Genomic DNA, 57,671 nt, shown 5'->3' with positions numbered 1-57,671 from the left:
ACTGGACCAGCGGACCCTGCTGCGCGGTGAAGGTTTTCGGGGTGCCCTGCAAAAGGCCGGGCTATACGACCCGGACCTGGAAATGCTGACGCCGCGCCCGTCATCGGTGGGCCTGGGCGGCGAATTGTTCCTGCAGTTGCTGGCCAGTCACCCAGACGTCGACGCGATCTTCTTTGGCAACGACGACCTGGCCCACGGCGCCCTGCTCGAAGCCCTGCGCTGTGGCATCAAGATCCCCGAACAGGTGTCGATCCTCGGCTTCAACGACCTACCGGCCTCGGCCCACATGGTGCCGCGCCTGAGCAGCATCAGCACCCCACGGGAAGCCATCGGCCGCCGCGCAGCCGAGCAGATGCTGACGTTGATGGCGGGTAATCGCATCACTGAGCCGGTGGTGGACATGGGCTTTGAACTCAAGGTTCGCGAAAGCACCTGAGCCCGCCTCTGCACGCGGAGGCGGTCGATCCGTGCCGTCTGGCGGCAAAGGTTGGCCGCCCGGCTCGCGGTCCTGCGCCTACAACCCTTGGAATCCTGGGCTTGCAGCAACGGCATGGGAATTGCTCCTGCCTATAGCTCAGCCATTCCCTACAGGTATTCATCATGTTGGTCAGTGCGAAGCAGCAATCGATGATTCTGCCGCTCAAACGTCCAGGCGAGGATCCAACCGCCGAAGCCGCCAGCGGCTTGCAAAGCGCAGCGTTACAAGCGTTACGCGACAACGTCCTGGCCCAGTCGAGCCTGGGCAGCGCCCAAGTCCGCGATTCGGCCACCCAGCAGGCCACACAACAGGTCAATGCGACGACCGCCATCAGCGACAACGTCGATGAGGCTTTCGCCAAGACCCGCGTGCAATTGCAGACTGTTGCCTCATCAACGTCCGAAGACGACTCCACGCTTGACAGCGCTGCAACGTCAGAATTCAAGGACTACATGAGCAAGACGCCCGAAGAGCGCCTGCGCGAGAGCATTCTCAAAGACATGGGCATTACTGAGGAAGCGTTCAAGGCGATGCCGCCCGAGAAACAACAGGCGGTCAGTCAGGAAATTGCCCAGCGTATGCAGGACAAATCAGCGGTGGCGCAAGTCGAAAAAGCCCAGGATAGCGGCACGAGCGACAACGACCCGGCCATGGAAACGTTCCTCGCCTCGCTGTAAGCCTTGGCGGCGTTACAACAAAGGGATTGCGGCGAGGTATGAGCTGAGGTTACGACCCCAGCTCATACCTGAGGCAAGCCGGGGTGGAAGCGGTTCAATGCCCGAACAGGTTCACCTTCTTGGTCTTTTTGTCGGCGCGTTTTTCATCGGCGGTTTTTGCCGGTTTTTTCTTTGCCGCTTTTTTTGAATCCATGCCTTTGGCCATGATACGTACTCCACTCATACGGGATGTGACGTCAGGTATACACCTATCGCCGCGCTCGCGTTCTTTTATAATCGCCCTCCCCTCAATCCCCATGACCGTGCCATGTCCGAAATCCATTACACACAGCTCGACGAACCGCTGTGGCCGCTGATGAACAAGTTCTATCGCGCCCACCAATCCTCGATGAAAGCGGTGCGTGAAGCGCAGCTGTGGGTAGCGCGGCGGGATGAAATCGTCGCAGCCCTGTGCCTGCGACCGGTGTCGGGTGGCCATTGGTTGACGGGATTGTTTGTCGACCCGGCGTACCGCGTACAAGGGATTGCGGCGCGGTTGATCGCCCAAGCGCTGGAAGGCGTGGACGGACCCGTGTGGTTGTTCTGCCATCCAGACTTGCGCGGCTTTTATGAGCGGCGCGGTTTCCGTTTCGACCCCGCCCTGCCCTATGCGATGGCCGAGCGCCTGAGCCGATATGCTCGCAGCAAGCCGATGATTGCGATGGGGTTGGAGCCGCAGACATCCGCCTGAAAAGTGCAATACAAGGTCTGTTCCCACAGTGTTTTTGTTGGATCAGTCGTCTGCCGTCGGGTCCAAATCCGGAAACATCACCTCAGTAAACCCGAACTTGCTGAAGTCGGTGATGCGCGACGGGTACAGACGACCGATCAGATGATCGCATTCATGCTGCACCACCCGCGCATGGAAGCCCGAGGCAGTGCGCACGACAGGCACGCCCTTGGGGTCGAAGCCTTCGTAGCGGATGTGCTGATAGCGATTGACCGCGCCGCGCAGGCCCGGCACCGACAGACAGCCTTCAAAACCCTCTTCCAGCAATGGGCTTAACGGGGTAATCAGCGGGTTGATCAGGATGGTCTGTGGCACCGCCTCGGCATCGGGGTAACGCTCGCTGTGCTCGAAGCCGAAGATCACCAGTTGCAGGTCGACACCAATCTGCGGCGCTGCCAGACCGACGCCGCCAACGCTTTCCATGGTCTGGAACATGTCGTCGATCAATTGCCACAGCAGCGGCGTGTCAAACATTTCCGGCGGAACCGGCGGGGCAATGCGCAGCAGGCGTTCGTCGCCCATTTTCAGGATGTCGCGAATCATGGTTGGGCTTCGTCAGTGGTCGTTTTGATGGAATGGTCGCGCCCCAGGCCCGACACATGCTGCTTTTCGCTGTGCTCGCCCGCGACTTTCTCGCCAGGGTCCTTGCCCTCGGCGGACATGTGCTCGATCACCGCATTCATCTCCGCGCCGAGCAACAGCACCGCCGCAGAAATATAGAAATACAGCAACAACACAATGATCGCGCCGATACTGCCATACATGGCGTTGTAGTTGGCGAAGGTCTTGACGTAAAACGCGAAGCCCAGGGACGCGATAATCCACACCACCACTGCCAGCACCGACCCCGGCGTGATGAAGCGAAACTCTTGTTTGACGTCGGGCATCACGTAATAGATCAGCGCCACGGCCACCATCAACAAAAACACGATCACCGGCCAGCGAACAATCGTCCAGAGCGTGACGATGAAATCCTCTAGCCCGACCTGGGCCGCGATCCAGCCCATCACCTGCGGCCCGAGCACCATCAGCGCCGCGGCGGCCAGCAGCATGCCAGCGATGCCGACCGTGTAGAAAATCGACAGCGGAAAGCGTTTCCAGGCTGGGCGACCCTCGACCACATCGTAGGCGGCGTTCATGGCGCTCATCATCAGCCGCACACCCGCCGAGGCGGTCCACAAGGCGATGACGATACCTACCGACAACAACCCACCCTTGGATTGCTGGAGCTGGTCAATCACCGGGTTGACCTGTTCCAGGGCCTGGGGCGGCAGCACCAGTTCCGATTGCAGGCGCAGCCAGGAGAAGAAATCCGGCAGGTGCAGGAAGCCGATCAGCGCGATCAGAAAGAGAATGAAGGGGAACAGCGAAAACAGCATCTGATAAGCCAACGCCGAGGCGTAGGTGGACATCTCGTCGTCGAGAAACTCGCTGACGGTGCGCATCATCACACGATGCAAAGGCAAGCCTTTCAAGGCCGGGAACATCATGTGCGTCTCCTTTCGCCGCAAAAAAGGAAGGTCGCCTGGCGACTCATGGGGTTGCTATCCAAGACAAAAGTAACCTGTTTGGCGACTTTGGAACAATTTCCCCGGTGCAAGTTCGAGCCGACATGAAAACGGCCACCTGCGGATGGCCGTTCCAATCGTTTTTTCAACAGGCCGGTTATGCCTCGTTAACGCCTTTCTTGACTGCATCCTTGGCCTTGCCCACGGTTTGCTGGACCTCACCTTTTTTCTCCTGGACCACGCCCTCGGCGCGCAGGCGGTCATTGTCGGTGGCCTTGCCGACGCCTTGCTTGATGTTGCCGACGGCTTCGTTGGCAACGCCCTTCACTTTATCGCTCGTGCTACCCATGATGTCTCTCCTGTGAACAACTGTACGAAAAGTCATTACATAAGGGTTGACCGAGGCCGTTTGCGAGGAGTTTCATTTTTTCAGCAGCGCATTTCATCGTCAGGTGCAGGTTGCGCTTTATGTTTGCCGATCCACCCCCGAGAATACCCCACGTATTCAGGCTGCGGCCTGAAGCTCCAATCCCGTAGGAACGTTATGAAACTCGATAAAAAGCAGGCCATCGCCCGCAGAAACCAGGAACTGGGCGGCGCCGTACTGGGCGTCAACAACTGCCACTTCAGCGAATTGAACCGCAACCGCAACATCTTCTGGTTCGACCTCCCGGTGGCGCGCCTGGCCATCGGTCAGTACGAATGGATCCACCTGCTGCTGCACACCCCGGCCACCGACGAGCTGCTGCACCTGAAGGTGCCAACCGTGTTTCTGCGCGAGAAGATGGAAGGCCTGGAAGTGCGCAACCAAGGCAAGCGCAAGGCCGCCCTGAGCCTGGAGCTGAGTGCCGACAAGGACTCCTATCTGCAAGACATGCGGCCCGGTGGCACTAATCTGGATTTTGCGCAGTTCAGGTTGTAGGCCTGACCTGTTAGCAGAGGAGCCTTTGTGGCAAGGGAGCTTGCTACCTCGCCACAAAGATTTTTCGCGTAACAAAAAGCCCCGCATCAGCGGGGCTTTTTGTTGGCTGCGATCTTACTTCTTCAGACCCAGCTTCTTGAGCTCTTCATCACGCAACTCGCGCCGCAGGATCTTGCCGACGTTGGTGGTTGGCAATGCGTCTCGGAACTCCACCGACTTGGGCACTTTGTAGCCGGTGACGTTGGCGCGCATGTGTTCCATGACCTGTTCCTTGGTCAGCGTGACACCCGGTCGAGCGACGATGAAGATCTTGATCGCCTCACCGGATTTCTCATCCGGGATGCCGATGGCTGCACATTGCAGCACGCCCGGCAGAGTCGCCAGCACGTCTTCCAGTTCGTTGGGGTACACGTTGAAACCAGAGATCAGGATCATGTCTTTCTTGCGATCGACGATGCGCATGTAACCGTCCGGCTGGATCAGCGCGATGTCACCGGTCTTGAGCCAGCCTTCGCTGTCGAGGATCTCATCGGTGGCGTCCTGGTGCTGCCAGTAGCCCTTCATGACTTGTGGACCTTTCACACACAGTTCGCCGATTTCGCCCAATGGCTGTTCAACGCCCGCGTCATTGATAATTTTGCACAACGTCGACGGCACCGGAATACCGATGGTGCCAATCTGGATGTTCTGGCTCGGGTTGACGGAGGCCACCGGGCTGGTTTCGGTCATGCCATAGCCTTCGCAGATCGGGCAGCCGGTGACTGCTTTCCAGCGCTCGGCCGCCGCCAGTTGCAGGGCCATGCCGCCGGACAAGGTGACTTTCAGTGCCGAGAAATCCAGCTTGCGGAAGGCTTCGTTGTTGCACAGGGCCACGAACAGCGTATTGAGGCCGACGAAACCGCTGAACTTCCACTTCGACAGTTCCTTGACCATCGCCGGGAGGTCGCGCGGGTTGCTGATCAGGATGTTGTGGTTGCCGATCAGCATCATCGCCATGCAATGGAAGGTGAAGGCATAGATGTGGTACAGCGGCAACGGCGTGATCAGCACTTCGCAGCCTTCACTGAGGTTTGCCCCCATCAGCGCCTTGCACTGCAGCATGTTCGCCACCAGGTTGCGGTGGGTCAGCATTGCCCCCTTGGCCACGCCGGTGGTGCCGCCGGTGTATTGCAGCACGGCCACATCGTCGTGGGCGGGGTTGGCTTCGCTCACGGGTTGGCCACGGCCCTTGCCCAGCACATCGTTGAACTTGATGGCCTTGGGTAAGTGATAGGCCGGGACCATCTTCTTGACGTACTTGATCACGCTGTTGATCAACAGGCGCTTGAGCGGCGGCAGCAGGTCCGCGACTTCAGTCACGATGACGTGCTTGACGCTCGTCTTGGGCACCACGGTTTCAGCCAGGTGCGCCATGTTCGCCAGGCACACCAGCGCCTTGGCGCCGGAGTCGTTGAACTGATGTTCCATTTCCCGCGCGGTGTACAGCGGGTTGGTGTTGACCACGATGAGGCCGGCGCGGATCGCACCGAACACCGCCACCGGGTATTGGAGAACGTTGGGCAGCTGCACGGCGATTCGATCGCCCGGCTGCAAATCGGTATGCTGTTGCAGATACGCGGCAAAGGCACCGGACAACTCGTAGAGTTCACCGTAGGTGATCGTCTTGCCGAGGTTGCTGAATGCCGGTTTGTTGGCAAAGCGTTGGCAGGACTGCTTCAACACCGCCTGAATATTCGGATACTCGTCTGGATTGATGTCGGCAGCAATCCCAGCTGGGTACTTATCCTTCCAAAAGTTTTCAATCATGGAAGCCCACTCCTCAGCAACGCGAATTCTCACCGCATTTGATGCGATTATTATTGGGTGTGTTTGTTGGTGAATCTGGCTTGAATCAAGGCCGAGAAGTCACAAAAGCGCGCCGAGAGTAGCAGCTTTGCCAAGGGTCGCCTAGAGCCAAAAGCAGCCCCTACAGTCACAAACATGACTCAAGAATATCTCATGGTCATTTTTAGAGTAAAAATTCTACACTTCTCTAAATCTCTCTGAGTCAAACAACTGTGGGTTTTTCGTCAGGACAGATATCTGGCGGACCTCAAGCAATATCCCGCAATTCCCGCCGCAGGATCTTGCCCACCGGCGTCATCGGCAACGACTCCCGCAAGACGATGTGCTTGGGTATTTTGTAGCCGGTGAAGTTTTCTTTGCAGTAGGCCTTGAGTTCTTCAAGGCTGATGCCCGCCTCGCGGGCCACCACGAACAGTTTCACCGCCTCCCCCGAGCGTTCGTCCGGCACGCCGATCACCGCGCAGTTGGCAACTTTCGGATGGGCCATCACCACGTCTTCGATCTCATTGGGGTACACGTTGAAACCCGAGACGATGATCATGTCCTTCTTGCGGTCGACAATGCGCACGAAACCGTCCGGGTCGATCACCGCGATATCACCGGACTTGAACCAGCCCTCGCTGTCCAACACCTCGGCGGTGGCTTCAGGCTTGTTCCAGTAGCCTTTCATGATCTGCGGGCCCTTGATGCACAGCTCGCCGCGCTCGCCAAAAGGCTGTTCGACGCCATCGTCGCTGATCACTTTCATGAGCGTGCCCGGCACCGGCATACCCACCGTGCCCAGTCGCGACTTCCCACCGTAAGGGTTGGCGCAGGCCACCGGCGAGGTTTCGGTCAGGCCATAGCCTTCGGTAATGCTGCAACCGGTGAGCTGCTCCCAGCGTTCGGCCGTGGCCTTGATCAGCGCGGTGCCGCCGGAGTTGGTGACCTTGAGGTTGGAGAAATCCAGCGTCTTGAAATCCGGGTGGTCCATCAACGCCACGAAAAGCGTGTTGAGCCCCAGCAGCGCCGAGAAACGCCAGTTTTTCAGCTCCTTGATGAAACCTGCGATGTCTCGCGGATTGGTGATCAGCACGTTGTGGTTGCCGGTGACCATCATGCCCATGCAATTGGCCGTGAAGGCATAGATGTGGTACAGCGGCAGTGGCGCGATCATCACTTCCTGGCCTTCGCGCAGCAGCGGATGGCCGTCGTCACCGAACTGCCCCAGGCACGCCCGGACCTGTTGCATGTTGGCCACCAGGTTGCCGTGAGTCAGCATCGCGCCCTTCGCCAACCCGGTGGTGCCACCGGTGTATTGCAGCACCGCGACGTCATCGAGGCTGACCTTCAGCGGCCTGATGCCGTGGCCGCGCCCCAGGCGCAAGGCGCTCTTGAAAGAAATGGCCTGGGGCAGCGAATAGCCCGGGACCATCTTCTTGACCTTGCTCACCACCGTGTTGACCAGCCAGCCCTTGGCAGTGGGCATCAGGTCGCCCATCTTCGCTTCGATCAGGTATTGCAGGTCCGTATCGGGCAGCACTTCCTGGACTTTCTGCCCGAACAGGTTCATGTACACCAGCGCTCGGGCACCGGAGTCCTGGAACTGATGACGCATTTCCCGTGGGGTGTACAACGGGTTGGTGTTGACCACGATCAGCCCGGCGCGCAGGGCCCCGAACACGGCAATCGGGTATTGCAGGACATTGGGCATCTGCACCGCGATACGATCGCCCGGGGCCAGGTCGGTATGGGCTTGCAGGTAACCGGCGAAGGCCGCGCTGTAGCGCTCGAGCTCGGCATAGGTGAGCGTCACCCCCATGTTGCTGAAGGCCGGACGATCGGCAAATTTCTTGCAGGAACGCTCGAACACCTCAATGACCGACTTGTAGGCCCCAAGATCAATATCCAGGGGCACGCCGGCCGGGCGTTTGTCATTCCAGAAATCAGGCTGCATTATTTTTTTCCTCTTTACCTGAGCGTATCCGGGCCGCTTCTGTATCGCTTGCAGAGGCGGAGCTCTTGGGACACTAGCAGCTATGGCCAATCAGGCAAATATGGCGACCTGCGTCATAGATTGTGTGAATCTTCCTGCCGCGGTGTAGCCTGATCAGGCGAGGCGCAACGGATGCGCTATACAATGCAGCGACACTGCGTATGCCTCTGTGCAAAGGAATCGCCATGATCCACCAAACGTTCATGCTGACCGCGACCGACCATAGCCGCCTGTTCGTCAATCAGTGGTTGCCCGAAACCGCGCCCAAGGCGGTGATCATGCTGGCCCACGGCATGGCCGAACACAGCGGCCGCTATGCTCGCCTGGCCCAGGCACTGTGCGATGAAGGTTACGGCGTGTACGCCCCGGACCTGCGCGGCCATGGCCATACTGCCGATGAAGCGACCCTCGGCCATTACGCAGATCAGGACGGCTGGGCCAAGGTGGTGGGCGATCTGGCCAGCCTTAACCATCACATCGTCCAGCAACATCCCGACACACCAATTGTGCTGCTGGGCCACAGCATGGGCAGCTACATCGCCCAGGGTTATCTGCTGCACCACAGCGCCAGCCTGCACGGGGCGATTCTCAGCGGTTCCAATTACCAGCCTGTGACGCTCTATCGCACCGCTCGCCTGATCGCCCGTTTCGAACGCCGACGCCAGGGTGCCAAGGGGCGCAGCGCCTTGATCGAGTGGCTGTCGTTCGGCAGCTTCAATAAGAAGTTCAAACCCACGCGCACCCCCTTCGACTGGCTCAGCCGCGACCCGGCCGAAGTCGATAAATACATCCACGACCCGCTGTGCGGCTTTCGCTGCACCAATCAGTTGTGGGTCGACCTGCTCGGCGGCTTGCAGCAAATCAGCAAAGCGTCCAATCTCGCCCAGATCGATCCGGGCTTGCCGCTGCTGGTGATCGGCGGCGAATGTGATCCGGTGAGCGACGGCAAGCGTCTGAAGGATCTGGCCGATGCCCTGCGCGACGCCGGCAACCAGCACCTGCAACTGACGATCTACCCGCAGGCCCGGCACGAACTGTTCAATGAAACCAACCGCGATGAAGTGACGAGCGACGTGCTGGCCTGGATTGCCCAGGCCCTGATCCACAAGCGGCCGCCACGAAGCGAGTAGGTTTGCAGCGTTTTCCTTTACCCGTCACAGGATTTGAGACAGATGACCCAGGTTACCAACATCCCTTACGAAGCCCTCGAAGTCGGCCAGACCGCCAGCTACAGCAAGACCGTCGAAGAGCGCGACATCCAGCTGTTCGCCGCGATGTCGGGCGATCACAACCCAGTGCACCTGGACGCCGAATTTGCAGCGGCGAGCATGTTCAAGGAGCGCATTGCCCACGGCATGTTCAGCGGTGCGCTGATCAGCGCGGCGGTGGCTTGCGAGTTGCCTGGGCCGGGCACCATTTATATCGGCCAGCAAATGAGCTTCCAGAAACCGGTAAAAATTGGCGACACCCTGACCGTACGCCTGGAAATCCTTGAGAAACTGCCGAAGTTTCGCGTACGCATCGCCACTCGCGTGTTCAACCAACGCGATGAACTGGTGGTGGACGGCGAGGCCGAAATTCTCGCTCCGCGCAAGCAGCAGACCGTGACTTTGCCGACGTTGCCGGCCATCAGCATCGGCTGATTAACACGCATCTACGGTGAAGGATTTGTGGCGAGGGGATTTGTGGGAGCAAAGCTTGCGCCCACACAGCAGGCCTTCGCCACAATGACGGTTGCGCAGCAAGTTATTGATTACCCTCGCGCACCTGCACGCTGGCCGTCATCCCGGCACTCAGGTTCACCCCCTCCGGCACCTTGTCCAGCTTGATCCGCACCGGAATCCGCTGGGCCAGGCGCACCCAGTTAAACGTCGGTTCGACCTCCGCCAGCAACTGCGCATCGGGGTTGGTATTGCGGTCGGTAATGCCACGGCTGATGCTTGCGACATGCCCCTCCAGCGCATGGCCGGCGCTCATCAGCCAGACTTTTACCGGATCGCCCACACGAATCCTCGGCAGTTTGGTTTCTTCGAAATAAGCCTGCACATAGAACGTCGAGTCGTCGATCAGCGCCATGACCGGTTGCCCGGCGTTCACGTAGTTGCCTTCGGCCAGGCGCAGGTTGGTAATGTGGCCGCTGCGTGGGGCCAGGACCTGGCTGCGGGCCAGGTTGAGTTCGGCGACCTTGGCCTCGGCCTGGGCTTCGCGCAGTTCGCCCCGGGCGATACCCGCGTTGATCTGGGCATTTTCCCGCAATTCGGCACTGATGGCCTGGGGCCCCAGGGCTGCGCGGCGACTGGCTTCGTGTTCGCGCAGGCTCAATTGCTGCTGACGGGTCTGAACCACCGCCCGCGCCTTCTCCACCGCGGCCTCGAAACGTTCGCGGTCGATGCTCAGCAATAAATCGCCGGCCTTGACCTGCTGGTTATCCACCGCCTTGAGCTCGCGCACCCAACCCGATACGTCGGGCGCGATCACCACCACGTCGGCGCGAATCCGCGCATCCCGGGTCCAGGGCGTGAGCATGTAGTACTGCCACAGATGAAAGCCGGCAAAGATCGCCACGGCTACCACGCACAGCGTGACGGCGACACGTACACAAGTACGCATGTTCAACTCCTATAGCGGCCCGAGGACCACGGTAATAACAGTCAGGACACAGACATACAGGGCGCAGTCGAATAAGGCTTCATGCCAGATCCAGCGCCCGGCCGGCACAAGGCTGAGCAACAGGCGCAGCGCACCGGTCACCAGCAAGGCCAGCACCACATAAATCAGGAACGGGCTGAGCAACACCCCGCCTATCGACCACTCACGCAAGCCCATGGCTGTGCTCCCGTTGTTCTGGTTCGTGTTGGCGGCACCAGGCGCGCCAGCTGTTTTGCAATTGCACCACGGCGCCCTGGGCCAGCTTCAATGCATCACCGGGCGGCTGCGTCGCCAACACCTTCAGGAATTCGGCGCTCGGCTGGGCCAAGGCCTCGACCTGATCACCGCCCGGACCGCGTTCGAGCACCTGCTCCAACGCTTCGAAATAACGGCGCTGTGCCACGGGGTCGGACACTTGCGCGACAGCCAGGCTCAGACGCAGATGCAGCAATTCATCGCCGACGTCCAGGCCCAGCAACCCGTCATCCCAACGGCTGCGTTGCGGTACCGGCAGCTCGGGATAATGCCGCGCCAGCTGCAACAGCCGGTCGGCCATGCGCCCGCCGAACCAGCTCTCGGCGCCGCGCAGGTTGCGACGGGTCAGGCGCACCAGATCATCCAGGGTCGCGGCCAGCAGACGATGGCTGTGCCAGGCCGGGTTGCGCAAAATCAGCAGATTGAACGCCAGCACTGCCGCGCCCACGCCAATCATCATCGCCTGAGCATTGTTGAAGAACGCCGCGACGTCATACTTCATCGCGTTGAGCGGCGATATCAGCACCACGAAATGCAGGCAGAACGAGGTGGCCGTGGCGCCGATCTGCGGCTTGGCCATGCCCAGCGCCCCCAGGAACAGCGGCACGCCCATGGCCATGCAAAGCATTGCGAAACTGCTCCATTGCGGCAGTAAGATCTCGCCGATCACAAACGCCGTCGGCACCGCCAACAGGATGCCCCGCAAAAAGCTCATGCCGATCTGCGCACCGTTTTCACGACTGGCAAACAGGCTGCACACCACACACGTGAGCACCAGCGCGCCCGAGGCGGCGGGCCAGGCGGTCGCCATCCAGAAACAGGCAACCGCCAAAAACGCCAGGGCACTGCGAGCACCGAATACCATGGCCAGGGACACATCACGATGAGGCGTCAAGGTTCGCGGAGGGTCCGCCGCTTCCCTGCCCTCTTGCACCGCCGCCAGCGCGGCGCAGGCGGCCAGGGCGGTATCGAGCAACAAGGCGAAACGGGCCAGGCAATAGCTTTGCGCCGAGCTGATCTGTGGGTCGTGAGACGCATCCAGTACCCGGGGCCGCAAAGCTTGCAACGTTGCGCTGTCGGCGTCGAGGGCTTGCTGCACTTCGCTCATCCACGGCTTGAGGGCCTCGGCTTCGTAGGGTTCGAGCTGTTTCCATTGCCGACGCACCGAGCGGGAAATGCGCAGCAGCATTAGCAGTTTCTGGCTCAAGCCGCTGATGGCCCGGGCCCGCTGCCGGCCAAGGCCGCCTTCGAACCAGGCGTGTTCGCGCTGGGCATCCACCGCGACGATCTTGCCGAGGATCTCTAGCAAGCCTTTACGGGCCTGGGCATCGCCGGCCAGGGTGGCGCGGGCTGCCTGCATGCCACTCTGCCAGGCGGCACGGGCCTGACCCGCCAATTGCCGCTCGACCCGCAACGGCCAGAGCAAGGCACTGGCCAGCGTAGCGCACACAATGCCCAGGCTGATTTCGGTGCAGCGCGCCACGGCCTGATCGAACACGCCCAGTGGATGAGAAATGGCTGGCAAGGCAATGATCGCCACCGTGTACCCGGCCAGTACGAATGAATAGGACCAGGCGCTGCGCAGCAGTGTGGAACAGGCCGTGCACAGGCCCAGCCATAACGCCAGCGCCAGCAAAAACAACCAGGGCGCCTGGGCGAACAAGCCCATGAACACCACCGACATGATGGTGCCCACCAACGTACCCACCAACCGCGCCAGCCCTTTGTGCACCACCATTCCGGACAGCGGCTGCGCGACGATGATCGCGGTCATCAGCGCCCATGACGGCTGCTCCAGCCCCCAGCGCAACGCCAGCCACAGCGCCAACCCGCCACCGAGCACGGTTTTGACGGCGAACTGCACAGCGAGGCGGTCGGGGGCGAATAAGGCCTGGAAGGTAATAGGCACGCAAAAAACTCTTCTGGGGACGCAGTAACGATAGATGCAACGGTGGGTGATGGATGGGTGCAATTATTAGCTAGCTAACTATCTGAGTCCAGAGTTGATTATTGAGGGATTTGACAAACACTGTTGCTGACATTGTGGCGAGGGGATTTGACCCCGCTCTGTGGGAGCAAGGCTTGCCCGCGATGAAGGCGATGCAGTCTTTCTGATCGAGGCGCCTGTTTCGCGAGCAAGCTTTGCTCCCACAGTCCAAGCGGGATAAATCCCCTCCCCACAACGGTGTTCACCTTCAACCTGATAGGCGCCCATAAAAAACGCCAGGCATGCCTGGCGTTCTTTTCTGGATCAGTCGCGTTTACGAGGCGGCACGCGCCTGGTTGCGCAGAGCCTTGACCTGGTCATGGTTACGTTGCACGCCATGGTACTGACGCTCAACCAGGTCACGAATGCCTACCAGGTTGTGCTTGTTGATCTTCTCGATGGCTTCCTTGTAAGCCTTGAGCGCATGATCTTCGCCACGCTCGGCTTCGTTGAGCACCGCTTCTTCGCCCTTGCCGGTGAATAAGGCTTTTACATCCACCCAGCGGCGATGCAGGTCACCGGCTACGCTGGTAGAAGTTTCCGGGTCGCCGCCCAGCGAGCGTACGGCAACTTGCAGTTCGGCTGCTGCAGTGGCGCAGTCGGCAGCACGCTGAACGAACAGCGACTTGAGTTCAGGGTGCTTGATGTCTTCAGCGCAAGTCTTGAACCCTTCCTGGCCATCCTTGCTGGTCTCGATCAGGTCGTTCAGGACGGAGATGGATTCTTTATTGATGTCAGTCATTTTTCAGTTCCTTTGCTGGTGAATAAACCTGCAAGGGATATTGCATCGGCCGTGCCAGCCTAGAAAACTTAATAATTTATTTATAAATCAATAAGTTAAAAATAAGGCCGAAATCTGTATCCGCGCTATTTGCATGATCTGTCATTTGGCCTGCATGCAGAATGCCTGTATTTTCCAGACTGTATGAATCAAGACGATTGCCATGAACCCGGAAAAGCTCGAACTGCTGGTCACCCGCCAAATGCCCTTCGGTAAATACAAGGGCCGAATCCTCGCCGACCTGCCCGGTCAATACCTGAACTGGTTCGCCCGCGAGGGTTTTCCCCATGGGGAACTGGGCGGTTTGCTGGCGTTGATGCAGGAGATCGACCACAACGGTCTGTCAGACCTGCTTGACCCGTTGCGCGCCAAACACGGCAAACCCAAGCCACGCCATTGACCGAGCCCGACCATGCCCGAGAACACCCTGCGCGCCCACGATGAAGCTTTCTGGCAGACCTTTATCGGCCGCTACGACGTCGACCCCAATGGCCCGCTCAATCTGGAAAACGGCTACTTCGGTCGCATGTCCCGCACGGTGGTCGAGGAATACCAGCGCAACATCGAATTCATCAACCGCAGCAACTCGGTGTACGTGCGCCAGCATTTCGACCGAGAACATGGCGAAGCGATTCGCCGCCAAGTGGCACAGCTGATCCACGTTCCTCCCCACACCGTGGCGATGGCCACCAGCGCGGTGGACGCCCTGCAATCGTTGATTCGCAACTACAACGGCCTGCAACCCGGCGACCAGGTACTGATCTGTGATCTGGAATACGCATCGGTCAAAAGCGCGATGCGCTGGCTGGCCCGACAGCGTGGCGTGGAGGTGATAGAACTCGTCCATCAGCACCCCGCCAATTTCGACAGGCTGGTAAACACTTATCGCGAAGCGTTTATTCGCTACCCACGCCTGAAGCTGATGGCACTGACCTACGTCAACCACCTCACCGGGTTGGTAATGCCGGTCCAGGCCATCGCCGAGGCCGCTCGCGAGTTTGAGGTGGATATCATTCTGGACGGCGCCCACGCCTTGGGCCAGATCGATTTCGACATCAAGAAACTCGGTATTCACTTCGCCGGGTTCAACCTGCAAAAGTGGATCGGCGGGCCTCTGGCCCTGGGCTTCTTATACATCGCCCCGCAGCGGTTGGCCGACATCGCCCCGGACATGGACGAAGGGCATTATCCAGCCACCGACGTCCGCTCACGCACGCCCCACAGCACACCGAACATCCCGGCCTTGCTGACCCTGCCCCTGGTGTTCGAAGAACACCGTTCCCTGGGCGGCGCTTCGGCCAAGGGGGCACGCCTCAATTATCTGCGCGACCTGTGGGTGAACGCCGTACGTGATGTGCCGGGTATCGAAGTCATGACCCCGGACGATCCGCGACTGTACTGCGGCATCACCTCCATGCGCTTCACCGCCCAAGCTGACCAGCAGGCGATGGCCGATCGATTGCTCAACGACTATGGGATCTTCACCGTGGTACGCGACACGAGCGTCGGGCCATGCATCCGCATTACGCCAGGGTTGATTACCTTGGCCAGTGATATTGAGCGGTTGACTGAAGCACTGATCGCCCTGAGCCGAACATAGGTTCGGTATTCGGAGCTAAAACCCAGGCAAAAAAAACGGCGCGCCGACCAAGCGCACCGTAAACCGTAGAACACCCAACGAGGTTCGGTAAAACAATCAGTCCAGCAGCGCCAATGCCTCGGCGGTGCATTCCTGAATGCGGGCCCAGTCGCCGTTCTTGATCCACTCCGGATCAAGCATCCAGCTTCCGCCCACGCACATCACGTTTTTCAACGCCATGTAGCTCTTGATGTTGGCCGGGCTCACGCCGCCGGTCGGGCAGAATTTCACTTCGCCGAACGGGCCACCCAGGGCCTTGAGGGCCGCGACGCCGCCGCTGACTTCCGCCGGGAACAGTTTGAAGCGGCGATAGCCCAGGCCGTAGCCTTCCATGATGCCGGACGCATTGCTGATGCCCGGCAACAACGGGATCGAACTCTGGACACTGGCCTCAAGCAGATCACGGGTGATACCCGGCGTGACGATGAACTGCGAACCGGCGGCCTCGGCGGCGGCCAGCATGTGGCGATCGAGCACCGTACCGGCGCCTGTCACCAGTTCCGGACGCTGCTCACGCAGCACCTGGATGGCCTTGAGGCCGTATTGGGAACGCAAGGTCACTTCCAGCGCCGTCAGGCCACCGGCGGCCAGGGCATCGGCCAGCGGCAGGATGTCCTGTTCACGGGCGATGGTGATCACCGGCAGGATCCGCGCCTTGGCGCAGAGGCTGTCGATCAAGGTAACTTTGTCCGCCATGGAAACGGTCGGGGATGGGGTTGTCATAGCGGCTGATCCTTGGTTCATGGGCACCAGTAAATCTCTAACGTAGGTTGCAAAAACGCGCGGATCGGCATTTCGGCGACGTCGTCACCGGCCAATGCAGCGTTTAGGGTGGTCAATTTCGACTGACCGGAAATCGACAGCACTTTGTGTTTCGCCGAGGCCAGCAAGGCGCGGCTCATGGTCAAGCGCTGGTGCGGCACGGTCGGCGCCAGCATTGGCCAGCAACGGCGAGCGCTCCTGGCATCCAAGGCTTCGGCCAGGTTCGGGCTGTCGGGAAACAGCGAAGCCGTGTGCCCGTCATCACCCATGCCCAATACCAGCACGTCGATGGGCGGCAGTTCGGCCAACAGACGATCGGCCTGCCCGGCAGCGGCTTCCAGGTTGGCGCTGGCGCTGTAAAGGCTCAGGAACTGGGCCTTGGCCGCGGCGCCTTGCAGCAGATACCGCTTGAGCAGGCCGGCGTTGCTGTCGGCATGCTCAACCGGTACCCAGCGCTCGTCGGCCAGGCTCACCACCACTTTCGACCAGTCCAGCGCCTGTTTGGCCAGGCTCTGGAAAAACGCCACCGGGCTGCGTCCGCCGGACACCACCAGGACCGCCGTGCCGCGGGCGTCGATTGCAGTGCGCAACTGTTCAGCCACTTTCAACGCCAAGCCTTCGGCCAGCAGCACCGGGCTTTTGAATTCAAGGACGCTGACGCCCTGTGGCAGTTTCAATTCAGATATCGCCATACCATGACCTCCCATCCCGCGTGATCAGTGCAATGGAGCTCATCGGCCCCCAGGACCCAGCCGCGTACGGCTTGGGCGCATCACCGGATTTCTTCCATCCGGCGATCAACTGGTCACACCACGTCCACGCGGCTTCAATTTCATCTTTACGGACAAACAGGTTCTGATTGCCGTTCATGACTTCCAGCAACAACCGCTCGTAGGCATCGGGAATCCGTGCGCTGCGATAGGTGTCGGAAAAGTTGAGTTGCAGAGGACCGCTGCGTAATTGCATGCCCTTGTCCAGGCCTTGCTCCTTGGTCATCACCCGCAAGGAAATCCCTTCGTCCGGTTGCAGGCGGATGATCAGCTTGTTGCTGATCTGCAGACGCTGCTCGGGGGCGAAGATGTAGTGGGACGGTTCCTTGAAGTGAATGACGATCTGCGACAGTTTCTGCGGCATGCGCTTACCGGTGCGCAGGTAAAACGGAACCCCGGCCCAGCGCCAGTTGCGAATGTCGGCGCGCAGGGCGACGAAGGTCTCGGTGTCGCTCTGGGTGTTGGAATTGGGTTCTTCCAGGTAGCCGGGCACTGCCTTGCCTTCGCTGTGGCCGGCAATGTACTGGCCGCGCACCACCTGGGTGGTCAGGCCTTCCGGGCTGATAGGCGCCAGGGCCTTAAGCACTTTGACCTTCTCGTCACGGATGCTGTCGGCGGACAGGTCGGCCGGCGGGTCCATGGCGATCAGGCACAGCAGCTGCAGCAGGTGGTTCTGAATCATGTCCCGTAGCTGGCCGGCCTTGTCGAAATAGCCCCAGCGGCCTTCGATACCGACCTTCTCGGCCACGGTGATTTCCACGTGGGAAATGTAATTCTGGTTCCACTGGGTTTCGAACAGGCTGTTGGCGAACCGCAGCGCGATCAGGTTCTGTACCGTCTCTTTGCCCAGGTAGTGGTCGATGCGATAGGTACGGTTTTCCGGGAAGAACTGCGCCACGGCGTCGTTGACCTTGCGCGACGACTCCAGGTCCGAACCGATGGGTTTCTCCAGCACAACCCGGGTGTTTTCACTCAAGCCGACTTTGGCCAGGTTCTCGCAGATCGCCCCATACACCGCCGCCGGGGTGGCAAAGTAAGCAATGAGCTGCTGGGCCGAACCGGCCCGCTCGGCCAAGGCGACATAATCGTCGGCCTTGAGGAAGTCCACGTGCAGATAAGTCAGTCGCGCCAGGAAGCGTTCGACCACGGTTTCGTCCAGGTCTTTGTCGTCCACGTAGCGACGCAGCTCAGCGGCGATGAACGCCAGATGCTGCTGCTCGCTGCCAGGCTCACGGGCCAGCGCGATGATCCGCGTATCCTCGTGCAGCAGGCCGGCGCCATCGAGCTGATAAAGAGCCGGAAACAGCTTGCGCAGAGCCAGATCGCCCAACGCGCCGAACAAGGCGAAAGTACACGGTTCAACCGTAATCGAATGCATGATGTTTGTTCTTTTATCAAGTTAAACTACAAATACCTTTTTTCAAGGTATCACTCAAGGAAAAATGTAGTAATAACCATAACATTTTCCAAAAATACCGATTCCGAGTGGTGGTCCGTCAGAGCCATCAGTAGGATAGGCCACCGCAAAGGGTCGTATCAAAGACCCGTCTTTCTAGGAATCTTGTATGGACCGCGTGCGAAATTTACTGGAGCAGATCCAGAGTCGCCTTGAAGACCTGAACAAGGCCGAACGCAAGGTGGCCGAAGTGATTCTGCTCAACCCACAGCAGGCCACCCGCTTCAGCATCGCCGCCCTCGCCCAGGCTGCGTCGGTCAGCGAACCTACCGTCAACCGTTTCTGCCGTTCATTCGGCGTCAGCGGTTACCCGGAACTCAAGCTGCAACTGGCCCAGAGCCTGGCCAGCGGCGCCGCTTATGTCAGCCGTGCGGTGGAGGCCGATGACAATCCTGAAGCTTACACCCGGAAAATCTTTGGCAGTGCCATTGCTTCGTTGGACAGCGCCTGCCAGGCCCTTGATCCCAATTTGATCAGTCGGGCCGTGGATTTGCTGATCCAGGCCCGGCAGATCCACTTCTTCGGCCTCGGTGCTTCGGCTCCGGTGGCACTGGATGCCCAACATAAGTTTTTCCGCTTCAATCTGGCGGTGACCGCCCACGCCGATGTGCTGATGCAGCGGATGATCGCGTCGGTGGCTCATACGGGCGAGCTGTTCGTTATCATTTCCTACACCGGCCGTACCCGTGAGCTGGTGGAAGTGGCACGCATCGCTCGGGAAAACGGCGCTTCGGTGCTCGGCCTGACCGCCGAAGGCTCGCCCCTGGCCAAGGCCAGTACCCTGAGCCTGAACATTCCGCTCCCCGAAGACACCGACATTTATATGCCAATGACCTCGCGGATCATCCAGCTCACCGTGCTGGATGTACTCGCCACCGGCATGACCCTGCGCCGGGGCGTGGATTTCCAGCCGCATCTGCGCAAGATCAAGGAAAGCCTGAATGCCAGTCGGTATCCGGTGGGGGATGAGTTCAACTGACCGGGCCTGAGTGTTTTATTGCCTGACAGGCCGTCATCGCGAGCAGGCTCGCGATGAGGCCAGCAGCAACACCCAAATCCTGACCTAAGCCCCCACCCGCGCCTGCAAACTCAAATGCGCCCGCTCCCCCGGTGCCAGGCTCAGGCTGTCGGTGCCGCCGCAGGCCGCTTCGACACAAACGAACTCGCTGATTTCGTCCCAACTCACCCCCAACAACGGTCGGGCACCGGGATGCCACACCACGGTGTCGGCGCTGTCGCCGGTGTCGATGCACAGCTTGCGCTGCCAGGCGTGGTCCTTGAGCTGCAATTCCCCCTCCTGCTGGAACACCCGCTGACAGCCGCCTTCGACCCGCAACTCGCCTTCCTGCTGGCAAACCGCACGGTTCAGTTGGTCGTAACCTTGCGCGCCGTCGAGCCCAGACAGCGCTACCTCACCGACATCACCAATACGCCAATACGCATGCAAGGCCTGGCTCAACTGGCAAGGCAGGCTGTCTTGATGCTCGGTGCTCAAGCGCAATTCCATGCGTTCGCCCAAGTCTGCGTGCAGGTCTACCTGCCAGTCACACAGTTGCAACTGCCAGTGCAGATGCACGCCGTCTTCATCGCTGCGGCTGTCGAGCAGCTTCCAGTCGATCAACCGCGCCCAACCATGGGACGGCCAGGCGTTTTCGCTCGGATGGCGGCCATACCACGGCCAGCACACCGGCACCCCACCGCGTATCGCACCGACTTGTGGCCACTTGGCCGCGCACCACAACCAGGGTTTCTGGCCCCGCGGCTGAAAGTGCAGCAACTGCGCGCCCTGGCGACTGAACACCGCCTGACACAGCGGATGATCGATCACCAGCACATCGCGCTGCTGATAGCGTTCCCACGCAAACACCGGGCGCTCGCGCAAGGATCTGAAAAAGCGTTGTAGCGGATGCTCATGCATGGGCCGCGGTCCTGGAAATCATTGAACTCTCAATTGATGCGACAGTTTTGTGGCGAGGGGATTTATCCCCGGTGGGCTGTGGGAGCAAAGCTTGCTCACGAAACAGGCGCCTCGATTCTGAAAGACCGCATCGCCCCATCGCGGGCAAGCCTTGCTCCCACAGAGTTTGCGTTCAACCATGGATGAGCGCTCCCCAAAAAAAAGCGGACAGCCTTGGCCGCCCGCAAATATGCGCACATAGAGAGGAGCTTATCGCAACAGCGTTAGAACACCGACTGAATTTTCAGACCGGCCACCAGCGCGTTGTCGACTTCATCCACACCACCTGGGTGAGTGATGTATTGCAGGTTAGGACGTACGGTCAACCAGTTGGTAACGTGGAAACCGTAGTTGACCTCGTAGTTGTACTCGGTGTCGCGCAATGGTGAATACAGCGGATCGTTGTAGTCGGTGACGCCATTGGCAGCGTTGAGCAGTTCGGCGTTTTCCTTCACATCTTTGTTGACATGGATACGGGAAAAACCGATCCCGACATCATCTTTAGGACGCGCATCAAACGGCCCTTTGTACACAAACATCAGCGACTGGTAGTTGTCGACGAGGTTGGTTTCCTTGTCGTGGAAGGTCGCGTTGGCCGCGATGTTCAGACCACGGGAAGCATCACCGTTGTGGGTGGTCAGTTGTTGCTGTGCCACGAACCAGTAGCCGTGCTTGCTGCTGTGACTGCGATAGGCGTTACCGGTTGTCGCGGCATTCTGGCCATTTTCATCTTCAATGACGTCATCAGCATCGGCCGTGCTTTTGTAGTAACCGACACGGTATTCACCCGGCAGGCTGTTGACCTTCGGCGACCAGACCAATTCGATCGGCAAGACGGTACCCTTGGTCCCACTGCCGCTGAGCTTGAAGCCGTTACCGTGCTCCAGTTGCGATGGGTTCTGGTTGTACGCGCCGATCTGCGCATAGAACTCAGGCGTGATGTTGTACTTCACGCGAATCGCCGCCTGCATGACTGGCCAGTTGTACCAGATACCAGTCGCCCAGTTACCCACCTGGGAACCGCAGAATGCCAGGTTCTGGAACTCGCAAGGGAAGGTGTTGAAGTCTTCGCCTTCGCCGAAGTAACCGGCTTTGACGTCCAGCTTACCGTCGAGGAACTGGTGCTTGATCCACAACTGGGTCAGACGGACCATGTGGCCACGGCCGTAGACTTCCTGGGAGGAACTCAAGGTGCCAGCACGCGGGTCGCCAACACGGTCATTGGAAATGTTTTCACCGTTACGGCTGGTGAGCTGGATCTTGGCCTGGGTGTTATTCCAACCCATCAGCTTTTCCAGGTCCAGCGCCACGCCCAGGCCAAACTGGTCGGCGTAACGTGCCGTCTTGTCGTTGTTGTAGCCACCATGCAGGTTGGCGCCCACTTCACCGACGTAGTCAGCCTTAATGTCGACGCCTTGCTCGATCAACTTGGTCCGTTCACCACCCCAGTCACCCGTCATCCACTGCGAATCGGCGCTGAACGCGTCGGCCGCCTGTACGCTACCAGCCAGCATCATCGCTGCAACAGCGGACAACTGGCAGATAAGCTGGGCGTTTTTGTTCTTTTTCATCCCTACATCCTCGTCTTTATTGTTATTAACTGCTTTTATCTAACGTGGTTTACAACGATTACGGCGGATGTCCCCATCCACCGCATACTCCTTCTTGGTGCAAGCGCGCTTCCCATAAGCGCGCTCCCACATGTGTTCCTATCGGCCCTTGAACTGGGCTACGTTGGCGGCTCGGCCTTCGGCTTGCGGCTCGGCGGCCAAGCCCAGGCGTTCACCGGACTTGGCGTCGAACAGCAGCACTTTCGAGGGGTCGAACTGCAGCGTCAGGTTTTCCCCTGGCTGCGGCGCCACGTCCGGCGCCAGACGGCAGCAGACCTTGGTGTCGTTAAGGTTGACGAACACCAGGGTGTCCGGGCCGGTGGGCTCGGTCACCTGGACTTCGGCGCGAATGGTTGGCAAACCGTTCGGCTCATTGCCCGCCAGCGCGATCTGTTCCGGACGCAGGCCGAGAATCACTTCGCGGTCTTCCAGACCGGCGTCCTGCATGCCCAGCGGCAGCTCGCAACGGGCCTGGCCGCTGTCGAGCAGCGCCAACAGGCGACCGTCCTTGCGCTGCAGGCGCAGCGGGATGAAGTTCATCGGCGGCGAACCGATGAAACTCGCCACGAACAGGTTGGCCGGGTTGTTGTAAATGTCCTTTGGCGTGCCGAACTGCTGGATGATCCCGTCCTTCATCACCGCCACTTTGTCGCCCAGGGTCATGGCTTCGATCTGGTCGTGGGTCACGTAGACCGTGGTGGTCTTGAGCCGCTGGTGCATCAGTTTCATTTCGGTACGCATCTCGACCCGCAGCTTGGCGTCGAGGTTGGACAGCGGTTCGTCGAACAGGTAGATCTTCGGCCGGCGCGCCAGTGCCCGGCCCATGGCCACGCGCTGTTGCTGCCCGCCAGAGAGTTGGCCGGGCTTGCGGTTGAGCAGGTGTTCGATCTGCAACAGCTTGGCCACCCGGGTGACTTCTTCGTCGATGGCGGACTGGCTCATCTTGCGGATTTTCAGACCGAACTCGATGTTCTCGCGCACGCTCATGGTCGGGTACAACGCGTAGGACTGGAACACCATGGCGATGTCGCGATCCTTCGGGCTCATGCCGCTGACATCCTGGTCACCGATCATGATCGCGCCGCCGGTAATGGTCTCAAGGCCGGCGATGCAGTTCATCAACGTCGATTTGCCGCAGCCCGAAGGTCCGACGAGGATCAGGAACTCACCGTCCTTGATCGACAACTCGATGTTCTTCAGGGTGTCCGGCAGGCCGGCACCATAGGTCTTGTTTACATTGCGAAGTTCAAGCGTTGCCATGATTACCCCTTGACTGCGCCGGCCGTCAGACCGCGCACGAAATACTTGCCTGCGACCACATAGACCAGCAGGGTCGGCAGCCCGGCGATCATCGCCGCTGCCATATCAACGTTGTATTCCTTTGCCCCGGTACTGGTGTTGACCAAGTTGTTCAACGCCACCGTGATGGGCTGCGAATCACCGCTGGAGAACACCACGCCGAACAGGAAGTCGTTCCAGATCTGAGTGAACTGCCAGATCAGGCAGACCATGATGATCGGGGTGGACATCGGCAGGATGATCCGCCGGAAGATCGTGAAGAAACCCGCACCGTCCAGTCGCGCAGCCTTCACCAGCGCATCGGGAATGCTGACGTAGTAGTTACGGAAGAACAGCGTGGTGAACGCCAGGCCGTAGACCACATGCACGAACACCAGGCCCGTGGTGGTACTGGCCAGGCCCATCTTGCCGAGGGTGAACGAGGCCGGCAGCAAGACGGTCTGGAACGGCAGGAAGCAGCCGAACAACAACAGGCCGAAGAACAACTGCGAACCGCGAAAGCGCCACATCGACAACACGTAGCCGTTCAATGCACCGATAGCGGTAGAGATCAGCACCGCCGGGACGGTGATCTTGATCGAGTTCCAGAAGTAGCCGTCGACCGTGGCCCAGGCCTTGATCCAGCCAATACCGGTGACCACGGTCGGCCAGCTCAGCAGGTTGCCGGTGCTGATGTCTTCCGGGGTCTTGAAGCTGGTCAACAGCATGACCACCAGCGGCACCAGGTAAAGCAATACAGCGAGGATCAGCACCGCGTAGATCGCGACGCGACTCAGGCTGATGGAAGGTTTGGCAGCGAGACTAGTCATGACGCTTGGTCCTCAGCTCGGAGTACAGGTAAGGCACGATGATTGCGAGAATCGCACCGAGCATCAGAATCGCACTGGCCGAGCCCATGCCCATCTGGCCGCGACTGAAGGTGAAGGAATACATGAACATGGCAGGCAGGTCGGAGGAATAACCCGGGCCGCCGGCCGTCATCGCCGCCACCAGGTCGAAACTCTTGATGGCGATGTGCGCCAGAATCATCACGGCGCTGAAGAACACCGGACGCAGGCTTGGCAGCACCACTTTCCAATAGATACGCGGCAGGCTCGCACCATCGATCTGCGCGGCACGGATGATCGATTGATCAACACCACGCAGGCCGGCCAGGAACATCGCCATGATGAAGCCAGAGGCCTGCCATACCGCTGCAATCACCAGGCAATACACCACGCGGTCCGGGTCGATCAGCCAATCCAGGCGGAAGCCTTCCCAGCCCCAGTCACGCAACAATTTGTCCAGGCCCATGCCCGGGTTGAGCAACCACTTCCAGGCCGTACCGGTGACGATCATCGAAAGCGCCATCGGGTACAGGTAAATGGTGCGAATGAAACCTTCGCGACGAATGCGCTGGTCAAGAAACACCGCCAGCAGTACGCCGATCACCAGGGTGATGCCGATGAACATGCCGCCAAAGAGCGCCAGGTTCTTGCTCGCCACCCACCAGCGGTCGTTTTCCATCAGCCGAGCGTATTGCGCCAGGCCAGCCCATTTGTAGTTCGGCAAGAAGGTCGAGGTGGTGAACGACAGAACGAACGTCCACAAGATATAGCCATAGAAGCCCACCAACACGATGAACATGCTCGGCGCCAGCACCAGTTTTGGGAGCCAGCGCTGCAATGCATCGAACGGCGAGACCTTGCTGAACACAGCAACAGAACTCATGGGAAGATCCAAAACAGAGAACAAGGATTGGGGCAGCTGCAAGCTGCAAGCTAAGCAGAGTGCCTGCTTGCAGCTCGTAGCCTTGTAGCTGCTTTACTTGGCCGACTGGACCGCTGCGCCAAGCTTCTTGGCAGCATCGGCAGGGTCGGCTTTCGGGTCGTTGATGAAGTTGGTCACGACATCAAAAAATGCACCCTGTACCGCCAGCGTGGTCGCCATGTTGTGCGCCATGCTCGGCTGCAGGCCACCGGACTTGGCGTCCGCCAGGAAGTCCTTGGCGGCGGTCTGGGCGCAGGAGTCGAAACCGTACTTGGCCATGTCGCCGAGCATGTCGTTGCGAACCGGGATCGAACCCTTGTTGATGCTGAAGACTTTCTGGAAGTTCTCACCCAGCACGACCCTGGCAATATCCTGCTGACCGGCCGCAGTGCCTTTGTCTTTCTGCTTGAACACCGCCAGGGAGTCGATGTTGTAGGTGAAGGCCTTGTCGGTGCCCGGGAAGGCTACGCACTCGTAGTCCTTGCCGGCGACTTTCTTCGCGGCAGTCCACTCGCTCTTGGCCCAGTCACCCATGATCTGCATGCCGGCCTTGCCGTTGATGACCTTGGCCGCTTCCAGGTTCCAGTCTTGTCCCTTGCCGTCGGCGTCCATGTAGGTCGCGACTTTCTTCAGCTCGGTCAACGCCTTGACCATTTGCGGACCGGTCAGAGTCGCGTTGTCCAGATCGACCAAGGCTTTCTTGTAGCCATCAGCGCCCATGACCGAGAGCACCACGGCTTCAAACACGGTACTGTCCTGCCAAGGCTGGCCACCGTGGGCGAGCGCAATAAAGCCCGCAGCCTTGAGCTTGTCGCCAGCGGCGTAGAATTCTTCGAGGGTGGTCGGTGGTTTTTCGATGCCCGCTTTCTTGAAGACTTCCGGGTTGATCCACAGCCAGTTGACGCGGTGAATGTTCACCGGCACGGCGACGTAATCACCTTCGTACTTCACGGTATCGGAGACTTTCTTGTCGAGCAGGCTGTCCCACTTCTCTGCTTTGGCAACGTCTTTCAGGACGTCGCTGTCGAGCAGTCCGGTGGACGCCCACTCCTGGATGTCCGGCCCCTTGATCTGGGCAACACCCGGTGGGTTACCGGCTACGGCGCGGCTCTTGAGCACGGTCATGGCGGTGGAACCGCCACCACCGGCGACAGCGCCGTCTTTCCAGGTAAAGCCGTCTTTCTCTACCTGGGCCTTGAGCACATCGACAGCCGCTTTTTCACCACCCGACGTCCACCAATGCACGACCTCCACTGAACCTTTCGATTCGGCGGCAAGCGCGCTGACAGGGAATGCTGCGACGGGAAGCAAGGAAGCAAGAGAAATGACAGTGGCGAGACGAGAAATCGCATTCATCGATGAAGTACCTTTCTTTTTGTTATGCATGCAAGTCTGGTGCTTGCGCTGCATGGATTCTAATCAGGGGGAATCCCTTCACAGGTAACGAAGGGACGCGCAAATGTCACGGCATGGTTACACAGGTGCAGGATTGGATACTTTCACCAGGGCCCAAGCCATGCTCGGCGCCAGGGGCAGGCGCGGAATCAGCACCGCCTGCCAGGCGTGATACAGGTCCGGCTTGCCCGGCCAGATGTCGGCGCTGGGGCGGTTTTGCGGATCGAGTTCGTGATGCCAACTGCCGTCGCAGCGGTCGATGAAGTGTTTGTCGCAAAACTCCCAGAATAGCCTGTACCAGGTTTCGTACTGCACCTCGTCGGTACGCTTGAGCAAGGCGCTGGCAGCGGCCGCCGCTTCGGCATGTACCCAGTGCAGGCGATGGCGAACCACGGCACGATTGTCCCAGTCCAGCGTGTAGACGATGCCTGGCGCGCCATCGACGTTCCAGCCGTGGCGGCAGTTCTGCTCAAAGAGTTTTTGCGCGTCCTGGGCCAGCCAACCCGGTGTCAGCATGCCGATCTGGACCCGCGCCGCTTCAAGATGCAGGAGCAGTCGGGCCCATTCGAAACCATGGCCGGGGGTGGTGCCATACGGGCGGAAACCGTCGGCTGGATTGTCGTGGTTGTATTCGCGCAGCGGCTGCCAGCGGCTGTCGAAATGCTCCACCACCAGGTAATCGTTGGCAGCGGCATGGCCGTGGATCACCCGTTCGACGATGCGCAGGGCGCGGACCAACCAACGGGGGTCGTCCGTGGCATCGGCCAGGGCCAGGAAAGCTTCGGTGGCGTGCATGTTGCTGTTGGCGCCGCGATAGGCCTCATCGAGGCTCCAATCACGATTGAAGGACTCGCGCAGGGCACCCTCCTCCTCACACCAGAAATGCTGGTCGATGACCCGTATCGCTTCTTCCAGCAACGCCTGGGCACCGGGACGCCGGGCCGCCACTGCGGAACTGGCGGCCAGGGCGACGAAGGCATGCAGGTAGGCGGCTTTGCCGGTGTCGTCTGCATGGGGTTGCACCGTGGCGAACCAGCCGCCGTATTCGGCGTCGCGCAGGGGGCCGCTGAGGGCCTGGACACCATGGTCCACCAACTCGGCAAAACCCGGCAGGCCCTGGATGTGGGCCATGGCGAAGCTGTGGGTCATGCGTGCGGTGTTCATGGTTTCGGCCCGGGCATCGACCGGTAGGCGGCCCTGGTCGTCCAGGTTGCCAAAGCCATCAGGCAGCTTCGACGCCTTGGCGAACGCCAGCAGCCGCAAGCCTTCGGCGGCGAGCCATTGCTGGTGGGCAGGCGCGTTCAGCCAACTGCTGAAGGCCGGTTGGAAGGTGTCCATCGGGAGGTACCTTTTTTGTTGTTTTGACGCAGGGAGTCTAAACAAGGGATGGCGAGGGGCAGGTAACGAAAGGGGCGAGTTATGTCACCGATCCGTGACATTCTTAAGGTAGGTGCTGAAGCGGCTGACGCCATCGCGAGCAGGCTCGCTCCCACAGGGTTCGATGATGGACAAAAAATGGTGAACACCATAGATCCAATGTGGGAGCAAGCCTGCTCGCGATGAACGATAACGCGGTCTCGCTAATCGACACTGCGGGGCAACTGCAACGTCACCCGCAACCCGCCCTCGCGCAGGTTTTGCAGGCTCACTTCCCCGCCATGGCTGTGGGCGATGTTGCGGGCGATGCCCAGCCCAAGCCCATACCCCTGCTGCTGCCCGGCCAGGCGAAAGTGCGGTTCGAAGACTTGCTCCAGACGCTGTTCCGGCACGCCCGGCCCTTCGTCATCGACGTGCAGGATGAACGCGGTTTCATCGTCGTCGATGTGCAGATGGGCGTTTTGCCCGTATTTCAAGGCGTTGTCGATCAGGTTGCCGATGCAACGCTTGAGGGCCAACGGCTTGCCCGGATAGGCCGCCAGCGCCCGGCCATCCTGGGTCACCCGGCCGTTGCCGTTGGGCGCCAGGTAGGGCTCGACCAGGCAATCGAGCACATGGTTGAGGTCCACTGGCTCGATGTTTTCGTGGATGTCGGTGTCTTTCACGCATTGCAGCGCGCCTTTGACCAACAGCTCCAGCTCGTCCAGATCCCGGCCGAACTTGATTTGCAGGTTTTCGTCTTCCAGTAGCTCGACCCGCAACCGCAACCGGGTGATCGGTGTGCGCAAATCGTGGGAAATCGCGCTGAACAACTGGCTGCGCTCGGTCAGGTAACGGCTGATGCGCTCCCGCATGGCGTTGAATGCCCGGCCCACCTCCACCACTTCGCTGCCGCCGCCCTCGGCGACCGGCTCGACCTCGGCGCCCAGCGACATGTCCCGCGCCGCGCGCGCCAAGCGCTTGAGGGGCCCGCTCTGCCAGTGCACCAGCAAGCCGATGAACAGCAGCAACAGGCTGCTGGTGAGTACGATGAAGCCAACTTGTTGCGCCGGCAGGCTCTGCTCTTCAAGGCTGGTGTAGGGTTCGGGCAGCAGCGAGGCGATGTACAACCACTCTCCCGGCGCCATCTGGATTTGCGTGACCAGCACCGGCGGGTTCACCGGCTCGAGCGTCAAGGCGTAGTGGGCCCACGAACGGGGCAGTTCGTCGAGTTTCAGCCCACCGTTGAAAATCCGCAGGTCTTCGGGGCTGACAAATTTTACCGAGATGTCGGCGTTATTGCCCAGGGACCGGCGCAGCACATCGTCCACGGCCTTGAGCACCGCCAGTTTGCGCGGTGTGACCGGTAATACGTCCATGCCCAGGGGCTTGTCGTTGAGCGTGACGACAAACCGCGTACCGCCCATGCTGCGCAATTGATCCAGCACCAATGGCCGGTAAGCCACCGGCAGCGAGCGCAGGTAGCTGACGCTGGCGGTCATCGAATGAGCGAGGCTACGGGCGCTGGTGACCAGGCCTTCGAGCTGGGTGGCGCGCAGTTGCGAGACCCAGATCAGGCTGGAGAGGGTCTGGGCGAACAGCACCACCAGTAAGGTCAGCAGCAGCATTCGCCCCAGCAACGAGCGCGGCACCGGCACGCGTCGGGCTATTTTCCTGGCCCAATCAATGCCCATTGCTGGCAACCACACTGGCCGCCAGTTGATATCCACTGCCGCGCACCGTGCGGATCAGCCGCGGCGGTTTGTCGGTGTCGCGCAGACGTTGGCGCAGGCGACTGACCGCCATGTCGACGATCCGGTCCAGGGGCATCAGCTCCCGGCCACGGGTGGCGTTGCCGATGGTGTCGCGGTCGAGGATTTCCTGGGGATGGTCGAGAAACAGTTTGAGCAAGGCGAAATCAGCACCCGAGAGGATGACTTCTTCGCCGTCGGTGTGAAACAGACGATGGCTGACCATGTCCAGCCGCCACTCATCGAAGGCCAGCACTTCGCCGCCGGAGCGTTCCTGGCCGAACTGTGCCCGGCGCAGCAACGCCTTGATACGCGCCTGTAGTTCACGAGGGCTGAAAGGCTTGCCCAGATAATCATCGGCCCCCAGCTCAAGGCCGATGACCCGGTCGGCTTCGTCGGAACTGGCGGTGAGCATGATGATCGGCACGTGGGCCTGGCGCGGGTGCTGGCGAATCCAGCGGCAAAGGCTGAACCCGTCTTCGTCCGGCAGCATCACGTCAAGGATCACCAGGTCGCTCGGCGCCTCGTTCAGCGCCTGGCGAAACCCGGCGCCGTCAGGGGTGGTACGCACCTGGAAACCCGCACGGCTGAGGTACGTGTCCAGCAGTTCGCGAATTTCTTGATCGTCGTCGACCAACAAAATCGATTTGTTTACAGAACTCACGGGGCATCGTCCTTGTTGTTTGGGTTGGGCGGATTATGCCTGATGGACGGAACCTACAAACACCACAGAACCTATGTGGGAGCGGGCTTGCTCGCGAAGGCGGTGTGCCAGTCACCAAAGATGCTGGACGACACTTCGCTTTCGCGAGCAAGCCCGCTCTCACAGGGTTTCATATTTCAACTTTAAACGGCGACCGATTGCTCCAACGCCACACCCGCGCCCATCAGGCCGGAATACGGCGCGGTCACTAACCAGACCGGAATGCCCTTGAAGTAATCGCTCATGCAGCCCTTGTCGGCGAAGCAGCGGGCGAAACCGCTTTCAAGGAAGAAATCAGCAAACCGCGGGATCACTCCGCCGACGATGTATACACCGCCTCGCCCACCCACCGTCAGCACATTGTTGCCGGCCACGCGACCCAGCCAGCGGCAGAACTGCTCGAGTACTTCCAGGGCGATGGGGTCGCCGGCAAGGCCGGCGGCGGTGATCGATTCGGGCGTGTCGAGCACCGGCGTATGGCCGTCCACCGCGCAGATGGCCCGGTACACCCGAGGCAGGCCGCTACCGCTCAGGGCGGTTTCGGCACTGACGTGACCGATTTCGTTGTAGATGTGTTGCCAGAGCTGGGTTTCCCGCGGACTGCTCATGGGCAGGTCGACATGGCCACCCTCCCCCGGCAATGCCGCGAAACGGCCGTCTCCCAGATCCAACAGCGTGCCGACGCCCAGCCCGGTGCCCGGGCCGATCACCACCGCCGGGCGCATCGGCTCCGGCGTGCCTGGGCAAACGACCCGGTATTCGTCGGGTTGCAAGCGGGTCATGCCCAGGGCCATGGCCGAGAAGTCGTTGACCAGCAGCAGCTTCTCCACCTGCAAGGTCTCGCAGAAGGCCAGGTTGCTCAGGTGCCAGTGGTTGTTGGTGAAGCGAAACGTGTCGCCGCCCACGGGGCCGGCCACCGACAGGCACACCGAGCCGATGGCCCCCGGCTTCATGCCCAAGCCGCTCAGGTACACCTTGATGGCATCTTCCGGGCAGGCGTAATCCGCCGTCGCCAACACCTGGATGTTTTCCAGGTTGTGGTTCTTCCACAACGCGAAACGTGCGTTGGTCCCACCGATGTCACCGACCAAAGCCAGTTTCAATTAAGCGTCTCCAGGGCAGAAGTGAAGGCGCTGGCGCCCTGCTCTGCCGAGCTGAAAGCCATGCGCATGAAACCGAACAGCTCGCGACCGGTGCCGATGTTGTTACCCAACAGGCCTTTGGCCGGTTCGCGCGCGGCGAATTCCTCGGCGTCCACCTTCAATTCCAAGGTGCCTTTGACGCCATCGACGCGGATGATATCGCCCTCCTGCACCCGGGCCAACGCGCCGCCGACATAAGCTTCGGGGCTGACGTGAATGGCCGCCGGGATTTTCCCCGACGCGCCGGACATGCGTCCGTCGGTTACCAACGCCACTTTGAAGCCGCGATCCTGCAGCACGCCAAGGAACGGCGTCATCTTGTGCAGCTCCGGCATGCCGTTGGAACGCGGGCCCTGGAAGCGCATCACCGCGACAAAGTCTTTCTCCAACAGGCCGGCCTTGAACGCATCGGCCAAGTCCTGTTGGTCCTGGAACACCATGGCCGGGGCTTCGACAATCTGGTTTTCCAGGGCCACGGCCGAAACCTTCATCACGCCACGTCCCAGATTGCCTTCCATCACCCGCAACCCGCCTTCTGGCGAGAACGCGCGTGCCACCGGGCGCAGGATGTTTTCGTCGAGGCTTTCGATCGGGCCGTCACGCCACACCAACTCACCGTCCTCAAGGAACGGCTCTTGGGTATAGCGGCTCAAGCCGTGGCCGAGCACGGTGTTGACGTTTTCGTGGAGCAAGCCGGCTTCCAGCAGTTCGCGGATCAGGAACGACATGCCGCCCGCCGCCTGGAAGTGGTTGATGTCGGCCTTGCCGTTCGGGTAGACGTGGCTCAGGGTCGGCACCACCTCGGAGAGGTCGGCCATGTCTTGCCAGGTCAGCTGGATGCCCGCCGCCATGGCGATGGCCGGCATGTGCAGCGTGTGGTTGGTGGAGCCGCCGGTGGCGTGGAGCGCGACGATGGAATTGACCAGCGACCGCTCGTCGACAATTTCGCCGATGGGCATGAAGTTGCCGCTCTGCTTGGTCAGGCGCGTGACCTGGAACGCCGCTTCGCGGGTCAGGGCGTCACGCAGCGGGGTGTTCGGGTTGACGAACGAGGCGCCCGGCAAGTGCAGACCCATCACTTCCATCAACAACTGGTTGGTGTTGGCGGTGCCGTAGAAGGTGCAGGTGCCGGGGCTGTGGTAAGACTTCATCTCCGATTCCAGCAGTTCTTCGCGAGTGGCCTTACCCTCGGCGTAGCGCTGGCGCACGTCGGCTTTTTGCTTGTTGGAAATGCCCGAGACCATCGGCCCACCGGGCACAAAAATCGTCGGCAGGTGACCGAAGCGCAGCGCGCCCATCATCAGGCCCGGGACAATCTTGTCGCAGATGCCGAGCATCAGCGCGCCGTCGAACATGTTGTGGGACAACGCCACCGCCGTGGACAACGCGATCACTTCGCGGCTCGGCAGGCTCAGTTCCATCCCCGCCTCACCCTGGGTCACGCCGTCGCACATGGCGGGCGTGCCACCGGCGAACTGGCCGACCGAACCGATCTCGCGCAGGGCTTTCTTGATCTGTTCCGGGAAGGTTTCGTAGGGCTGGTGGGCCGAAAGCATGTCGTTGTAGGAAGACACGATGGCGATGTTGGCGGCGTTCATCATCCGCAAGTGGTGTTTGTCTTCGGTGCCACAACCGGCCACGCCGTGGGCGAAGTTGGCGCATTGCAGCTTGCCGCGCATCGGACCGTCGCTGGCTGCACCGCGAATCAGTGCAAGGTATGCCTGGCGTGTGGCGCGGCTGCGGGCGATAAGCCGTTCGGTGACCTCAAGAACGCGGGGATGCATGTGTAGAACTCCAGGCTAACGGGTGTGGCGACCTGATTGTCTATGCTGGTCAAAAGACCGCTGCACGCTGCACGACAGGCGAGGCGACAGACGGTTTTTGACCAATCGGACCAGTTGATTCAGGTCACTCGTTGTAGATAAAACAAAATATTGCCACTAAAAAGGCTTGTTTTCTATTTTTATGCGAATAATCTTGTAATTCCAACAACAAATCGATGGCGGCGCAGTTAATGACTCTTAGAATCGCAATCAATGGTTTTGGCCGCATCGGCCGCAACGTCCTCCGCGCACTGTATACCCAAGGCTATCGTCGCGACTTGCAGATCGTCGCCATCAACGACCTGGGCGACAGTGCAATCAATGCTCATCTGCTCAAGTACGACACGGTCCACGGCACTTTCGATGCCGAGGTACAGCACGATCACGAAAGCCTGACGGTCAATGGTGACCGCATCTCGGTCAGCGCCATCCGCAACCCGGCCGAACTGCCCTGGGCCGCCGAGAAGATCGACGTCGTGTTCGAATGCACCGGCCTGTTCACCGACCGCGCCAAGGCCGCGGCCCATATCAGCGCTGGCGCCCGCAAGGTGATTATTTCGGCTCCGGCCAAGGGGGCCGATGCTACCGTGGTGTATGGCGTGAACCACGACATCCTGCGCCAGTCCCACCAGATCATTTCCAACGCCTCGTGCACCACCAACTGCCTGGCCCCAGTGGCCCAGGTGCTGCACCGCGAGCTGGGCATCGAAAGTGGCCTGATGACCACCATCCATGCCTACACCAACGACCAGAACCTGACCGACGTCTACCACACCGACCCGTACCGCGCCCGTTCGGCCACCCAGAACATGATCCCGAGCAAGACCGGCGCCGCCGAAGCGGTGGGCCTGGTGCTGCCGGAACTGGCGGGCAAGCTGACCGGCATGGCCGTGCGCGTGCCGGTGATCAACGTGTCCCTGGTGGACCTGACCGTGCAGCTCAAACGCGAAGCGTCGGCCGAAGAAGTCAACGAACTGCTGCGCCAAGCCAGCCAACATTCGAAGATCCTCGGCTACAACACCCTGCCGCTGGTTTCCAGCGACTTCAACCACAACCCGCTGTCGTCGATCTTCGACGCCAACCACACCAAAGCCAGCGGCAAGCTGCTCAAGGTACTGGCCTGGTATGACAACGAATGGGGCTTCTCCAACCGCATGCTCGATAACTGCCTGGCGTTGTGTAACGCCGAATAATGTTCGCAACCGTAGGAACTGCCGCAGGCTGCGATCTTTTCCGGCTCAATTGAGTCGCGAGCCAAACATCAAGATCAAAAGATCGCAGCCTTCTACATGAAATCAAGGCTTGACCGCAGAAGTAGATGATAAGCATTATCATCTACTCGAACCGGATCGGGCCTTACCGTGAGCCAATCGCGTTTTCACCACGTCTTCCTCGCCCAGCGCACGCCGCTGCTGCGCACCCTCGAGCGAATGGTCAACAACCCCAGCACCGCTGAAGACCTGCTTCAGGAAACCTACCTGCGCGTCACCCGCGCATTGAGTGAACGCACGGTCGAGCATCTCGAACCCTTCGTCTTCCAGACCGCCCGCAACCTGGCGCTGGATCATTTGCGTGCGCGGCGTATTCAGTCCCGGACCCTGCTGGACGATGTGCCACTGGAGGTCGTTCACAACGTGGTCGCCCCCCAGAGCAGTGCCGAGGATGCCGCCCACGCCGAGCGGATGCTCGAACGGTTGAACATCAGCCTGCAAGCCTTGAGCCCGCGTCAGCAGCAGATCTTCATCCTCAATCGTCTGCATGGCCACAGTTACCAGGACATCGCCGAACGGCTGGGCGTGTCATTGAGCACCGTGCAAAAGGAACTGAGGTTGATCATGGCGATCTGTGTAGGCGTGGCCGAACGCCTTAACACCGATTGAATTTGTAAGATTCGCTCTACAAGGCGGTCGTCGATTGCGTTGGCCTGCGGCCCTGCTAATCTGGCCCCCCTCATGATTCGAAACAGCCGTGCAAAGACACAGCCGAGGAACCACTGTGACGGACAATCATCGCGCCCCCGAACCCGCTACAGCGTCGGACACCGCCCATGCCATGGAGCAGGCGCTGGACTGGCTGATCCTGCTCGACAGCCCCAGCGAAGAACAGACCCGGCAGTTCCAGGCGTGGCTGGCGGCCGATCCGCGCCATGGCGAAGCATTCGTCAGGGCCCAAGCGATCTGGAACGGCCCGCAAGTGATCGAAAGTGCCCGGCGGCTCAAGGCCCAGCCGACAGTCACAGCCCTGTCGCGGCTGCGCGCCCACTGGAAACCCCTGGCCACCGCCGCCGTGCTGTTTCTGAGCCTGTTCAACTTCAGCGACTTGCCCCTGCATTTCCAGGCCGATCACCTGACCGTGGTCGGTGAACGCCAGCGCCTGCAATTGGCGGATGGTTCCAAGGTCCTGCTCAATACCGATTCGGCCTTTTCCAGTACGTTCAATGAGCGGCGGCACGTGGCCCGGTTGTACAAGGGCGAAGCGCTTTTCGAAGTGCCGGGCAATCACAACCTGCCGCTGGAAATCGACGCCGGCCCGGTGACCGCCAGCGTCAGCGACACCACGTTTGCGGTGCGCTACCTCGACGGCGTGGCCCTGGTCCAGGTGCAACGCGGCGATGTGGACCTGCGGGCCAACCGCAACGACACCCATGTCCGGCTGTCGGCCGGGGAAAGCATCCGCATCGGCCCCAACGGCTTCGACCACCCGGCCCGGCTCGATGCCGCGGACCTGGCCTGGGTCCAGGGTCGGCTGGTGTTCGAGAATCGGCCGTTGAGCCAGGTGTTGGCCGAACTGCGGCGCTACTACCCGGGCTGGATCATCAACAACAACGAGCAGTTGGCCAACGTCACGGTGACTGGCAACTACCGCCTCGACCAGCCGCTGGATGTGGTCCGTTCCCTGGCCCACATCACGTCTGCGCGCCTTCAGGAATTCCCGGCGGTGATGATCCTGAACTAAATGAGAATTATTTTTACTCGATAGCCTTCGCTGGTTCGTCTCGTTATAGCCAATGCAATTGATTCGCATCTTCAGATGCCGATCTGCACCTATAACAGATGCGACACGGAGCGCTATCGATGTCCTCTCGCCTTACTTGCCGGTTCCTTACCCCTTCTTGCACGCTGTCATTGCTGACCGCCGCCATCCTGATGGCCGGCACCGCGCCCGCCGCCCTGGCCGCCACCGATGCGCAACCACCTGCGCGCAACATGGGCGACTACACCTTTGCCATCGCCCAGCAGCCGCTGGTCTCAGCCCTGAATGCGTTCACTGCGGTCACGGGCTGGCAGGTCGGCCTGTCGGCGGAACTGGCCGACGGCGTCGCGTCGCCGGGCGTGAACGGCTCGCTGCCACCGGAAAAAGCCCTGGAGCGCCTGTTGGTGGGGACCAACCTGAGCTACCGCAAGCTGGGCAACAACAGCATCGTTCTGGAAAAGCGCAGCGCCGGCAGTGTATTGAACCTGCAACAGGTGACCATCAGCGCCACCCGTCAGGCACAGGACATCACCAGCGTACCGAGCACAGTCACCGTCCATGATCGCCAGGAACTGGATCGCAACAACGTCAATACCATCAAGGACCTGGTGCGCTACGAGCCCGGGGTTTCAGTGGGCGGTGCCGGCCAGCGCGGCGGCATCAGTGGCTACAACATCCGCGGTATCGACGGTAACCGGATCCTGACCCAGGTCGATGGCGTGGAAATTCCCGACAGTTTCTTCAATGGCCCCTACGCCAAGACCCAGCGCAACTACGTCGACCCGGAAATCGTCAAGCGCGTGGAAATCCTGCGCGGCCCGGCCTCGGTGCTCTATGGCAGCAACGCCATCGGCGGCGCCGTCAGCTACTTCACCCTGGATCCGGACGACATCATCAAGCCAGGCAAAGACGTTGGTGCGCGCCTGAAAACCGGCTACAACTCGGCCGACGAAAGCTGGCTCAAGTCCGCCACCATCGCAGGTCGCAGCGGGCAGTTTGACGGCCTGCTGCACTACAGCCAGCGCGACGGTCATGAAACCCAATCCTACGGCAACAATAATGGCACCGGCCTGGACCGGACCGCCGCCAACCCGGAAGACGTGCGCGCCAACAACGTGCTGGCCAAACTCGGCTGGAACTACAACGATGACTCGCGCCTGGGCCTGGTCTACGAGAAGTACAAGGACGACCGCGACAGCGATCTGAAAAGCGCCTATGGCGGCCCCTATTCCAACGGCCAGCCGGCCATTCCTGAATCCGTGCTGCCCGGCGGCATGTATCAGTGGCGCACCGGCAACGACACCATCACTCGCGAGCGCTTTGGCCTGGAGCACAACTTCGCCCTCGACAGCCTGCTGGCCGACCACGTGAAGTGGAGCCTGAACTACCAGATCGCCAAGACCGACCAGAGCACCGCCGAATTCTACTTCCCGATCACCCGCCAGGTGCTGCGCACCCGGGAAACCCTCTACGAAGAAAAACAGTGGGTCTTCGACGCGCAACTGGACAAAGCCTTCAGCATCGCCGACACCGATCACGCGCTGACCTATGGCACCACGATCAAGCAACAGAAAGTCACCGGCTCTCGCAGCGGCAATGGCGTGTGCCTGGCGGTGAGCCGCGGCTGCACCGCCGTGGGTGCCATCAGTTCTGCTGATGTGCTGGAAAAGGCCAGTGACTTCCCGGACCCGACCATCAACACCTACAGCCTGTTCGCCCAGGATCAGATCAGTTGGGACAAATGGACCTTCACGCCCGGCCTTCGCTACGACTACACCCAGCTCAAGCCGCACCTCACCCAGGCATTCCTCAACACCGTGGACCCTACCGACGGTGGCGAAGTCAGCGACGAGAACAAGACCTGGCATCGCGTCTCGCCCAAATTCGGCCTGACCTATGCCCTGACCGACCAGTACACCTGGTACGGCCAGTACGCCGAAGGCTTCCGCACTCCGACCGCCAAGTCCCTGTACGGTCGTTTCGACAACCCCAGTGCCGGCTACACCGTGAAACCCAACCCCGACCTGGAGCCGGAAAAAAGCAAAAGCTACGAGACGGGCCTGCGCGGCCGCTTCGACTCCGGTTCGTTCGATGTGGCGGTGTTCTACAACAAGTACCGCGATTTCATCAACGAAGACGCGATCACACCCGGGGCTGATGAGCTGACCTTCCAAAGCAACAACATCAAGCACGCCACCATCAAGGGCGCCGAGGTCAAGGGGCGCCTTGATCTGGACCTGTTCGGTGCGCCTCAAGGCCTGTACACCCAGGGTTCGGTGGCCTACGCCTACGGTCGTAACAACGACACCGGCGAGCCACTCAACAGCGTCAACCCGCTGACCGGCGTGTTCGGCCTGGGTTACGACCAGGACCAGTTTGGCACCTTGCTCAGTTGGACCCTGGTGAAGAAAAAGGATCGCGTCGACGACAGCAACTTCTACTCGCCGGACGGTGTGAGCACCCAGTTCAAGACCCCTGGCTTCGGCATCCTCGACCTGACCGGCTTCTACAAGGTGACCAGCGATATCACTGTCAGCGGCGGCCTCTACAACCTCACCGACAAGAAGTACTGGCTGTGGGATGACGTACGCGGCTACGACAGCGTCGGCGAAGCGGCGGTGCTGAGCCCCGCCAACCTCGATCGCCTGACCCAGCCAGGGCGTAACTTCGCGGTCAACCTGATTTGGGATATCTAAGAAATACATCCATACATTTTGAGACGAACCCATACCCCTGTGGCGAGGGAGCTTGCTCCCGCTGGACTGCGCAGCAGGCCCCAGATTTTACGGTCGCTACGCAACCGAGCGGGAGCAAGCTCCCTCGCCACAGTTTTTCACTGGACCTGTTTTCACTCGTAGGAATGCTCATGAATACCCAGCCTCCCGCTTTACGGTCCCAGCGCCTGAACCAGATCACCCACGAGCCCCACAGCAAGCTCGACGCGTTGGTCAAGGCATACGCCCCGTTCGAAACGCCGGCCAGCTTCGCCCGCTTCGTCGTCGCGCAGTACCTGTTCCAGTCGGAACTGGTGGCGCTGTACAACGACGTGCAACTGACCGCGCTGATTCCCGACCTGCCCGCCCGCTGCCGTGCCGATGCGGCCAAGGCCGACCTGGCGGACCTGGACACCGAAGTGCCGGCACCGGTGGCCGGCGCGGTGAAAAACCCGACCCAGGCCGAAGCCCTGGGCTGGCTCTTCGTTTCCGAAGGCTCCAAACTCGGCGCGGCGTTTTTGATCAAGCGCGCCGTGGGCCTGGGGCTGAGTGAAACCTTCGGCGCCCGTCACCTGGCAGAACCGGTGGGCGGCCGCGCTGAAGGCTGGAAAACCTTTACCCGTACCCTCGACGACCTGACCTTCACCGAACAGCAAGAAGCCGAAGCGGACAAAGGCGCGCTGGACGCCTTCAACCGGTTTACTGTGCTGCTGGAACAGGCCTATGTGGAGGACCTCGCCTGAACACCGTTTCCTGAGCGACCATTTTCCATTGTGGGAGCGAGCCTGCTCGCGATGACGGAGTGTCATTCATCTGGGTATTGACTGATACACCGCTATCGCGAGCAGGCTCGCTCCCACAGGGATAGCAATGGAAACAAAATCGATGGTACCTCTTGGGAAAACGCATGCCTGAACAAAAAACATGAACCGTCCCTCAAAAACCGCCCAACTGCTCTTCGGCCTGCTGGCCTACGTGAGCCTGGCCATCGGCCTGGTCGCCATCGTCGTGCCCGGCTTACCGACGACCGAGTTCATTCTGCTGGCCGCCTGGGCCGCGACCCGCAGTTCGCCACGCCTGAGCGCCTGGCTGGAGAACCATCGGCTATTCGGGCCGATGTTGCACAACTGGCGCAACGGCAAGGTCATCCCGCGTCGAGCCAAGGTCGGCGCCACAATCAGCATGCTGCTCTGCGCCGGGCTGATGCTGGCGACGCTCAACCACGGCTGGCCGGTTTACCTGGCCCTGGTCGGCATGGGCCTGGGCAACCTGTGGATCTGGTCACGCCCTGTGGCGAGGAAGCTTGCTCACGCTGGGTCGTGCAGCGGCCACGAATAAAACCCATTTGATCTATGCTCGTCCTCTCAAATCCGGAGGGCCCGCGATGACTGACCTGCTCACAACCGTTCAAGCCACCCTCGGCTTGCCCGCCACCCCACTCTCTTTCACCGGCAACGGCACCCTGCCCTCGGCGTTCGCCGTCACGGAGCTGGCCTGCGCCAGCATCGCCGCGGCAGGTCAGGCCACCGCCGAACTCATCCGCCAGCAAACCGGCCGCCTGCCGCCTCTTGAAGTCGACCAGCGCCTGGCCTCGTTCTGGTTCTCCACCTCCCTGCGACCCATCGGCTGGGCCGTGCCGCCCATGTGGGACCCGGTGGCCGGCGACTACGCCACCGCCGACGGCTGGATTCGCCTGCACACCAACGCCCCTCATCATCGACTTGCGGCGCAAAAAGTCCTCGGCACGTGCACCGACCGCGCCGGCATGACGACCAAGGTGGCGCGCTGGAACAAAGCCGAACTGGAACAAGCGCTGGTCGACGCCGGCGGTTGCGCCGCCCAAATGCGTTCGTGGCAAGCGTGGCAGGCTCACCCCCAAGGCATGGCGGTGAATGCCGAGCCGCTGGTGCAGCTGTCCAAAACCGCCGAAGAACCAGCCAAACCCTGGCTCGGCTCCATCGCCCAGCCACTGGCGGGCCTCAAGGTACTGGACCTGACCCGCGTGCTGGCCGGCCCGATCGCCAGCCGCTTCCTTGCAGGCCTGGGGGCCGACGTCATGCGTATCGACCCGCCAACCTGGGACGAACCCGGAGTGGTGCCCGAAGTCACCCTTGGCAAACGCTGCGCCCGCCTCGACCTGCATCAGCCTCACGACCGCGCCGCGTTCGAGGCGTTGCTCAAGGACGCTGACATCCTCCTGCACGGCTACCGCGCCGACGCACTGGAACGCCTGGGCTACGGCGCCGAACAACGCCAGAAAATCGCCCCGGGCCTGATCGATGTCAGCCTCAACGCCTACGGCTGGAGCGGCCCGTGGCAGAACCGTCGCGGCTTCGACAGCCTGGTACAGATGAGCAGCGGCATCGCCGAAGCTGGCATGACCTGGAAACAGACAGACAAACCGACGCCGCTGCCAGTGCAGGCGCTGGACCATGGCACCGGATACCTGATGGCGGCCAGCGCCATTGTGTTGTTGTCCAGGCGCCTGGAGAGCGGTCGCGGCGGCTCGGCACGCCTGTCACTGGCACGCACGGCGAAGCTGTTGATCGAGCATGGCGCCGGGGCCCAGACCGCGTTGCGGCCCGAGGACGACCACGATCAGGGATTGCTGGTCGAACAGACCCCATGGGGCCCGGCTCATCGGTTGAAAGTGCCGCTGAAAATCACCGGCACGCCATTGCAGTGGGCCTTGCCGGCCGCCGAACTGGGGGCTCATCGGGCACAGTGGTGATAGGCGGGCAAAGGCCTCAATGCCAGATAGAAACCGGAACCTGTGGCGAGGGAGCTTGCTCCCTCGCCACAATAACCGGGTCCATTGACCTTCGCCTCACAACGCCAGAACTCCACTGTACAACCCATAAGCCGCCATCCCCGCCCCCGCCACTACACAAGCAAAAATCCCCTTTTCCATATGAGTGAACAACGGCTGTCCCTGCTCACGCTTGGCCTGGGCAAACAGGACCACCCCCGGCGCATACAACAACGCCGACAACAGTAGGTATTTCACTCCGCCGGCATACAGCAGCCACACCGCATAACACAGGGCGACGCCGCCAACGCACAGGTCTTGCATGCGTCGGGCCGAGGCCTGTTCGTAGGTTTCGCCCCGCGCACAAAGCAGCACCGCATAGGCCGCTGACCACAGATACGGCACCAGGATCATCGACGAGGCAAGGTAGATCAGACTGGTATAGGTGCCAGCGGAAAACAGTGTGATCAGCAAAAAAATCTGGATCATCCCATTGGTCAGCCACAGCGCGTTGACCGGCGCGTGGTTGGCGTTCTCCTTGGTCAAAAACGCCGGCATGGTCTTGTCCCGGGCGGTGGCGTAAAGGATTTCCGCGCACAGCAACGCCCAGGACAGCAGCGCACCGAGCAGCGACACCGCCAAGCCCAGGCTGATCAGCAATGCGCCCCAAGGCCCAACAACGTGTTCCAGCACTCCGGCCAGAGACGGATTCTGCAGCTGCGCCAGTTCCGGCTGGCTCATGATTCCCAGCGACAACACGTTCACCAGCACCAGCAGCGCCAGCACCCCGATGAACCCGATGACCGTGGCCCGTCCGACGTCCGCGCGTTTTTCCGCCCGCGCCGAGTACACGCTGGCCCCTTCGATACCGATGAAGACGAACACCGTCACTAGCATCATGTGGCGCACCTGATCCATCACGCTGCCCAGGTCCGGGTTCATCGCCCCCCAGATATCACGGGTAAACACTTCGGCCTTGAACGCCACGGCGGCGATGACGATGAACATCACCAGCGGCACGACCTTGGCGACGGTGGTCACCAGATTAATGAAGGTCGCTTCCTTGATTCCCCGCAGCACCAGAAAATGCACCGCCCACAGCAGCAACGATGCACAAGCGATGGCCACCGGCGTGTTGCCTTGACCGAACACCGGAAAGAAATACCCCAGGGTGCTGAACAGCAACACGAAGTAGCCGACGTTGCCCAGCCACGCGCTGATCCAATAACCCCAGGCCGATGAAAAACCCATGTAGTCACCGAACCCGGCCTTGGCGTAGGCATACACACCCGAGTCCAGTTCCGGCTTGCGATTGGCCAGGGTCTGGAACACGAAGGCCAGGGTCAACATGCCCACCGCGGTAATTGCCCAACCGATCAGCACCGCACCGACGTCGGCCCGGGCCGCCATGTTTTGCGGCAGGGAAAAGATTCCGCCGCCAATCATCGAACCCACCACCAGTGCGATCAGTGCGCCGAGTCGTAGCTTTTGTAATGGCTGCGCCATATGGGTCTCGCGATTAATTAAGTCGATAAGGCGTCATAACATTTTAGAATAACGACACCCACTCAAAGTTTTTGAGTTTATTAACGCGGCCATGACCGAACGCATCAATGCAGCTGATTCATTCTGTCATGAAAACGCCCTACACCTATATTTGCCAGTCGGTAAAAACCAACTAGCGTGAACAGTCCCAACACAAGGGAATTAATACTGACCTCATCCTTGAGCAAGCGCTCTGAAACGGGCCTTCCCTGCCAACTTCAATTCCCCGGAATGGGTCGTTAAGTAATTCATTCACATGGCATTGTTGCCCTGCACTGATCTAGATCAGCTATCGAAGTTGCTAATCGACTTACGCTGATAACTCTCTTCTCCTGCATTGGAGTCATGTAATGTCTGACACCCCCGGAAAACTTCGTTTAGGTGCGCTAGTCGCGCTGGTAGTCGGCTCGATGATTGGCGGCGGAATCTTTTCCCTGCCACAAAACATGGCCGCCAGTGCTGATGTCGGGGCCGTATTGATCGGCTGGGCGATTACCGCCGTGGGCATGCTGACCCTGGCCTTCGTGTTTCAGACCCTGGCCAATCGTAAACCTGATCTGGATGGCGGCGTCTACGCCTACGCCAAGGCAGGGTTCGGCGATTACATGGGCTTTTCATCGGCCTGGGGCTACTGGATCAGCGCCTGGCTGGGCAACGTCGGCTACTTCGTGTTGCTGTTCAGCACCCTGGGCTACTTCTTCCCGGTTTTTGGTGAGGGTAATACCGTCGCGGCGGTGATCGGCGCGTCGGTCCTGCTGTGGGCCGTGCATTTCTTGGTACTGCGCGGCATCAAGGAGGCAGCGTTCATCAACCTGGTCACCACGGTCGCCAAAATCGTACCGCTGGTACTGTTTGTGCTGATCGCGGTGTTCGCCTTCAAGCTGGATATTTTCACCGCCGACATCTGGGGCCTGAAAAACCCGGACCTGGGCAGCGTGATGAACCAGGTGCGCCACATGATGCTGGTCACCGTGTGGGTGTTCATTGGCATTGAGGGCGCGAGTATTTTCTCGGCCCGCGCCGAAAAACGCTCGGACGTGGGCAAGGCCACCGTGATCGGTTTCATCACCGTGTTGCTGTTCCTGGTGCTGGTGAATGTGCTGTCCCTGGGGATCATGACCCAGCCGGAACTGGCGAAGCTGCAGAACCCCTCCATGGCCGCAGTGCTGGAGCACGTGGTCGGCCACTGGGGCGCGGTGCTGATCAGCGTTGGCCTGATCATTTCGCTGCTCGGCGCCCTGCTGTCCTGGGTACTGCTGTGCGCCGAGATCATGTTCGCCGCCGCCAAGGACCACACCATGCCGGCGTTCCTTCGCCGCGAAAACGCCAATCACGTACCGGCCAATGCCCTGTGGCTGACCAACGCGATGGTCCAGCTGTTTCTGATCATCACCCTGTTCTCGGCCAGCACTTACCTGTCGCTGATCTACCTCGCCACTTCGATGATCCTGGTGCCGTACCTGTGGTCGGCGGCCTACGCGCTGCTGCTGGCAGTGCGCGGCGAAACCTATGAGAACGCCCTGGCCGAGCGCCGCAAGGACCTGATCATCGGCGCCATCGCCCTGATCTATGCTGTGTGGCTGCTGTATGCCGGCGGGATCAAGTACCTGCTGCTCTCCGCCCTGCTCTACGCCCCCGGCGCGATCCTGTTCGCCAAGGCCAAGCACGAGTTGGGCAAACCGATTTTCACCGCTGTCGAGAAGCTGATTTTCGCCGCAGTGATCGCGGGCGCCCTGGTGGCTGCCTACGGGCTCTACGACGGCTTCCTGACTTTGTAACTGGCTGATTGTTTATCTGGAGGATTTGTAATGACCACGGAAAAAGTGAAGTACGGCGTTCATTCCGAAGCCGGTAAATTACGTAAAGTCTTGGTGTGTTCCCCAGGCTTGGCCCACCAGCGGTTGACCCCGAACAACTGCGATGAACTGCTGTTCGACGACGTGCTGTGGGTCAACCAGGCCAAGCGCGACCATTTCGATTTCGTCACCAAGATGCGCGAACGTGGCATCGACGTACTGGAAATGCACAACCTGTTGACCGACATCGTCGCCATCCCCGAGGCCCTGGACTGGATCCTGCACCGCAAGATCACTCCCAACTCGGTAGGTCTGGGCCTGGTGCATGAAGTCGACTCGTGGCTGCGCAGCCTGGAGCCACGCAAGATCGCCGAATTCCTGATCGGCGGCGTCTCGGCCGATGACCTGCCAGACAGCTTCGGTGGCAAGACCATCCAGATGTTCCGCGATTTCCTCGGGCATTCCAGCTTCATCCTGCCGCCGCTGCCCAACACCCAGTTCACCCGCGACACCACCTGCTGGATCTACGGCGGCGTAACGCTGAACCCGATGTACTGGCCGGCGCGACGCCAGGAAACCCTGCTGGCCAGCGCCATCTACAAATTCCACCCCGAGTTCACCAACGCTGACTTCCAGATCTGGTACGGCGACCCGGACCAGGACCACGGCAGCGCGACCCTCGAAGGCGGCGACGTGATGCCCATTGGCAACGGCGTGGTGCTGATCGGCATGGGCGAACGCTCGTCCCGCCAGGCCATCGGCCAATTGGCGCTGAACCTGTTCAAAAACAACGCCGTGGAGCAGGTGATCGTCGCCGGCCTGCCAAAATCCCGCGCGGCCATGCACCTGGACACCGTGTTCAGTTTCTGCGACCGCGACCTGGTGACGATTTTCCCGGAAGTGGTGAGCCAGATCGTCGCGTTCTCCCTGCGCCCTGACGAAAGCAAACCCGGCGGCATTGACGTACGCCGTGAAGAAAGCAGCTTCCTCGACACCGTGGCCGCCGCCCTCAAGCTGCCGGCGCTGCGCGTGGTGGAAACCGGTGGCAACAGCTTCGCCGCCGAGCGCGAGCAATGGGACGACGGCAACAACGTGGTGGCCCTGGAGCCGGGCGTGGTGATCGGCTACGACCGCAACACCTACACCAACACTCTGCTGCGCAAGGCCGGAGTGGAAGTCATTACCATCAGCGCCAGCGAACTGGGCCGAGGCCGTGGCGGCGGCCATTGCATGACCTGCCCGATCGTTCGCGACCCTATCGATTACTGACCTTAGAGCCAGGGCCGGCGTTTACCCAACTCCGGCCCTGGGGATAACCGAAACCCAAGGAGATCCACATCATGGCTTTCAACATGCGCAACCGCAGCCTGCTGAGTTTGATGCACCACACCAACCGCGAGCTGCACTACCTGCTGGACCTGTCCCGCGACCTCAAGCGTGCCAAATACACCGGCACCGAACAGGCGCACCTCAAGGGCAAGAACATCGCGCTGATCTTCGAGAAAACTTCGACTCGCACCCGCTGCGCCTTCGAGGTCGCGGCCCATGACCAGGGTGCCCACGTCACCTACATCGACCCGGTGTCGTCGCAGATCGGTCACAAAGAAAGCATGAAAGACACTGCCCGGGTGCTGGGTCGGATGTTCGATGCCATCGAGTACCGTGGCTTCGAACAGGAAATCGTCGAGGAACTGGCCAAATTTGCCGGGGTGCCGGTGTTCAACGGCCTGACCGCCGAATTCCACCCTACACAAATGATCGCCGACACCCTGACCATGCGCGAACACAGCGACAAACCGCTGCATGACATCAGCTACGCCTACCTGGGCGACGCTCGCTACAACATGGGCAACTCGCTGCTGATGATCGGCGCCAAGCTTGGCATGGACGTGCGCATCGGCGCGCCGAAAGCCCTGTGGCCGCACCAGGATTTCATCGATCAGTGCCAGGCCTTCGCCGTCGAAAGCGGTGCACGCATCACCATCACCGAAGACCCGAAAGAGGCGGTCAAGGGCGTGGACTTCATCCACACCGACATCTGGGTGTCCATGGGCGAGCCGGTGGAAGCCTGGGACGAGCGCATCGAGCAATTGCTGCCGTACCAGGTCAACGCGCAAATGATGAAAGCCTCGGGCAACCCCCGGGTGAAGTTCATGCACTGCCTGCCAGCATTCCACAACAGCGAAACCAAGGTCGGCCAGGACATCGCCGCCCGCTATCCGAACCTGGCCAACGGCGTGGAAGTGACCGAAGAGGTCTTCGAATCGCCGGCCAACATCGCCTTCGAGCAAGCGGAAAACCGCATGCACACCATCAAGGCGATCCTGGTGTCGGCGCTGGCAGATATCTAGAACCCAACACAGCTTGCTCTCTCTGTAGAAGCAGATATCTGGGAGTAAGGCCTTGCTCTCACAGGCCATCTCCCACAGGTGAGCAGGTTGCCCGTTACTTCTTTGTGAGAAGGACAACACCATGCGCATCGTCGTTGCCCTGGGCGGAAACGCCCTTCTGCGTCGGGGTGAACCCATGACCGCAGACAACCAACGCAGCAACATCCGCACCGCGACCGAACAGATCGCGAAAATCCACCCCGGCAACGAGCTGGTCATCGCCCACGGCAACGGCCCACAGGTCGGTCTGCTGTCGCTGCAGGCGGCGGCCTACACCTCGGTCACACCTTATCCGCTGGACGTGCTCGGCGCCGAAACCGAAGGCATGATCGGCTACATCATCGAACAGGAACTGGGCAACCTGCTGGACTTCGAAGTGCCGTTCGCAACGCTGTTGACCCAGGTTGAAGTGGACGCCAACGACCCGGCGTTCCAAAACCCCACCAAACCCATCGGCCCGGTCTACAGCCAGGAAGAAGCGCAGAAACTGGCCGCCGAAAAAGGCTGGGCCATCGCCCCGGACGGCGACAAGTTCCGCCGTGTGGTCGCCAGCCCACGGCCCAAGCGCATCTTTGAAATTCGCCCGATCAAGTGGCTGCTGGAAAAAGGCAGCATCGTGATCTGCGCCGGCGGTGGCGGCATTCCGACCAAGTACGACGCCAACGGCAAGTTGCAAGGCGTGGAAGCGGTGATCGACAAGGACCTCTGCTCGGCACTGCTGGCCGAGCAGCTTGAAAGCGATCTGCTGGTGATCGCCACCGACGTCAACGCCGCCTTCATCGACTTCGGCAAGCCGACCCAGAAAGCCATCGCCCAGGCCCACCCCGACGCCATGGAAAAACTCGGTTTCGCCGCTGGCTCCATGGGGCCAAAGGTGCAGGCAGCCTGTGAATTTGCCCGCAACACTGGCAAGGTCGCGGTGATTGGTTCACTCTCGGACATCAACGCTATCGTCCAGGGCACGGCCGGCACCCGCATCAGCACGGCGACACCTGGCATTACTTATCGATAACAGGAAACTTACCGGGCAGATCCACGGTCTGCCCTACTCCCATGCCTTCGAAGGAAAGTCGTTTATGGCCACGTTCGAACCCGGTCACCTGCATATGGAACGCCACGCGCTGAACAAGGATGATTTCAACTACAACCTGTGCATTGACTACGCGGTTGCCCAGGATCCCAAGGAAGGCCAAGGGATGTCGTTCCGGGTGCACGGCACGGTCGAGGACAACACTCTGGACGAGACCTTTTTCCTGGCCAAGGACCAGGCCTTCGACTTCGCTCGCCACGCCACGCGCATTGCACAGAAATATGGCCTGCCCAAGACTGCCAGCATCGGCTCGATGCACAAGTACTACGACGAAATGTTCGAAGACGTGCGCAAGCTACTGGGCGTGAAGTCGGGTGATCCGGTAAAGCCTGAGCATCTGGAATAACCCGCCCAACAGAACACCGTGATCCCCCTGTGGGAGCGAGCCTGCTCGCGATGGCGCAGGCTCAGCTTGCATTGATGCTGGATGTGCCGCCGTCATCGCGAGCAGGCTCGCTCCCACATTAGGGGTTATCAGTGTCCTGAATATCGGGTTACATCCCGTACCTGTTTGACTGGCAACTCATCGGCGCTGACCTATGCTCAATGTAGTACCCCCGGGTATTCGTTCAGAGGTCACCGCCATGAACATTAAAACAAGAAGACGCCTCGCCATTTTCGTCACCTGCACCGCCACGCTTGCGCTGTATGGCACCGCGGCCTACCGGGTCGAGCAGGCCAGGCAACTGCCCCGCGAATACGCCAGTTGCAACTTCGAACGTTGCATCCCCCACAACGCGACCCTGAACGCCTTGCGTTGAAGCGTACTCAGTCGTCCTGCTGATCGGCCTTGAGCCGGTCCCGGAACGCCTTGGGCGAGATACCGACGCGCCGGCGAAACAGCCGGGTGAAGTTGGTCGGGTCGGAAAACCCGAGCATTTCGGAAATCTCGTAAATGGTCATGCCGGTGTAGGTCAGCAGCCGCTTGGCTTCCAGCAATTGTCGCTCATGCATGATCTGCAACGCCGGTTGCCCCGCCAACTCGCGGCAGGTGCCGTTGAGGTGCGACACGGAAATACCCAGGCGATGGGCCAGGTCTTCGACCTTGACGTGCTGACGATAGGTTTCTTCCACCAACTGAATGAACCCGTTGAGGTATTCCCGGGCCCGTTGCGGGCGCTGGCTCGAGGTACGCCGTTGCATCACTTGGCGGCTGACCCAGACCATGATCACGCTGACCAACGCATGCATCAGCATTTCCCGGGCCGGTTGATGGCCGACGTACTCAGCCTGCAGAGCACTGAACAGGCTGTTGAGGTATACGGCGTTCTCACCAGCCGGGTAACTTTCGGCCTGGGCCAGGATGTTCACCGAATGGCCCAGCTGCGATTGCAGGTGCGTCACCAACGGCGCCGCCAGGGTCACCACGTAACCTTCCACATCTTCGGAAAAACGAAAGCCATGCACCGACAGTGGCGGCAGGATCTGCACCGTCGGCTCGTCGAGTTGCGTGCGCTGGCCTTCGATTTCCAGCTCTGCCTGGCCCTTGAAGACAAATAACAACTGGCAAAGATCAGCATGCCGATGGGGTTTTATTTCCCACTGGTGCTCGCGGCTGCGCTTGGAAATGGTTTCGCAGTGCAGCAGATCCGGAGTCGGCCAGTCCTGGCTTTCGCCGTAAAGCTTGAACACCGGGATCGGGGGCAGGTCAGGTTTTTTCATAACGTGGATCCGGGCCTGGGGTTGCGGGCGATAATCGCACCAATTGGCAGAAAGTACAGGTATCGGCTCAGTTTTCCCCTTCAATTGACAGGCCCGCAAGCGAAAAATGCAAGCACTCGGTCCATAACAATCAACACCGACTCTGGTCGTGTGCTTAGTGTGAGTCCTAACAACAATGAAAACGCTCAAAACTCAAGTTGCCATTATTGGTGCCGGCCCCTCCGGGTTGCTGCTTGGCCAGTTGCTGCACAACGCCGGAATCGACACTGTCATCCTCGAACGCCAGACCCCGGACTACGTGCTGAGCCGCATCCGCGCCGGTGTACTGGAGCAAGGTATGGTCCAATTGCTGCGCCAGGCCGGCGTCGGCCAGCGCATGGACGCCGAAGGCCTGCCCCATGACGGCTTTGAGCTGGCGCTCAACGGTCGCCGGGTGCACATCGACCTCAAGGGGCTGACCGGCGGTAAAAACGTCATGATCTACGGCCAGACCGAAGTGACCCGTGACTTGATGGCCGCTCGTGAAGCCGCCGGCGCCCGGACGTTTTACCTGGCCGGCAATGCCCAGCCCCACGACATGCAAACCGACCAACCCTTCGTGACCTTCGAGCACGAGGGTGAAACCTGGCGCCTGGACTGCGATTACATTGCCGGTTGTGACGGTTTCCACGGCGTGGCGCGACAGTCCATTCCCGCGGAAAAACTGAAGGTCTTCGAGCGGGTCTACCCGTTCGGCTGGCTCGGCGTCCTGGCCGACACCCCGCCCGTTCACGAAGAACTGGTCTACGCCCGGCACGAACGCGGTTTTGCCCTGTGCAGCATGCGCTCCAAGACCCGTACCCGTTATTACGTGCAAGTGCCTGCCGAGGAGCAAGTGGCCGACTGGCCAGACGAGCGCTTCTGGGACGAACTGAAAAACCGCCTGCCCGTTGATCTGGCCGAAGCGCTGGTGACCGGTCCATCCATCGAGAAGAGCATTGCGCCGCTGCGCAGCTTCGTGGTCGAGCCCATGCAGTACGGCCGGATGTTCCTGGTGGGCGACGCGGCCCACATCGTCCCGCCCACCGGTGCCAAGGGGTTGAACCTGGCGGCCAGCGACGTCAGTACGCTGTTCAACATTCTGCTCAAGGTCTATCGCGACGGCCGTGTGGATTTGCTGGAAAAATATTCAGCCATCTGCCTGCGGCGCGTTTGGAAAGCCGAGCGTTTCTCTTGGTGGATGACCTCGATGCTGCACCGCTTCGACGACAACGACGCCTTCAGCCAGCGCATCAGTGAAGCGGAACTGGAGTATTTCGTCGACTCTGAAGCCGGTCGAAAAACCATTGCAGAAAATTACGTCGGACTTCCTTATGAGGCTATCGAATAGCCGACTATCGACTTAAACTGCGGGCTCCGTCCCATTCGCCTCCTCGGCGTGATGCCCGCAGGTTCTGCCTTGACTCAGCTCAATACGCCTCAAACCCCGAAGCCGGCCATTCGCAGCGTGCTGGTGTCCCTGATGCTGGCGATTTTCCTCGGCGCGCTGGACCAGACCATCGTCGCCGTCTCGATGCCGGCCATCTCCGCACAGTTCAAGGACGTCAGCCTGTTGGCCTGGGTCATTTCCGGCTACATGGTCGCGATGACCGTGGCGGTGCCGATCTACGGCAAACTCGGCGACCTCTATGGCCGACGGCGGCTGATGTTGTTCGGCATGGGCCTGTTCACCCTGGCTTCGCTATTTTGTGGGCTGGCGCAAAGCATGGAGCAACTGGTGCTGGCGAGGATTCTCCAGGGCATCGGGGCCGGCGGGATGATTTCCGTGAGCCAGGCGATCATCGGCGACATCGTGCCGCCTCGCGAGCGCGGCCGCTATCAGGGGTATTTCAGCGGTATGTACGCACTGGCCAGCGTGGCCGGGCCAGTGCTGGGCGGCTACATGACCCAATACCTGTCGTGGCGCTGGGTGTTCTGGATCAACCTGCCGCTGGGCCTGGGCGCCTGGCTGGTGGCCCGGCGTGTCCTGGTGGGGTTGTCGGTGCCGCAACGCACGCCGATCATCGATTACCTGGGCACCGTGTTGCTGATCATCGGCCTGACCGCGCTGCTGCTGGGTATCACCCAGATCGGCCAGGGTCATGCCTGGCACAGCCGCGAAGTACTGGGGCTGCTGGGTGGCGCGGTGGTGGCGCTGGGGTTGTTCGTCTGGCATGAGCGCCGCGCCCCAGAGCCATTGTTGCCGATGCACCTGTTCGTCAACCGCAGCGCGGTGTTGTGCTGGTGCACGGTGTTCTTCACCAGCTTCCAGGCGATCTCCCTGACGGTGTTGGTGCCGTTACGCTTTCAGAGCGTCACCGGTGCCGGTGCCGACAGCGCGGCGTTGCACTTGTTGCCGTTGGCGATGGGGTTGCCCATAGGCGCTTATTTCGGCGGGCGCCGCACCTCGGTCACGGGTCGCTACAAACCGATCATCCTGAGCGGCGCCCTGCTTTTTCCGTTCGCCATCCTCGGCATGGCCTTCACCCCGCCCAGTGCATTCTGGCTCAGCAGCCTGTTCATGCTGCTCAGCGGCATCGCCTCGGGCCTGCAGTTTCCCACTTCATTGGTGGGTTCTCAGAACTCGGTGCAACAACGGGACATCGGCGTCGCCACCAGCACCACCAACCTGTTCCGCTCCCTTGGCGGCGCGGTGGGTGTGGCGCTGATGTCGGCGTTGCTGCTGGCCTTGCTACAGGATTCAAGCTTCGCTCAGCTCGCCGGTCCATCGCTGATCGGTGAGGGACATTCCGGCAATGTGCTGCTGGACGGCCTGAACGCCGCACCGGGCCCGGCGCAGAACGCTTTGCGCCAGGAATTGCAGACGACGTTCCGGCATCTGCTGCTGATCAGCGCAGCAGTGTCACTGCTGGGACTCGCGGCGGCAGCTGCGATGCCCGACCGCTTGCTTCGCGGGCGCGATGAAAAGATTCGATAGCCAGAATGCACAAAAAACCTGTGGTGAGGGATTTGTGGGAGCAAAGCTTGCTCCCACAGATTGCTATCAAGCCGTCGCAGCTACCGCACCCGGCTCCACCACCGCGCTCATCCCCTCCTTCATCCGCTTGGCATCGCGTACGAAACAGCGCGATGCCAGGAACAGGAACACCAGGGTCATGAACAGCGCCACCGGGATCAGGTACATCGCGTCGTGCAGGCCGATGGCCTTGAACGCTTCGCTCATCTGCGGGGCACCGGCTGCGACCATGGCCGTGCGGGCGAAGTAATCGGACAGGCCGCCCACCACCACCGGCCCCAGGCCGCCGCCGAGCAGGTACAGCCCCGCAAAGAACAACGCCATTGCCGTGGCCCGCAGGCGCGGTTCGACCACGTCCTGGATCGCCGTGTACACACAGGTATAGAAGGTATAGGCAAACAGCCAGCCGACACTGAACACCGCAACGAACACGCCGATTTCAATCCGCCCGGCATGCAACGCCCAAGCGGTGGTGGCCGTGGAGATGACCAGGCTGAACGCGGCAAACAGCAGACGACCGCTGGGCACCCGTTGATGAATCTTGTCGGCGATCCAGCCACCCAGGGTCAACCCAAACAACCCGGTCACACCCACCATGATCCCGGTGGCCACTGCCGCTTCGTGCAGCGGCATCAGGAAGTAACGCTGCAGCATCGGCACCAGAAATGAGTTGCAGGCATAGGTGGCGAAGTTGAAACACAGCCCGGCCAGCACCAGCCACAGAAAAGTCGGAATCGCCAGCACCCGACGAATAGGCCTGTCGACTTTTTCCTGGGACACTGGCACGGTTTCCGCCGCGCCGCGCTTGGGCTCCTTGATGAAAAACATGAACAACGCCAGGACCAGCCCCGGCACCGCCGCAATAAAGAACGGCGCGCGCCAGCTGTCAAAGGCCTTGACCATCGCACCGATGGTGAAGAACGCCAGCAGCAGCCCCAGCGGCAGGCCCAGCATGAAGATGCCCATGGCCCGCGCCCGACGATGGGCCGGGAACAGATCGCCGATCAGCGAGTTGGCCGCCGGCGCGTAACTGGCCTCACCGATCCCCACGCCCATGCGCACCACCAGAAACGCCCAGAAACTGCCCACCAGGCCATTGACCGCCGTCAGCGCGCTCCAAGTGGCCAGCCCCCAGCCCATCAATTTGCTGCGCGAACCGGTATCGGCCATGCGTCCCAGCGGCAGCCCGGCGATGGCGTAGACGATGGTGAAGGCAGTGCCGATGATGCCGATCTGGAAGTCGCTGAGGCTCCACTCCATGCGGATCGGCTCGATGATAATCGCCGGGATGGTGCGATCGAAGAAGTTGAACAGGTTGGCCAGAAACAGCAGGAACAGAATGCGCCAGGCATTCGCCGCTTGGGTCGAGTTCTGCATGGGTCCGTCTCTTATTGTTATGGGGCAACGGCGAAGCAACCGAGCCCTGCCTCTGCAATCTAGACAGCCGCGCGTGGGCTGTCTCCAATCATTCGCAAGGCTGATACCCGTCCATGGCGAGCGGCGTGCTTCTTGATGCCCGTCATTTTCCTGCAACAATTGCCATCATTTTGCCTGTTCTTGATTAAAGATCGTCGGACAATGGCCGACTCCAAATGATTAAGAAAGATTCTCCCGAGCGCTGCTCAGGCTGCTGCCCTGAACGCTTGGGCCGACATTCGCGCCTTCAAGGACGCGAGCTCCCATCCGCGATGGTTCGATGACAGCGATCATCGAGCCAACCAGTTCAGGCATATGGCGCACAATGACCTCAAAAAAAACAGCCACTGCAGTATCCGATCTGACCCTGAGCCCGGCCGCCAATGGCCCTCAAGCCCCGAAACCATCGAGCAACTCGCGACCCCTGTCGACTCAGCAATATCTGTATTTCACCGAAACCAACACCGACCGTATCCTCGACAACCTCGACGGCCTGCGCGACAGCGTGTTCCCGCGCCCGCCGCACTTGGTGGACGATGAAAGCGAACGAGACCAGCAGGAGTTTCCGTCGGTGTGCCTGATTGGCCTGGGGCGCTGCGGCTCCAACATCGCCCTGGACGTGGCGGAACTGGTGTACAACGCCCGCAAGTTCTACCTCAACGAGTTCAATGCCGAGGACAAAAACTACGGCGACAAGGGCTACAGCCCTGCGCAATGGATCCGCAATAACCTGCGCCTGGGCACCAACAAGGCCAGCAAACCGGTGTTCCTGGTGGAACCGCTGGTGATGCTCGGCGACTTGGACAAGGACATCGCCGGGCGCATCCGTTTCTCGCGCAAGGGCGAGAAAAGTGGCTTTTTGCGCGACTACAGCAAAATGAAAATCATGGACTTGTCGGAAGTCCACGCCGGTGGCGCCGGTAACGCGCCAATCCTGGGCCAGTACCTGGCCAAGATCATCCTGAACAAGGACACCCAGCGCTTCTCCAGCCCCGACTGGAAAATGATCCACTCGTACCTGATCGACAGCTGCGGCATCAAGGCCAACCAGTCACGCCTGTACTTCTCTATCTTCAGTGCCGGCGGCGGTACCGGTTCGGGCATGGCCTCGGAATTCGGCCTGGCCCAGCAGTACTCGTACATGAACAAGACATTCGACACCAAGCCGATGGACGAACACGACAGCAAGAGCGGTCACTCCTTCGTCTTCGAGCCGATCTTCACCAGCGGCATCTGCGTGCTGCCGAACATTTCCGATCACCGCAGCGAAATGTCCGAAGCGCTGCACATCAACGCCGGCCGCCTGCTGTGTAAATACTTGTCGGAAGAATGGGATTTCTCGTACAACTTCGCCAACGAAGACAGCAGCGAAGCCAGCGTCATGGGCCGTATCCGCCCCTGGAACGCAATGATGCTGATCTCCAACGACATCATGCGCTACGCCGAAGAAAGCGATGACGGCAACATCCAGAACATTGATGTCAATGCCATGGAAAAGCACGCCAACCAGTACATCTCCCAACAGATTTTCAACATCCTGACGGCCCAGGCCGTGACCACCGACTACGACCAGAACTATTTCCGTCGTGCCGGCATCGACATTGGCGAAACCATTCGCCTGGACGCCAACGACCTGTTCATGAGCCTGGCCGGCCCGGTAGCAATTGCCTACGCCGAGTCCGTGGTCCCGGAAACCCCGGCGCCCAGTGGCGACAAATTCAAGGTGTTCGAGAAAGAGCCGCCGCGCCTGAACATCGACGACCTGTTCTTCCGCTCCATCGACCTGCCGCACTTCAACAAAGTCACCCAGGCCATCGAAGGCATCAGCCTGCTGCCTATTGAATCCAAGCGCTATCGGGCCTCGCTGGAGCAGTACAAGAATTCCGGCTACGACGCCGCCGCGCTGCATGACCTGCACTTCTTCAAGAACTGCTCGTCGGTGGTGTCCATCGTCTCCCTGCCCAAGGACTACAAACTGTCCTACATGGACCTGAACCGGCTCAAGACCCACCTCAACAGCCTGTTCCCCAACACCACCCTCAAGCGTTACGCGCTGGTGATCGGCGCCTCGGCCAACCTGTCGCTGACCACCCTGATCGCCAAGAGCCCGTGCCTGTCGGATGACTTCCTGACCCTGATCGTGGCCTTTATCAAACGCTGCTTTGCGCGCACCCCGTACCGTTTCGACGACACCCTGGACAACTCGATCCTGGACTTCATCATCAATGAAGACTTCGACGAAGAACGGATCGACGACCTGCTCAACGAGTTCGAAAACCCGGCAAAAATCCTCGACACCAACTGGTATGCGATCAAGCCGATGTATGAGAAGAAGTACCGCGAGCTGATCAGCGACAAAGACAAGTTCGTCTCGATCAACGACATCCGCCTGTCACGCGACTGCGTGAAGAAGGCCATCAAGTACCTGCGCGAGATCTACCGTCACCGCATTGGCAAGACCAAGGTTATTTCTTTGAATAACCATACTGGCAAGACTTATTGAGGCAGGCGCAGCACCGCGTCGCCCCTAATAGCGAGCAGGCTCGCTCCCACATTTGATCGGGTTTTCCTGAAGAAACCCGGTCCACTGTGGGAGCGAACCTGCTCGCGATGGCGGTATCGAATACACCACAAAACAACATCCAGAAACAATTAAGCAGCCCCAAGGCTGCCCCATAAACTGTTCCCGTTACGTATACGTCACCCTACCTTGTGGCGTTTCACCACGGCAGGATGCCATCACGCTACTCACCTACACACTTTCGGCCGGCAAAAAAACACGAACCAACTTGGTGCTCGAATTAATTGGACGCCCTTTCCTGGACCATAATCCACGGAGAAACCACCACCGCCCAAAGCAGCGGATCACGCTCAAAAAAATCCAGCGCCCGCGTTTCAGACAGCTTGGTGACCTGGTCGGCGGCCAGCCACGCGGCCACTTTGTCACCTTCGTCCTGGGCGACGGCCTCGGCAGCGGCAATCAAATCCAGTGCCGGGTCGACCCACAATAGGGCACCCTTGGCGAAGAACGGCTCCAGCTCTTTCCAGGTGATGGATGCGGTTTCACCAAGCAGTTTGGCATA

At 60.5% G+C, this 57,671-nt stretch carries 52 protein-coding genes (2 of these 52 cut by a window edge); 25 read left to right on the top strand and 27 right to left on the bottom strand.

The genetic code is table 11. The annotated features are described in order from the left end of the window. The 3 genes from gntR to ACA047_RS07280 form a co-directional block, all read left to right on the top strand. On the top strand, nucleotides 1–436 hold the 3' end of the coding sequence (gntR, locus tag ACA047_RS07290) for an HTH-type transcriptional regulator GntR (protein ID WP_497357985.1). 596 nt of this gene lie to the left of the window's left edge; only the last 436 of its 1,032 coding nucleotides appear in the window; its start codon lies beyond the left edge, outside the window; the stop codon is at nucleotides 434–436. A 164-nt stretch (nucleotides 437–600) separates the two neighbouring features. After that, nucleotides 601–1,155, top strand: a complete 555-nt coding sequence (locus tag ACA047_RS07285; RefSeq protein ID WP_497357984.1) for a hypothetical protein — start codon at nucleotides 601–603, stop codon at nucleotides 1,153–1,155. A gap of 307 nt (nucleotides 1,156–1,462) precedes the next feature. Continuing rightward, entirely contained in the window at nucleotides 1,463–1,885 is a 423-nt protein-coding gene (locus ACA047_RS07280) for a GNAT family N-acetyltransferase (RefSeq protein WP_497357982.1), read from the top strand. 42 nt (nucleotides 1,886–1,927) lie between these two features. Here the strand turns inward: ACA047_RS07280 and def are convergent, their stop codons facing one another. From def to ACA047_RS07265, 3 genes are all read right to left on the bottom strand, one after another. Continuing rightward, entirely contained in the window at nucleotides 1,928–2,467 is a 540-nt protein-coding gene (def, locus tag ACA047_RS07275) for a peptide deformylase (protein WP_497357980.1), read from the bottom strand. Then, nucleotides 2,464–3,414 carry a YihY/virulence factor BrkB family protein gene (locus ACA047_RS07270; RefSeq protein WP_497357979.1) on the bottom strand — a complete coding sequence of 317 codons (951 nt, stop codon included), beginning with the start codon at nucleotides 3,412–3,414 and terminating at the stop codon, nucleotides 2,464–2,466. The genes def and ACA047_RS07270 overlap by 4 nt, the downstream gene beginning before the upstream one ends. 175 nt (nucleotides 3,415–3,589) lie before the next feature. Then, the gene (locus ACA047_RS07265) at nucleotides 3,590–3,781 is read right to left on the bottom strand and encodes a CsbD family protein (RefSeq protein WP_497357977.1); all 192 of its coding nucleotides are present in this window, start codon (nucleotides 3,779–3,781) and stop codon (nucleotides 3,590–3,592) included. Between the two features lie 195 nt (nucleotides 3,782–3,976). Here ACA047_RS07265 and ACA047_RS07260 point away from each other — a divergent pair, with 195 nt between their 5' ends. Next, nucleotides 3,977–4,354 (top strand): hypothetical protein, encoded by a 378-nt coding sequence (locus ACA047_RS07260; RefSeq protein ID WP_339475923.1) that lies wholly within the window; start codon nucleotides 3,977–3,979, stop codon nucleotides 4,352–4,354. Nucleotides 4,355–4,468: 114 nt separating this feature from the next. Here the strand turns inward: ACA047_RS07260 and fadD1 are convergent, their stop codons facing one another. Both fadD1 and fadD2 read right to left on the bottom strand, forming a co-directional pair. Next, nucleotides 4,469–6,160 carry a long-chain-fatty-acid--CoA ligase FadD1 gene (gene fadD1 / locus ACA047_RS07255; RefSeq protein WP_497357975.1) on the bottom strand — a complete coding sequence of 564 codons (1,692 nt, stop codon included), beginning with the start codon at nucleotides 6,158–6,160 and terminating at the stop codon, nucleotides 4,469–4,471. Between the two features lie 286 nt (nucleotides 6,161–6,446). Further along, nucleotides 6,447–8,135, bottom strand: a complete 1,689-nt coding sequence (fadD2, locus tag ACA047_RS07250; protein WP_497357974.1) for a long-chain-fatty-acid--CoA ligase FadD2 — start codon at nucleotides 8,133–8,135, stop codon at nucleotides 6,447–6,449. A gap of 224 nt (nucleotides 8,136–8,359) precedes the next feature. Between fadD2 and ACA047_RS07245 the strand changes: the two genes are divergently transcribed. Then, nucleotides 8,360–9,304: an alpha/beta hydrolase gene (locus ACA047_RS07245; protein ID WP_497357973.1), complete on the top strand. Its 945-nt coding sequence runs from the start codon at nucleotides 8,360–8,362 to the stop codon at nucleotides 9,302–9,304. 42 nt (nucleotides 9,305–9,346) lie between these two features. After that, on the top strand, nucleotides 9,347–9,817 hold the full coding sequence (locus ACA047_RS07240) for a MaoC family dehydratase (RefSeq protein ID WP_003227420.1): 471 nt from the start codon (nucleotides 9,347–9,349) through the stop codon (nucleotides 9,815–9,817). Between the two features lie 103 nt (nucleotides 9,818–9,920). Here the strand turns inward: ACA047_RS07240 and ACA047_RS07235 are convergent, their stop codons facing one another. The 4 genes from ACA047_RS07235 to ACA047_RS07220 form a co-directional block, all read right to left on the bottom strand. After that, nucleotides 9,921–10,784 carry an efflux RND transporter periplasmic adaptor subunit gene (locus tag ACA047_RS07235; protein WP_497357971.1) on the bottom strand — a complete coding sequence of 288 codons (864 nt, stop codon included), beginning with the start codon at nucleotides 10,782–10,784 and terminating at the stop codon, nucleotides 9,921–9,923. Between the two features lie 9 nt (nucleotides 10,785–10,793). After that, the gene (locus tag ACA047_RS07230; RefSeq protein ID WP_003198565.1) at nucleotides 10,794–11,000 is read right to left on the bottom strand and encodes a DUF1656 domain-containing protein; all 207 of its coding nucleotides are present in this window, start codon (nucleotides 10,998–11,000) and stop codon (nucleotides 10,794–10,796) included. After that, nucleotides 10,987–12,987 (bottom strand): FUSC family protein, encoded by a 2,001-nt coding sequence (locus ACA047_RS07225; RefSeq protein ID WP_497357970.1) that lies wholly within the window; start codon nucleotides 12,985–12,987, stop codon nucleotides 10,987–10,989. Before ACA047_RS07225 ends, ACA047_RS07230 begins: the two co-directional genes overlap by 14 nt. Before the next feature lie 352 nt (nucleotides 12,988–13,339). Beyond that, a complete protein-coding gene (locus ACA047_RS07220; protein ID WP_497357969.1) occupies nucleotides 13,340–13,807 on the bottom strand; it encodes a PA2169 family four-helix-bundle protein in 468 nt (155 codons plus the stop codon). A gap of 202 nt (nucleotides 13,808–14,009) precedes the next feature. Here ACA047_RS07220 and ACA047_RS07215 point away from each other — a divergent pair, with 202 nt between their 5' ends. Both ACA047_RS07215 and ACA047_RS07210 read left to right on the top strand, forming a co-directional pair. Further along, the gene (locus tag ACA047_RS07215) at nucleotides 14,010–14,246 is read left to right on the top strand and encodes a DUF3820 family protein (protein ID WP_025212254.1); all 237 of its coding nucleotides are present in this window, start codon (nucleotides 14,010–14,012) and stop codon (nucleotides 14,244–14,246) included. Nucleotides 14,247–14,258: 12 nt separating this feature from the next. Next, the gene (locus ACA047_RS07210) at nucleotides 14,259–15,446 is read left to right on the top strand and encodes an aminotransferase class V-fold PLP-dependent enzyme (protein WP_497357968.1); all 1,188 of its coding nucleotides are present in this window, start codon (nucleotides 14,259–14,261) and stop codon (nucleotides 15,444–15,446) included. A 96-nt stretch (nucleotides 15,447–15,542) separates the two neighbouring features. On the opposite strand, the gene ACA047_RS07205 is transcribed toward ACA047_RS07210, so the two are convergent. Genes ACA047_RS07205 through zwf form a run of 3 tightly spaced genes read right to left on the bottom strand, consistent with a single transcriptional unit; the run spans nucleotide 15,543 to nucleotide 18,395 of the window. After that, nucleotides 15,543–16,208 carry a bifunctional 4-hydroxy-2-oxoglutarate aldolase/2-dehydro-3-deoxy-phosphogluconate aldolase gene (locus tag ACA047_RS07205; protein ID WP_497357966.1) on the bottom strand — a complete coding sequence of 222 codons (666 nt, stop codon included), beginning with the start codon at nucleotides 16,206–16,208 and terminating at the stop codon, nucleotides 15,543–15,545. Between the two features lie 17 nt (nucleotides 16,209–16,225). After that, nucleotides 16,226–16,939: a 6-phosphogluconolactonase gene (gene pgl / locus ACA047_RS07200; protein WP_497357964.1), complete on the bottom strand. Its 714-nt coding sequence runs from the start codon at nucleotides 16,937–16,939 to the stop codon at nucleotides 16,226–16,228. Further along, nucleotides 16,926–18,395 carry a glucose-6-phosphate dehydrogenase gene (gene zwf / locus ACA047_RS07195; RefSeq protein WP_497357962.1) on the bottom strand — a complete coding sequence of 490 codons (1,470 nt, stop codon included), beginning with the start codon at nucleotides 18,393–18,395 and terminating at the stop codon, nucleotides 16,926–16,928. Before zwf ends, pgl begins: the two co-directional genes overlap by 14 nt. 196 nt (nucleotides 18,396–18,591) lie before the next feature. Between zwf and ACA047_RS07190 the strand changes: the two genes are divergently transcribed. Further along, a complete protein-coding gene (locus ACA047_RS07190) occupies nucleotides 18,592–19,452 on the top strand; it encodes a MurR/RpiR family transcriptional regulator (protein ID WP_171061416.1) in 861 nt (286 codons plus the stop codon). A gap of 84 nt (nucleotides 19,453–19,536) precedes the next feature. Here ACA047_RS07190 and ACA047_RS07185 read toward each other — a convergent pair whose 3' ends face one another. From ACA047_RS07185 to edd, 11 genes are all read right to left on the bottom strand, one after another. Then, entirely contained in the window at nucleotides 19,537–20,391 is an 855-nt protein-coding gene (locus tag ACA047_RS07185) for a D-hexose-6-phosphate mutarotase (protein WP_497357960.1), read from the bottom strand. A 263-nt stretch (nucleotides 20,392–20,654) separates the two neighbouring features. Next, a complete protein-coding gene (locus ACA047_RS07180; RefSeq protein ID WP_497357958.1) occupies nucleotides 20,655–22,001 on the bottom strand; it encodes a carbohydrate porin in 1,347 nt (448 codons plus the stop codon). Between the two features lie 138 nt (nucleotides 22,002–22,139). Continuing rightward, nucleotides 22,140–23,300, bottom strand: a complete 1,161-nt coding sequence (locus ACA047_RS07175; RefSeq protein WP_497357956.1) for an ABC transporter ATP-binding protein — start codon at nucleotides 23,298–23,300, stop codon at nucleotides 22,140–22,142. 2 nt (nucleotides 23,301–23,302) lie between these two features. Beyond that, entirely contained in the window at nucleotides 23,303–24,148 is an 846-nt protein-coding gene (locus tag ACA047_RS07170; RefSeq protein ID WP_497357954.1) for a carbohydrate ABC transporter permease, read from the bottom strand. Next, the gene (locus ACA047_RS07165) at nucleotides 24,141–25,049 is read right to left on the bottom strand and encodes a carbohydrate ABC transporter permease (RefSeq protein WP_497357952.1); all 909 of its coding nucleotides are present in this window, start codon (nucleotides 25,047–25,049) and stop codon (nucleotides 24,141–24,143) included. The genes ACA047_RS07170 and ACA047_RS07165 overlap by 8 nt, the downstream gene beginning before the upstream one ends. Before the next feature lie 93 nt (nucleotides 25,050–25,142). Beyond that, the gene (locus tag ACA047_RS07160; protein ID WP_497357950.1) at nucleotides 25,143–26,444 is read right to left on the bottom strand and encodes an ABC transporter substrate-binding protein; all 1,302 of its coding nucleotides are present in this window, start codon (nucleotides 26,442–26,444) and stop codon (nucleotides 25,143–25,145) included. A gap of 117 nt (nucleotides 26,445–26,561) precedes the next feature. Then, nucleotides 26,562–27,821 (bottom strand): D-mannose isomerase, encoded by a 1,260-nt coding sequence (locus ACA047_RS07155; RefSeq protein ID WP_497357948.1) that lies wholly within the window; start codon nucleotides 27,819–27,821, stop codon nucleotides 26,562–26,564. 242 nt (nucleotides 27,822–28,063) lie between these two features. Next, nucleotides 28,064–29,533, bottom strand: coding sequence for an ATP-binding protein (locus ACA047_RS07150; protein ID WP_497357946.1), 1,470 nt, complete (start codon nucleotides 29,531–29,533; stop codon nucleotides 28,064–28,066). After that, nucleotides 29,523–30,254, bottom strand: a complete 732-nt coding sequence (locus ACA047_RS07145) for a response regulator (RefSeq protein ID WP_497357944.1) — start codon at nucleotides 30,252–30,254, stop codon at nucleotides 29,523–29,525. The genes ACA047_RS07150 and ACA047_RS07145 overlap by 11 nt, the downstream gene beginning before the upstream one ends. 182 nt (nucleotides 30,255–30,436) lie before the next feature. Continuing rightward, nucleotides 30,437–31,396 carry a glucokinase gene (locus ACA047_RS07140; protein ID WP_497357942.1) on the bottom strand — a complete coding sequence of 320 codons (960 nt, stop codon included), beginning with the start codon at nucleotides 31,394–31,396 and terminating at the stop codon, nucleotides 30,437–30,439. Beyond that, nucleotides 31,393–33,219, bottom strand: a complete 1,827-nt coding sequence (gene edd / locus ACA047_RS07135) for a phosphogluconate dehydratase (protein ID WP_497357940.1) — start codon at nucleotides 33,217–33,219, stop codon at nucleotides 31,393–31,395. The genes ACA047_RS07140 and edd overlap by 4 nt, the downstream gene beginning before the upstream one ends. 230 nt (nucleotides 33,220–33,449) lie before the next feature. Here edd and gap point away from each other — a divergent pair, with 230 nt between their 5' ends. From gap to ACA047_RS07100, 7 genes are all read left to right on the top strand, one after another. Next, entirely contained in the window at nucleotides 33,450–34,451 is a 1,002-nt protein-coding gene (gene gap / locus ACA047_RS07130; protein WP_497357938.1) for a type I glyceraldehyde-3-phosphate dehydrogenase, read from the top strand. A gap of 168 nt (nucleotides 34,452–34,619) precedes the next feature. Then, on the top strand, nucleotides 34,620–35,138 hold the full coding sequence (locus ACA047_RS07125) for an RNA polymerase sigma factor (RefSeq protein ID WP_497357936.1): 519 nt from the start codon (nucleotides 34,620–34,622) through the stop codon (nucleotides 35,136–35,138). A 115-nt stretch (nucleotides 35,139–35,253) separates the two neighbouring features. Then, nucleotides 35,254–36,213 (top strand): FecR family protein, encoded by a 960-nt coding sequence (locus tag ACA047_RS07120; protein WP_497357934.1) that lies wholly within the window; start codon nucleotides 35,254–35,256, stop codon nucleotides 36,211–36,213. Nucleotides 36,214–36,332: 119 nt separating this feature from the next. Then, nucleotides 36,333–38,927 carry a TonB-dependent receptor gene (locus ACA047_RS07115; protein WP_497357932.1) on the top strand — a complete coding sequence of 865 codons (2,595 nt, stop codon included), beginning with the start codon at nucleotides 36,333–36,335 and terminating at the stop codon, nucleotides 38,925–38,927. 170 nt (nucleotides 38,928–39,097) lie between these two features. After that, nucleotides 39,098–39,688 (top strand): biliverdin-producing heme oxygenase, encoded by a 591-nt coding sequence (locus ACA047_RS07110; RefSeq protein WP_497357930.1) that lies wholly within the window; start codon nucleotides 39,098–39,100, stop codon nucleotides 39,686–39,688. Nucleotides 39,689–39,869: 181 nt separating this feature from the next. After that, on the top strand, nucleotides 39,870–40,283 hold the full coding sequence (locus ACA047_RS07105; protein WP_497357928.1) for a YbaN family protein: 414 nt from the start codon (nucleotides 39,870–39,872) through the stop codon (nucleotides 40,281–40,283). Nucleotides 40,284–40,329: 46 nt separating this feature from the next. Further along, a complete protein-coding gene (locus ACA047_RS07100; protein WP_497357926.1) occupies nucleotides 40,330–41,676 on the top strand; it encodes a CoA transferase in 1,347 nt (448 codons plus the stop codon). 96 nt (nucleotides 41,677–41,772) lie between these two features. On the opposite strand, the gene arcD (ACA047_RS07095) is transcribed toward ACA047_RS07100, so the two are convergent. Beyond that, nucleotides 41,773–43,200: an arginine-ornithine antiporter gene (gene arcD, locus ACA047_RS07095; RefSeq protein WP_497357924.1), complete on the bottom strand. Its 1,428-nt coding sequence runs from the start codon at nucleotides 43,198–43,200 to the stop codon at nucleotides 41,773–41,775. Between the two features lie 389 nt (nucleotides 43,201–43,589). On the opposite strand from arcD (ACA047_RS07095), the gene arcD (ACA047_RS07090) reads away from it, so the two are divergent. The 6 genes from arcD (ACA047_RS07090) (at nucleotide 43,590) to ACA047_RS07065 (ending at nucleotide 49,276) form a co-directional block, all read left to right on the top strand. Continuing rightward, a complete protein-coding gene (gene arcD, locus ACA047_RS07090; protein WP_497357922.1) occupies nucleotides 43,590–45,017 on the top strand; it encodes an arginine-ornithine antiporter in 1,428 nt (475 codons plus the stop codon). A 30-nt stretch (nucleotides 45,018–45,047) separates the two neighbouring features. Then, entirely contained in the window at nucleotides 45,048–46,304 is a 1,257-nt protein-coding gene (gene arcA, locus ACA047_RS07085) for an arginine deiminase (RefSeq protein ID WP_497357920.1), read from the top strand. 71 nt (nucleotides 46,305–46,375) lie between these two features. Then, entirely contained in the window at nucleotides 46,376–47,386 is a 1,011-nt protein-coding gene (locus ACA047_RS07080) for an ornithine carbamoyltransferase (RefSeq protein WP_497357918.1), read from the top strand. 121 nt (nucleotides 47,387–47,507) lie between these two features. Beyond that, a complete protein-coding gene (arcC, locus tag ACA047_RS07075) occupies nucleotides 47,508–48,437 on the top strand; it encodes a carbamate kinase (protein WP_497357916.1) in 930 nt (309 codons plus the stop codon). Nucleotides 48,438–48,501: 64 nt separating this feature from the next. Further along, nucleotides 48,502–48,861: a DUF5064 family protein gene (locus tag ACA047_RS07070; protein WP_497357914.1), complete on the top strand. Its 360-nt coding sequence runs from the start codon at nucleotides 48,502–48,504 to the stop codon at nucleotides 48,859–48,861. Between the two features lie 238 nt (nucleotides 48,862–49,099). Continuing rightward, entirely contained in the window at nucleotides 49,100–49,276 is a 177-nt protein-coding gene (locus tag ACA047_RS07065; protein ID WP_420764340.1) for a hypothetical protein, read from the top strand. 7 nt (nucleotides 49,277–49,283) lie between these two features. Here ACA047_RS07065 and ACA047_RS07060 read toward each other — a convergent pair whose 3' ends face one another. Beyond that, nucleotides 49,284–50,177, bottom strand: coding sequence for a helix-turn-helix domain-containing protein (locus tag ACA047_RS07060; protein ID WP_497357912.1), 894 nt, complete (start codon nucleotides 50,175–50,177; stop codon nucleotides 49,284–49,286). Nucleotides 50,178–50,352: 175 nt separating this feature from the next. Here ACA047_RS07060 and pobA point away from each other — a divergent pair, with 175 nt between their 5' ends. After that, entirely contained in the window at nucleotides 50,353–51,546 is a 1,194-nt protein-coding gene (pobA, locus tag ACA047_RS07055) for a 4-hydroxybenzoate 3-monooxygenase (protein WP_497357910.1), read from the top strand. A gap of 69 nt (nucleotides 51,547–51,615) precedes the next feature. Next, nucleotides 51,616–53,133, top strand: coding sequence for an MDR family MFS transporter (locus ACA047_RS07050; protein WP_497357908.1), 1,518 nt, complete (start codon nucleotides 51,616–51,618; stop codon nucleotides 53,131–53,133). 66 nt (nucleotides 53,134–53,199) lie between these two features. Here the strand turns inward: ACA047_RS07050 and ACA047_RS07045 are convergent, their stop codons facing one another. Then, entirely contained in the window at nucleotides 53,200–54,549 is a 1,350-nt protein-coding gene (locus ACA047_RS07045) for a spinster family MFS transporter (protein ID WP_497357906.1), read from the bottom strand. Between the two features lie 364 nt (nucleotides 54,550–54,913). On the opposite strand from ACA047_RS07045, the gene ACA047_RS07040 reads away from it, so the two are divergent. Then, a complete protein-coding gene (locus tag ACA047_RS07040; protein ID WP_497357904.1) occupies nucleotides 54,914–57,091 on the top strand; it encodes a hypothetical protein in 2,178 nt (725 codons plus the stop codon). A 298-nt stretch (nucleotides 57,092–57,389) separates the two neighbouring features. Here ACA047_RS07040 and ACA047_RS07035 read toward each other — a convergent pair whose 3' ends face one another. Continuing rightward, nucleotides 57,390–57,671, bottom strand: the 3' portion of a protein-coding gene (locus ACA047_RS07035) for a DUF2288 domain-containing protein (RefSeq protein WP_497357902.1). 24 nt of this gene lie beyond the right edge of the window; only the last 282 of its 306 coding nucleotides appear in the window; its start codon lies off the right edge, out of view; it ends in the stop codon at nucleotides 57,390–57,392.

This window comes from Pseudomonas sp. LBUM1664 (genome assembly GCF_059695895.1).
The sequence above is the reverse complement of the archived record's forward strand: the minus strand, read 5'-3'. Positions and strand labels throughout refer to the sequence as shown.

Excerpts from the sequence above, each read along its gene's own strand:
- ACA047_RS07285 (WP_497357984.1), top strand. The coding sequence starts at position 601 with ATGTTGGTCAGTGCGAAGCAGCAATCGATGATTCTGCCGCTCAAACGT.
- ACA047_RS07280 (WP_497357982.1), top strand. The coding sequence starts at position 1,463 with ATGTCCGAAATCCATTACACACAGCTCGACGAACCGCTGTGGCCGCTG.
- def (WP_497357980.1), bottom strand. The coding sequence starts at position 2,467 with ATGATTCGCGACATCCTGAAAATGGGCGACGAACGCCTGCTGCGCATT.
- ACA047_RS07270 (WP_497357979.1), bottom strand. The coding sequence starts at position 3,414 with ATGATGTTCCCGGCCTTGAAAGGCTTGCCTTTGCATCGTGTGATGATG.
- ACA047_RS07265 (WP_497357977.1), bottom strand. The coding sequence starts at position 3,781 with ATGGGTAGCACGAGCGATAAAGTGAAGGGCGTTGCCAACGAAGCCGTC.
- ACA047_RS07260 (WP_339475923.1), top strand. The coding sequence starts at position 3,977 with ATGAAACTCGATAAAAAGCAGGCCATCGCCCGCAGAAACCAGGAACTG.
- fadD1 (WP_497357975.1), bottom strand. The coding sequence starts at position 6,160 with ATGATTGAAAACTTTTGGAAGGATAAGTACCCAGCTGGGATTGCTGCC.
- fadD2 (WP_497357974.1), bottom strand. The coding sequence starts at position 8,135 with ATGCAGCCTGATTTCTGGAATGACAAACGCCCGGCCGGCGTGCCCCTG.
- ACA047_RS07245 (WP_497357973.1), top strand. The coding sequence starts at position 8,360 with ATGATCCACCAAACGTTCATGCTGACCGCGACCGACCATAGCCGCCTG.
- ACA047_RS07240 (WP_003227420.1), top strand. The coding sequence starts at position 9,347 with ATGACCCAGGTTACCAACATCCCTTACGAAGCCCTCGAAGTCGGCCAG.
- ACA047_RS07235 (WP_497357971.1), bottom strand. The coding sequence starts at position 10,784 with ATGCGTACTTGTGTACGTGTCGCCGTCACGCTGTGCGTGGTAGCCGTG.
- ACA047_RS07230 (WP_003198565.1), bottom strand. The coding sequence starts at position 11,000 with ATGGGCTTGCGTGAGTGGTCGATAGGCGGGGTGTTGCTCAGCCCGTTC.
- ACA047_RS07220 (WP_497357969.1), bottom strand. The coding sequence starts at position 13,807 with ATGACTGACATCAATAAAGAATCCATCTCCGTCCTGAACGACCTGATC.
- ACA047_RS07215 (WP_025212254.1), top strand. The coding sequence starts at position 14,010 with ATGAACCCGGAAAAGCTCGAACTGCTGGTCACCCGCCAAATGCCCTTC.
- ACA047_RS07210 (WP_497357968.1), top strand. The coding sequence starts at position 14,259 with ATGCCCGAGAACACCCTGCGCGCCCACGATGAAGCTTTCTGGCAGACC.
- ACA047_RS07205 (WP_497357966.1), bottom strand. The coding sequence starts at position 16,208 with ATGACAACCCCATCCCCGACCGTTTCCATGGCGGACAAAGTTACCTTG.
- pgl (WP_497357964.1), bottom strand. The coding sequence starts at position 16,939 with ATGGCGATATCTGAATTGAAACTGCCACAGGGCGTCAGCGTCCTTGAA.
- zwf (WP_497357962.1), bottom strand. The coding sequence starts at position 18,395 with ATGCATTCGATTACGGTTGAACCGTGTACTTTCGCCTTGTTCGGCGCG.
- ACA047_RS07185 (WP_497357960.1), bottom strand. The coding sequence starts at position 20,391 with ATGCATGAGCATCCGCTACAACGCTTTTTCAGATCCTTGCGCGAGCGC.
- ACA047_RS07180 (WP_497357958.1), bottom strand. The coding sequence starts at position 22,001 with ATGAAAAAGAACAAAAACGCCCAGCTTATCTGCCAGTTGTCCGCTGTT.
- ACA047_RS07175 (WP_497357956.1), bottom strand. The coding sequence starts at position 23,300 with ATGGCAACGCTTGAACTTCGCAATGTAAACAAGACCTATGGTGCCGGC.
- ACA047_RS07170 (WP_497357954.1), bottom strand. The coding sequence starts at position 24,148 with ATGACTAGTCTCGCTGCCAAACCTTCCATCAGCCTGAGTCGCGTCGCG.
- ACA047_RS07165 (WP_497357952.1), bottom strand. The coding sequence starts at position 25,049 with ATGAGTTCTGTTGCTGTGTTCAGCAAGGTCTCGCCGTTCGATGCATTG.
- ACA047_RS07160 (WP_497357950.1), bottom strand. The coding sequence starts at position 26,444 with ATGAATGCGATTTCTCGTCTCGCCACTGTCATTTCTCTTGCTTCCTTG.
- ACA047_RS07155 (WP_497357948.1), bottom strand. The coding sequence starts at position 27,821 with ATGGACACCTTCCAACCGGCCTTCAGCAGTTGGCTGAACGCGCCTGCC.
- ACA047_RS07150 (WP_497357946.1), bottom strand. The coding sequence starts at position 29,533 with ATGGGCATTGATTGGGCCAGGAAAATAGCCCGACGCGTGCCGGTGCCG.
- edd (WP_497357940.1), bottom strand. The coding sequence starts at position 33,219 with ATGCATCCCCGCGTTCTTGAGGTCACCGAACGGCTTATCGCCCGCAGC.
- gap (WP_497357938.1), top strand. The coding sequence starts at position 33,450 with ATGACTCTTAGAATCGCAATCAATGGTTTTGGCCGCATCGGCCGCAAC.
- ACA047_RS07115 (WP_497357932.1), top strand. The coding sequence starts at position 36,333 with ATGTCCTCTCGCCTTACTTGCCGGTTCCTTACCCCTTCTTGCACGCTG.
- ACA047_RS07110 (WP_497357930.1), top strand. The coding sequence starts at position 39,098 with ATGAATACCCAGCCTCCCGCTTTACGGTCCCAGCGCCTGAACCAGATC.
- ACA047_RS07105 (WP_497357928.1), top strand. The coding sequence starts at position 39,870 with ATGAACCGTCCCTCAAAAACCGCCCAACTGCTCTTCGGCCTGCTGGCC.
- ACA047_RS07100 (WP_497357926.1), top strand. The coding sequence starts at position 40,330 with ATGACTGACCTGCTCACAACCGTTCAAGCCACCCTCGGCTTGCCCGCC.
- arcD (WP_497357924.1), bottom strand. The coding sequence starts at position 43,200 with ATGGCGCAGCCATTACAAAAGCTACGACTCGGCGCACTGATCGCACTG.
- arcD (WP_497357922.1), top strand. The coding sequence starts at position 43,590 with ATGTCTGACACCCCCGGAAAACTTCGTTTAGGTGCGCTAGTCGCGCTG.
- arcA (WP_497357920.1), top strand. The coding sequence starts at position 45,048 with ATGACCACGGAAAAAGTGAAGTACGGCGTTCATTCCGAAGCCGGTAAA.
- ACA047_RS07080 (WP_497357918.1), top strand. The coding sequence starts at position 46,376 with ATGGCTTTCAACATGCGCAACCGCAGCCTGCTGAGTTTGATGCACCAC.
- arcC (WP_497357916.1), top strand. The coding sequence starts at position 47,508 with ATGCGCATCGTCGTTGCCCTGGGCGGAAACGCCCTTCTGCGTCGGGGT.
- ACA047_RS07070 (WP_497357914.1), top strand. The coding sequence starts at position 48,502 with ATGGCCACGTTCGAACCCGGTCACCTGCATATGGAACGCCACGCGCTG.
- ACA047_RS07065 (WP_420764340.1), top strand. The coding sequence starts at position 49,100 with ATGAACATTAAAACAAGAAGACGCCTCGCCATTTTCGTCACCTGCACC.
- ACA047_RS07060 (WP_497357912.1), bottom strand. The coding sequence starts at position 50,177 with ATGAAAAAACCTGACCTGCCCCCGATCCCGGTGTTCAAGCTTTACGGC.
- pobA (WP_497357910.1), top strand. The coding sequence starts at position 50,353 with ATGAAAACGCTCAAAACTCAAGTTGCCATTATTGGTGCCGGCCCCTCC.
- ACA047_RS07045 (WP_497357906.1), bottom strand. The coding sequence starts at position 54,549 with ATGCAGAACTCGACCCAAGCGGCGAATGCCTGGCGCATTCTGTTCCTG.
- ACA047_RS07040 (WP_497357904.1), top strand. The coding sequence starts at position 54,914 with ATGACCTCAAAAAAAACAGCCACTGCAGTATCCGATCTGACCCTGAGC.